The following is a 56,352-nucleotide window of genomic DNA, read 5'->3' on the forward strand; positions in this document are numbered from 1 at the left end:
GACGAAACGGTCAGGATGGTATTGCCGCTGGGTACAGACATGCGAAATTCGCCCGCGGCATCTGTCGTTGTGCCTCGCGTAGTTCCTTTGATCACTACGTTCGCTCCGGAGACGGCCTGGTCCTGTTCGTCTCGTAAGGCACCGGTTATCTGCCTGTCCTGAGCCCATACTGAGCTCGAAGCAGCCAAAACCACCAGAATACAACAAAGTATGTGTTTTAGCATAGGTAATGGAAAAATTAAAGTGATTGATGTAGGTTAACAAAGAAAATAGCTACGAACTCGAAATTTGCAGAATTTTTCGGGAATACTTAATGAACTAACGGGCAAATTTTAAATTAAATTAAAAATTAATTCATTGCGCACACAGAGGTAAGCTGACAAAGCGGCTCTGGGCTGCCGTAATAATGCCGTAAAATGAGGATAATACTTAGGTAATGGCAGGATGCGTAACAGCCAAATGACGTGCCGCCAGCGCGTGAGAATTGCTGACCAGAGGCTTAGTTTGTCATTCCGACCAGGAGGAATCTTAAAGTGTCCCTACTTTCGAAGAATGGTCGTTTAACTGGGCCGCCGGAGTGGATTCCTCCTGCGTCGGAATGATAAAAACACTCATTTTTAACCGGCTACCAAAAGTTTAAACAGACTCAATAAGCCAAGCCGGTGCACGGTGCGAAAACTATATGAAGTTATTTCTGATCGGTCTTCAGGATAAACTCCCGGACCAGTTCCAGCTGATCAGTATTAAGCACGTCGACGCCTGCTTCGCGGAGTTTGGCCCAGACAACCGGATCTTCGGGACTGGCCCACAGTCGGAGCTTTTTTCCTTCGCGATGAACCCGGTCAGCCAACTGGCGCAGTTTCTGAAATTCGTCGGCGGGCATATCGCCCCTACCCCGCCAGTTCAGCTGGTTCTGATACGCATCGCTGATCAATGGCATAAGCGTCGGATCGTACCCTTTTCCCAGATCGGCGGGTCGCCCATCGACCGCCATCAGGCGCTGTTTCGCTTTGGAAAGGGTTTGAACCGGCCGATTTCCGGACAGGACAACGGTCACCGCGCCCGGCTGCTTGCCTGTAGCCAATAGACCACGATAACGCTGAAGGAGTTTATCGAGCGCCCGATACGTACTGTCGGCCTGCGTTTTTGCGTCGATCATCAGGTAGAACGGCCCTTTGAATCCGGCCAGCACCTGCCCGTTATGCTGCTGGATGCGCGCTGCCAAGGGTTTGAGATACAAATTTTCCAGCGTTACCGCCGAATTTCTGAACGTCGGCCGGTCGTGTGCTACGTATAGTGTGTCGTTTAGTAAATGAACATCGGCTTCGATGCTGGTCAGGCCGTTATCGAGCGCATCCCAGAGCGGGCGCGACTGCTCGTAGTCATTGTGCGCGTGTACGTTCGGCAGCGGTACCACGCCCACCCGAGGTTCTGGAACAATCGGGTTCGCCATGGGCTGGGTCCAGGCGGTTTCCACGTCGCCCGGCATAAACGGGTTGTATTTCGCTTTGCTCGAAACGACCTTCGCCCGCAGCAGCCAGATATCGTCCGTCAAGGCGTACGAAGCCGCGCTATCGGTCACTTCCCGAAGCAGTTCGGCTTGCTGCTGGCCCTTCCGCACGCCAAAAAACTGAATCTTATACGTAACGTCCGGCTCGGTTTTTACCCGAATGATCAGGTTTTTGCCGGCCTGCGGCAATTGCTTCAGTGTGACGCCCGAGCTGGCGTAGAACCGCCCGGCTTCCATGGCTTCGATAAGGGCACGCGGGCTCAGGTCGGCTGCGTCGACCATGACCCACGCCCGGCCTGAGTTGCTGAACTGCGGTCCGAAAAAATAATAATGGTGACTGTCGTCGGTACCCAGGCCGTACATCAGCGGGCGGCCCTGCCGCAGAAAATGAAGGTTGATCTTGTCCCACATCGACTCCGTTCCCGCATGCGTGCTGTCGCCGTAGTTGTGCACCAGCGGGTGCCCGTTGAACACTTCGAAAAAGCGCTCATGCCGAAGCTGCATCAGGTCTTCGGCTTTTACGGCATAGTAAAAATTGGGGTGGTTGATGTGCGGGAACATGGGCTGCCCCGTTTGCCGTCGTTGCGCCACGACCAGATCGATATTATTCTGCATGACCTCCGCTACACTGTTGCCCGGTTGTGGCCGGATCAGGTGCTGCACGTTGGTCATGTTGATATGAATCGGTTTGCCCTGGTAACTGGTCGACACTTCTTCACTTTTGATGATCAGAAACCGGTCTTTCTCTTCAAAATACGTTCGGTATTCGTCCAGCTTTTTAAGCCGGACCTTCAGCGAATCATTGGGGCCCCGCTTATACGTGACCCAGTCGGGGCCGAAAGTGCGCAGGTACCGCTCGAACGTCCGGCGACGGTCGGTCTGGTGCGGTACGTTGATCCACTTGTCGACTTCCTGAATGACGTTATGATCAGACAGCGCCACAAACTGGTAGCCGTTGGCTTTGTACCAGTCCATGATCATTTCGGGGTAATCGTCGCCGTCGCTCCAGAGCGAATGCGTATGCAAATTACCTTTGTACCAATGCTGGGCCTGCAGCAGGAGCGGTAACATGACCAGAAGTACGAGACAGAGGCTGCTTTTTCTCATCGAACCAGGAGGAATCGTTTTCTCATAAGACCAGCGGGCCTTACCATAATCCGCCCGCTAAAGTACTACTGAAAGTGATCTTCAGCGAAACGCCCCCAATTCATCATTCTGGCTTACTCGTTTAAGTAGCCTGTTCGATCAGATAGGCCATCAGCTGAATACCGGCGTTGATGACCGGACCGGCCAGAGCGTCTTTTTGCAAAGCGTCAAACGGTCCTTCCCCAAAATAAAACCCATCCGATACCAGAAAGCTAAGCCTTATCCGACCGTGGGCAGGAAATGGCGTACGGTCTTTATTCCACGGCCCGATACGACCAACAATGGGTAGGCTGTCCAGAAACAGTTGATCGACCAGTTGCCGGGACTGGGGCGTCTGTGTATCCCAGACCAGCAGTTTTTCGGTATGATTGATATACCGGCAACTGCCATCGCTGAACGCGGCCAGTACGTCGAGTCCGTCGGACAGGCCCACTTCAATGATTACACCCAGCAGAATTTTTTCGGGAATCGGAAACCCATTTTGCCGCAGCCGATGATAAGCCAGCAACTTGTGCCGGGTTTCCAGCTGAGTGTCGGTAGCCACCGCCTTTAACCGATCGGTGTCCGGTTGGTCAGCCAGCAGTACGTCCCAGGGGTAAGCTTCCGCCTGCGTTTGAGCTTTGTACAGGGCGAGATCGTCGGCAAAGAGAAGGCTATAAATTTTATTCAGGCCAGCGTCGCGATAAGGGCTAGTCAGCGAGTTCGATGGATGGAGGGCGTTCATTGGTTTTGGATTTCAGATCGGGCGCAGCCCAACCGATTCAGTATCACAAAGATAGCGGACACTATACATGCTACCCGACGGAATGAACAACGGGCGGAAACCAGTACATAACTAGCCGGAATAGCTCTGTTGCTAGCTTTCGCGTTAGTCGTACCCGACCACTGGAATGCCATGAGGCCGCTTATCTTTCAGGAATAACCCTTAAATTTCCCGACCATTTCTGCCGCGCGGCTAGCCGACGGCTACGCATAGGCGGGCAGGAATAAAGTCTGGATCATCAGCCTGTGAGTTATAGCCCTCTCCAACTGCGCACCGTCAATGTCACGCGCTATTCCATTCCGCTACGCGAAGGCGGTTCGCTGCCCGCGCTGGTCGAGGCCGACGACGATTTTCTGTACGTCCTGAAGTTTCGGGGAGCGGGTCAAGGCACGAAAGCGCTCATTGCCGAACTGGTAGCGGGCGAAATTGCCCGGGCACTCGGTTTGCGCATACCTGAGATCGTCTTTGCCAAGCTGGATGAGGCTTTCGGACGTACCGAGCCCGACGAAGAAATACAGGATCTGCTGCGGGCCAGCGAGGGGCTGAATCTCGGCCTGCATTACCTGTCCGGAGCCATTACGTTCGATCCGGTCATCAACGATGTCAGTGCACGGCTGGCGTCGCAGATCGTATGGCTGGACGCTTTCGTGATGAACGTCGACCGTACGGCCCGTAATACCAACCTGCTCATGTGGCACAAAGAACTGTGGCTGATCGATCATGGCGCTGCGCTTTATGTGCATCATACGGGACCTGCCTGGCCCGAGTCGAGTCGGCGACCGTTTGCGCAGATCAAAGACCATGTTTTATTACCCCTGGCTACGGAACTCGATGCCGTGGACGAAACTTTCCGGCAGGTGCTGACGGCCGACCACCTCGAAGCTATCGTTGCGCTGATTCCGGACGACTGGCTGACCGGCAACGATCCGACGACCCCGGTGGAGACGCAACGACAGGTTTACGCCCAGTTTTTAACCGAACGACTGGCCTCATCCGCCATTTTTGTTAAGGAAGCCAACGATGCCAGAAAAGCACTTGTTTGAATACGCCATCATCCGGGTGGTTCCGTACGTCGAACGGCAGGAGTTTCTCAACGTCGGCGTCATTCTGTACTGTCGCGCGCAGGGTTTCCTCCAAGCTATATCTGAATTGAACGAGCCGAGACTGCGCGTGTTCTCGGACAAACTCGATCTGGCCGAACTGGAGCAACGGCTGCGGGCTTTCGAGCAAATCTGCGCCGGTCGTCCGCAGGGGGGCGTCATTGGCCGGCTCCCTATCGCCGAACGTTTCCGATGGCTGACGGCCACCCGGAGCACCGTTGTGCAAACCTCGCCCGTTCATCCGGGCTTGTGCACCGACGCAGCCGAAACGCTCGCCCGGTTGTTCTCGCAGTTGGTTCAGTAGCCGCCATAGGGCTTTTGGAAGTAGACTTGCGATTGCCTGGTCTCTTTTGTACTTTGTTGCCCATGCGCTTTTCTACCAAACTCCTGTCGGGACTTTTAGCCATGTCTGTAGCCACTACGGGTTACGGACAGGCCCGAACCGACGCCTTTCTGCAACAGCTGTTTGCCTCGAACCGACACAAAATTTTTCAGCAGGTCATTCAGCAGCCAGATACCTACCGGCTGCAGATTATTTACACCCGTATCGACCGGGATAAAAACAACGTCCCTTCGTTTCAGAATTATTATTTCCACGTCGATAGCACGGTGTATTTCAATCCGGCCTCGACGGTAAAGCTGCCGCTGGCGTTGTTATCGCTGGAAAAAATCAACAGCCTGGAGAATCCGGCCATCACGAAATTTACGGCCATGCAGTTCGACAGCGCTTACAGCAAGCAAACCAAAGAATGGACCGACCATACGGCGCAAACGGGCTTCCCCTCCATCGCTCAGTTCATCCGCAAGGCGTTTCTGGTCAGCGACAACGACGCTTACAGCCGCATGTATGAGTTTGTAGGCCAGCGCGACATCAACCGATCCTTACACGACAAAGGCTATCTGGATACCCGCATCACCCACCGGTTTGTGCGAATGACACCCGACGAGAATCGGCACACCAACCCGGTTCGGTTTATCCGGGAGGATGGTACGCTGATTTATGCCCAGCCTGCGGCCTATAATCCGGATCCGTTCGATTTCCGGCGCGTGGCTAAACTAGGGAAGGGCTACCTCACGGGCAACGACAGCCTGGTTCATGAGCCGTTCGACTTCACCGAGCGGAATAAATTTCCGCTCGAAGCATTTCAGCAGGTGTTGCAATCGGTGATGTTTCCGCTGTCGGTTCCGGCAAAACAGCGATTCAACCTGACGGCCGACGACTACCGGTTTCTACACCAGTATCTTTCGCAGTATCCTGGCGAAACCAATTACCCCAAATACGATCCGAAACAGTATTACGACAGCTACGTCAAATTCTTTTTTATGGATACGCTGCATCATCGGATGCCAGCGGGTGTCCGGGTGTTCAACAAGGTAGGCTGGGCTTACGGTTTTCTGACCGATGCATCGTACGTGGCGGATTTCGACAACAAGATCGAATACATGCTGAGCGCCACGCTCTACGTGAACAGCGACGGAATTCTGAACGACGATAAATATGAGTTCGAAAGCATCGGGCACCCGTTCATGTACCAGCTTGGGCAGACCATCTACCAGTACGAATTGAGCCGCAAGCGCCCGCACGTTCCTGACTTGAGCGCGTTTCGCATACCCTACGAAACACGCACAAACGACAATCGCCCGACCATCAGGGATGTAGACAACTAAAGCCGCGGAGGCTATCCGGCACACTGTTTTTGATCAACGCGCCTTATTTCCCTTGTAACTCCTGCCTTTATGTTTCTTAAATCAGTCGTTCGCGCTTTCGTGCTGGCAGGCTTCAGCACGCTACCGGTCTGCGCTCAAACCAATACCAAACAAAACGCACCGGTTTTAACCATGGCGGCCCCGGAAACGGCCGGTTTTTCGCCCGAACGGCTCAGCCGGGTCGATGGGCTTATTCAGTCCTACATCGACAACGGTGCGTTTCCGGGCGTGGCGGCTCTTGTGGTGCGCAACGGGAAAATCGTGTATTACAAAGCCTTCGGAAAGTCGGACCTGGAAACGAACAAGCCGCTGGCGAAAGATGCCATTTACCGAATTGCATCCATGACCAAAGCGATTACCTCATTGGCGGTGCTGATGCTGCACGAAGAGGGAAAAATTATGCTCGACGACCCGATCAGCAAATATATTCCGGAGTTTGCCAAACCCGTCGTGCTCGACAAATTCAACGAAAAAGACAGCACCTATACGACGGTTCCGGCCAAGCGGGAAATTACCATTCGGCATTTGCTTTCGCACATGTCGGGCATCAATTACAACGTCATTGCGAGCGATAGCCGAATGCGGGCCATCTACACCAAAGCGGGTATTCTTGACGCTTTTACGGTGCAGGATATAAAAATTGGCGACGTAGTGAAGAAGCTGGGAAAGCTGCCGCTCAACCATCAGCCGGGTGAAAAGTGGACCTACGGCCTGAGCATCGATGTGCTGGGGTATCTGGTGGAAGTGGTTTCCGGAATGCCGCTGGACCAGTTTTTTCAGACCCGCATTTTCGAGCAGCTGGGTATGAAGGACACGTATTTTTATCTGCCCGATTCGAAGAAGGATCGGCTGGTTCCTTTATATTCAGAAGGTAAAGACAAAAAGCTGGTAAAGCTCGCTCTGAACCATGGATTGGCCGCCAATCCGGATTACCCCATTACCGGTGCCAAAACTTATTTTTCGGGTGGGGGTGGCCTGTCTAGTACGGCCTACGATTATGCGCTGTTTTTGCAGATGCTCCTGAACAACGGCGTCTATAACGGCAAGCAACTACTCAGTCGGAAAGGAGTGGAGCTATTTACGCAAAGCAACCAGACCGGCACGCATTATCCGGACGCCGGTCATTACTTCAGCCTGGGTTTCAGCGTCATCAACGAAGTCGGGCACGCAAAAGACCTCAGTAGTGTCGGGACGTTTTCGTGGGGCGGGGCTTTTAGCACGCATTATTTTGCGGACCCGAAAGAAAAACTCTGCGTCGTGCTGATGAAGCAGATGTGGGGGACCAGCCACGGCGGTGAACTCGACCAGAAATTTGACGTTCAGGTTTACCAGGCTCTGGAGAACTAATCTGCTGGTCTTAACAGACTACTGTCGGTAATCTACAAACATAAATGCCCTAGTTGTTCACGTGAACAACTAGGGCATTTATGTTTATGTAATCTTTAATTAGTAACATGTTGATAAACTATAATGCACTTAATTCGGCAACGTTCAAGGAATTTTTGCGGGTATTGTTCCTATATATTTACTTAATCACATAAGTATTATTAAATTTTTTATTATAAAATTCCATTTTAACAGGGTAAATTTCTAAATGAATTCATTTTGTTTCCTATTAAACATAAACAGGCTATTTAATTACCCCTATCCTACTTAAAATAACATGAATGCCACAATCATTACTTTCTCTTTACTTTTCTTATCGATTGTAAACTACAGCGTTCAAGGGCAGGCGCTTTACATTAACGAGCTTATGGCTTCTAATGCCAAGACCCTGGCCGACGGTTCGGGGTCTTTCGAAGACTGGATTGAGATTTACAATCCAAACGCCTTCGCCGTCGATATCGGTGGTTATTACGTTACGGATAACCTGTCGACACCTACTAAGTACCGACTACCAACGGGTTCGTCGCAGACGGTTATTCCGGCCAATGGTTTTTTAGTGCTCTGGGCTAGTGAAGAACTCACCAGGGGCGCCAACCACCTGAACTTTAAACTCTCGGCCAACGGCGAATCATTCGGATTGTTCCGGCCGAATGGCGCTTCGACGATATCGGTGGATCAGGTTACTTTTGGTGCCCAACGTACGGACGTATCCTGGGGCCGTCAGCCGAACGGTACGGCAAACTGGCTTTATTTTTCGGGTACGAATTGTAGTCCCGGCGCTTCGAACGACGGTAAAACAGGGTATCCGACCATAATGGGCACTCCTGCATTCTCCAGAACGGGGGGCTTTTACAGCAGCGATTTCAACCTGAGCATTACCGCACCAGACCCTTCGGCAACCATTTATTATACGCTGGACGGTTCCGACCCCGACCCGGCGAACCTGAACGGTACTACATTTCAGTATAAAAATAGCTATGCTGAACAGCCCAATCAGTTCGGTGGCGGCTTATTGACAGGCTCTTACCAGACCTTAGCCTACACCGGAGCGATTCCGATCAGCGATCGCAGCAGTGCGGCCAATTCGGTTTCAGTCAAATCGTCGACCTACAACAATACCCCCTATTACTTTCCTACCACGCCCGTCTTTAAGGGAACGGTGGTCCGGGCGGTTGCCTACAAAGCCAATGCCCTCGCCAGCGACGTTGTCACCCAGACCTATTTCGTCACGCCTAATACGGCCCGTTATACCATACCGGTGACTTCGCTTAGCTTCAATGAAAAACATTTTTTCGATTACAACACGGGCATTTATACGGCCGGACAAGGCTTTGATAACTGGCGGGCCTCCAACGCCACTACACCCGCTGGTTTTTGTACGCCCGGTAATTATTCCAACGAAGGCGACGCCTGGGAGCGCCCTGGAAACGTCGAGTTTTTTGTCAATAACAGTTCCGTGATAAATCAGGCGATGGGCATCCGGATCAACGGAAACTGCACGCGCTACATTCCACGAAAAGCCCTTCGGTTGTACGGGAACGATGATTTTGCCTACTCTTTTTTCAATAATCGGCCGGCGAATCAGTCGTATAACCGGCTCCTGCTCCGGAGCGGAGGCAACGACTGGAATTATAGCCTGATCGTCGATTCGTACATGCAGACGATGGTCCGGCATCTCCGCTTCGATACCCAGTCGAACGTGCCGAGCGCGGTATTCGTCAATGGAGAATATTGGGGTATTCATAGCCTGGAAGAGCGCTACGACAAGTATTACCTGAACCGAAATTATAACGTCGATGTCGACAGTGTCGATGTCGTTTCCGTTTATGGTGGCTACGAAGCCGACGAAGGCGATTTACAGGTATTCAATAACCTGCAAAGCTACCTTGATGCAAACTCTTTCTTTACGCAGACCAACTACGACCTGGTTGCCAATACGTGGGTAGACGTTGAGAATTTTACGGATTATCAGATCTCAGAAATTTATTCGGCCAACACCGACTGGCCGCAGAACAACCAGCAATTCTGGCGGAAACGCACCAGCCAGACGCGGCTCACTGCCCCTTACGGACACGACGGCCGCTTCCGCTGGATGATGAAGGACATGGATTTCGGCCTCAGCAATATCAACAATTACGACGATTTTACCATTTATCACGCCACGGCCAACAGCGAGTTCACCAAGCTCTTTAGGCGCTTTCTGATGGTCGATTCGTATAAGTCATATTTTATCAATCGCTACGCCGATCTGCTGAATACTACCTTTAACCCCGACCGAACCGTTGCGCTGTTAAACAGTTTTATTCAGGGCTATCAACCTTATATGCCTGAGCATTTTGAACGCTGGAAAGGCGGGATTAGCTACGCCGACTGGCTTAACAATATCGATCGGATTCGAACCTTCGTCCAACTCCGGCCGACCAAAGCCCGCGAACACGCCCGTGATCTGTTTGGCCTGCAAGGGTTTCGCAACGTAACCGTCAACGTTTCGAATGCCGACCAGGGGTATGTAAAAGTAAACACCATCGACATCCTGCCCACCACCGTAGGGGTGTCTGCCACACCCTACCCCTGGACCGGCATCTATTTCCAGGGAAATGCCATCCGCATCGTGGCCAAACCCAAATCGGGCTTTCGGTTCGTGGCCTGGCAGGAAAACGGCTCGACCATTGCGACCGATACGGCCTACAGCTATAACCCCACTACCGACCGTACGCTAACGGCTGTCTTCGCTCCCAGCGACAGCTTTGCCGGTAAACCCGCGGCTTTTACCCTCAGCAGTGGCGACTATCGGTTTGAGAGCTGGTCGCCGACGGCCACACCGGCTACCTACCCGGCCAACATGCATCTGGTTAGCATGAACCAGGCCGACCCAGCCCTGTCGGCCACGTTTGCCCTGGCCGATACGGTTACCGGTGCGTATAATTACAGCAGCAGCACCCGCATCAACGGGTTGGGCGAAAATGGCCTTTCGTTTATCAATACGGGCGGTGCCAATCCAGGTTACGTAGCCAGTTCGCTGGGTGGGGCAATGCTGGCCCTGAATACCCTTGGGGTCAACAAAGCCTACGTGCAGTGGACGGGCGGAACGGTTACCCCCAACCCGCGCCAGTACGCGATCCGGTTACGCTACCGGATCGGCGACAGCGGACCTTTCAGCGATTTGCTGAATGACTCGAACCAGCCAGTAGAATACCTCCGCAATGCAACAGCCGGTCATAGTCTGGTGCTGGGTCCGGTGAGTCTGCCGGCGGCTTTGCTCAACAAACCTTATGTGCAGCTGCTATGGCAGTACTACTGGACGGGAACTGGGACGTCGGGAGCCCGGGATCAGCTACGGCTGGATGATATTGTGGTCACGCAGGGTGCTGACCTGGCCCCGATCCTGTATGTTCGTCCGTCGACGATAACGGGCACGAGCAATCTTAACGTGGTCGTCGATCTCTTCGAGGTAAATTCGATTCCTACGAGTGGCCCGATCACTGTCCGGATCACCAAAGATCCGAAGGTCGACTTTAGCTTTAACGGAAGTCTGACCACGGTGGGCGGGCGTCCGGTGCAGAACAGCGCCTGGAGCTTTAGTGGACCTTCCGGTGGCTTTTACACCCTCACGACCAACCAGGTGATAACGGGCGGCAATGTGCTTTCTTTCGGCTTGACTGGCACATTGAACCCAGGAGCTACTACCGGGGCACTGACCGTAAGCTCCACGGTAATCGGCGGAACGGAATTCAACGCGTTCAACAATACCGACGCTGAAAAGGTCGAGTATTTTCAGCAGTAAGAACCGAAGAGCAGGCCGGCTTAGGCTCCTGCTCTTCGTACTGAAAACGCGTCGTCAGGTCACCATTCCGTTCGGCTGTTCATGATGGAGGGCATGGATATGCCGCTATTCTTTCCTAGCTTTCCCAGGATTTGCTCCGGAAAATATGAACCGCTTCGTCTGGCTTATGGGTGCCTGGCTGCTGACCCATTCAGGATTTGCGCAGATACACCAACTGCCCGTTTACAAACCCGCTCCCGTTAAAACGGATTGGCTGATTACGGCCCCCTTCCTGAAAGCAGGGGTATTTCAGGCAAACAGCGGCAAAGATCTGGTGCTATCCAACGGCTTACTGACGCGCCGGTTTCGCATCAGCCCGAATCTGGCGACGGTCGATTACCAGAACCTGTCGACCAGTGAGCAGTTTGCCCGCTCCGTCAGGCCTGAAGCCCGACTGGTGCTGAATGGCAAGCCGTACCGTGTAGGTGGACTCTATGGTCAGACCGAACACGCTTACCTGCGCGAAGAATGGATCGACGGGTTTACGGCCAGTCCAGCCGATTTTCAGTTTAAGACATTCACCATTTCTCCGCTGAAGCCTTACCTGAACTGGCAACCACGCACCTGGACCATGAACCGAAAACAGCCGGGCGGTCAGGAGCTGGCCCTGCTTTTCCGCTCGGACTTGCCTGATCTGAAAAACATCGAGGTAGTGGTTCACTACGCGCTGTATGATGGCCTTCCAGCGCTCTGTAAGTGGGTCACGCTGCAGAACACAGGTCCGCAAGCCGTTCATATCGACCAGGTCATCAATGAAATTCTGGCAACGCCCGAAGAAGAATCGGCGGTGGTAGGCAAGCCCGACCAGATGAAAAAACCGCAGCGTATCTATGTCGAAAACAACTTCGCGTTCAACAACGCCATGCGGTACGAGCTGTCGGATCAGGCTACCCACTGGAAAACGGATTCGCTCTACACGTCGCAGGTCAACTACAATTATGAAACGCCCTGCCTACTGGAGGTGTACCCTACTCTCGGCGTAGGCATCGACCTGGAGCCAGGCCATACCTACACCTCGATCCGTACGCATGAACTCCTGCTCGACTCGTATGACCGCGAGCGGAACGGCCTCGCCCGCCGACAGTTTTACCGGACCATTGCCCCCTGGACTACGCAGAACCCTATATTCATGCACCTGGTCAGCACCGATCCGGACGTAGTTCGACGCAGCATCGATCAGTGCGCATCAACCGGCTACGAAATGGTGATTCTGAGCTTCGGCAGCGGACTGAACATGGAAGATACCAGCCCGGCGAACATTCAGCAATTCAAAGCCCTCGCCGATTATGCGCACAGCAAAGGGATTCTGCTGGGTGGTTATTCGCTATTCAGCAGTCGCCGGATCGATGACGAAAACGACGTCATCGATCCGAAAACCGGTTTACCCGATAAAGCCGCTTTCTTCGGTCACGCGCCCTGTCTGGCTAGCCAGTGGGGCATCGATTACCTGAAAAACTTAAAGAAATTTATTACCGAAACAGGTTTCGACCTTCTTGAACACGACGGTCCTTACCCAGGCGATGTCTGTGCTTCCACGAAGCATCCGGGTCACAAAGGGCTGGACGATTCGCAGTGGGTGCAGATGGGCATGCAAAAGGAATTTTACCAGTTTCTGAACGCAAAAGGCGTGTATATCAACGCGCCCGACTGGTACTTTATGGACGGCACAAATAAGATTGCGCTGGGATACCGGGAAGTTAATTTTTCCCTATCGCGTGATCAGCAGAGACTCCTGAACCGACAGAATATTTTCGACGGAACCTGGGAAAAAACTCCGGCCATGGGTTGGGGCTTCGTGCCACTGACCAACTACCAGGGCGGTGGCCCGGAAGCCGTGCTGGAGCCGCTGAACGAGCATCTGACGGATTACAGGCAGTTGATGATGCAGTACTACGGCGCTGGAATCCAGGCCTGCTACCGCGGCCCCCGTTTATATGATACAGAGGAAACGAAACAGATGGTTCGTCAGGTTATTTCCTGGTATAAAACGTATCGCCCGATTCTTAACTCCGACCTGATTCATCTCCGCCGACCCGACGGGCGCGATTGGGATGGGATCATGCACGTCAATCCAGCATTACCGGAAAAAGGGCTGGTCATGTTGTATAACCCACTTAAAACGAGGATTACCCGCACCATTAAACTACCGCTATATTACACCGGTCTGCGCGATACTGCCCAAATTCGGCGGGCCGATGGTAAACCCAGAGTTTATCCGCTGAACCGGAATTACGAAGTAGAACTAACGGTAGACCTAGCCCCAGCGACTTACGGCTGGTGGGTTATCGAATAATCGCATATTTCTCGCTATCGTCAGGATCACTCAGCGATTCGTGATAGGCAATGATCTGATAAAGAACTTCTACCGCTGTCGCAAAGCTTTCTTCGCCGACCAGAGCTTTATAGGTACTGGTCAATTTCTCCTGTTCCCGTTTGGCGGTTAACAAAAGCTTTTGCCCTTCTTTGGTCAGCGTAATTTTCGAGCTACGACCGTCACGTTTACTTCGCTCGGTCATTATCAACCCTTCGGCTTCCATTTCCTTCACCGTCCGACTCATCGCCTGCTTCGGTTGCATCGCTCGTTTGGCCAACTCCTGGTTGGTAATCCCGTTTGCGCTGATATTCGTCAGAAATCGCATAAACGAGGCTTTGAAAGGCAGGCTCGTCGCTTCGCCCATAACCCGTTGCATCCACAAGTCAGACTGGCGTTTCGTAACCGCAATAAGCCGTCCCCAGTTGCGATCATTCTGCTGCATATAATCCGATAACTCCTGCTGAATTGCCTTCTTTTTCTTCATACTCAACGCTGCATCTATTCTACAAAGATAGGCAAAAGAAAATATAGTCATCAATGATTACCAATTAGTCAACAACTGTGACTAATTTTGCAACGTAGCTCCGGCAACGGTTCATTACACGAAAACAGAAACCCAATAACTTTTATAAGCAAATGGCACTCAAGCATCTAAACCTGGCCGTACCGGACGTAGCCCAGACCAGAACGTTCTTCGAAACTTATTTTGGTTTCACCTGCCTGGAAACCAAAGGCGACAACATCATTTCGATCCTGAAAGACAACGATGACTTTATCCTGTCGATCAGTAATTTCAACAAAGCAGAATCGCCAACTTACCCGGCCGATTTTCATGTCGGCTTCGTGCAGGACTCGCCCGAGCAGGTAAAGGCTATTTATGAAACGCTGAAAGTGGCGGGCGTTGAAGTCGGAAAAGAACCCCATAATTACGGTGGCCGGGGCACCATGTCGTTTTATGTTGCCGCGCCCGGCGGGGTCATGGTAGAAGTGTTGTGTATGATTTAAGGAGTCAAATACTGGCGGATGAGACAAAGCACTGGAAAGACTCGTGGTCTCAGCCTGTTTATAATCAGTTCACATTCCGTAAAATTATAAGAACCTAGTGAGAGCGTTTATACTTCTTCCGTCTGCAACTGCTTCTCGTATAGTTCGCGGTAGGCTCCGTTTTTAGCCAGCAGATCTTCGTGAGTGCCTTCCTCAATAACCTCACCCTCGTCGAGCATGATAATGTAATCGGCCAGTTTAGCCGATGAAACCCGGTGCGAAATTATGACCGATGTGCGATCGGCCATGATGCGCTGCAGGTTGTTGAGGATAATGTTTTCCGTATTCGTATCGACGGCCGACAGGCAATCGTCCAGAATCAGAATCTTCGGGTCGCGGGCGATGGCCCGGGCAATACTCAGACGCTGTTTCTGACCACCCGATAGCGTAACGCCCCGCTCACCGACGCGCGTATCGAACTGCTCCGGAAAATCGATAACGCTCTGGTACAGATCGGCGTCGCGCAGGGCCTGCTCGACTCGTTCCTGCGGCAGATCGGGTTTCCCGAAACGAACGTTATTGCTGATCGTTTCTGAAAAGAGGAACACATCCTGTGGCACGTATCCCATCTGCTCCCGAAGCGAGGTCAGGTTATAGTCTTTAATCGAAATACCGTCGATCAGGATGTCGCCAAAAGTCACATCATACATGCGCGTAAGCAGGTTTGCCAGCGTACTCTTGCCCGAACCCGTCGTACCCAGTATCGCAACCGTTTCGCCCGCCCGAACACGCATGGAGAAATCCTTGATAGCCATGATACCCGAATCGGGGTAAACAAACCGGGCGTTTTTGAACTCCACTTCACCGTGGATCGTGTGGCGAATATCTTTCTGCGAAACAATGTCGGTCTTCACCTGCAAAAACTCATTGATGCGCTGTTGAGAAGCAGCCGCCCGCTGGGTTTGGCTCGTCGTCCAGCCGAGTGCCATCACCGGCCAGGTCAGCATGTTCACATACAGAATAAACTCGGTGATGTTACCCGGCGTCAGTCGACCAGCGATAATTTCCTGACCGCCTACGTAAATCACCAGCACATTGCTCAGGCCAACCAGAATCGCGACGATCGGAAAAAACAGCGAATCGACCCGGGTCAGACTCAGCGACTTAGCCCGGTATTCATCACTTTCCAGTTCGAACTTAGCGGCCGAGTTATTTTCCTGCACAAAGGCTTTCAGCACACGGATTCCCGAAAATGCTTCCTGTACGTAGGTCGACAGCTGCGATAGTGAGCGCTGAATTTCTTCAGAACGCTGAATGATAATGTTGTTGACCAGGTAGATAGCCACCGACAGAATGGGTAGTGGCAGTAGGACATACAGCGACAACCGGGCGTTGATACTGACCATGTAGCTGATGACCAGAATAAATAGCACGATCAGGTTCAGGCCGTACATGATGCTCGGCCCGACGTACATCCGGACTTTACTGACGTCTTCCGATATGCGAGCCATCAGATCGCCCGTGTTGTGCTGGCGGTAAAAACTAAGTGGTAAGGTCTGGTAATGGTCGTAAATCTCATTCTTGAGGTCATACTCCACGTGCCGCGACATCACGATCAGGGTTTGCCGGACCAGAAACAGGAAAAATCCTTTCAGTAGTGCCATGACCAGCGTCAGGATACCGAAGAGAAGAATACTGGTGGAGAAAATGCTGTATAAACCCGACTGCAGGGGCGATTTATCGTAGAGGTAATACACATCGAGGGTTTCGCGAACCAGATCGAGCGCGTACCGCACCAACTGCGCCGGAAAAATACCGAATAGATTGGAGATAGCCGTAAAAACCGTCCCCAGAATCAGGTACCATTTATACTTTACAAGGTATTTATTCAGGTAAGAAAGTGCTTTCACAGGAGGTCCAACAGCGTTTTTCTCGTAACGGCAGGGGGAAGGGAAAAGTTGCAAGGGGTAGCGGGGCATAGGGGTGAGGGCGGGGTGTTGCAGGGGGCAGGGAATGGCAGGGGTTGCAAGGATGGTGGGGTATAGCGGGGTTTACAAGGATGGCGGGCAGAATAAGAATTTAGTAATGCTAACACCCTGCAATCCTTGCAATCCCCGCCACCCCTTGCCTTTCTCCCACGCCCTTACCCCTCTGCCCTTGCCCCTTTCCCCGAAATTCCGTATTTTTGCCTTCTAATTCAGTCAGTTCTTTTTCATATCGGTAGATTTTAGATTTAGGCGGATGCTCAACAGGCGATTACTCCGAATAAAGGTCATGCAGGCGTTGTACGCGTTGAGGCAGGCCGAATTTTCCAATCAACAATTGGCCATCGATGGCATTAACGACCTCTTCCAGCCCGACCTAAATTCGATGGAACCGCAGAACAAGCGGCAACTCGAAGGCTACCGAAAACTCGCCGGTCTGCTGTTCGAAGAAGCGGTCAAAACCAACCAGCCCGCCCGCGATGAAGACGCCCCGACGAAAGTCCTCAAAGCAGCTAACGATGGGTTTCTGTTCTACCAGAGCCGGGCGAAAAAAGACCGTCAGCACCTGGCCCAGATGATGATCAAGCAGGTCAACGGTATCTACGACGACTATCTGCGGGTGATGCTCTTACTGGTCGAACTGGGCCATGCCGCCCGGATCGACCGCGAGCGCCGATACCGCGACGTCGACGAGATACCCTTCCCGTTCGAATCGGATCTGAACGACAACACGGTTGTGAAGGCACTGGCGGCTCACCAGCCCCTACAAAACGAAGCCCTTCGACACGGCATTTCCTGGACCGACGATCTGGGGTTTGTTCGGAAAGCGCTGCGCGAAGCCCTGAAAACCGACGACACCTACAGGGCCTATTGCGAACAAAAAACACATACGGCCGACGAAGACCAGACGCTGGCTCAGTATATTTTACGGACGCTCATCTTCAAACATGAGGTTATTCGCGATCATCTGGCCGAAATCGATTTGAGCTGGACTGAAAACAGTGAGGTGGTGCGTGGCCTGGCCATTCGCACCCTGAAATCAGTGCAGGGCCCAACGGGCTTACAATTGGAGCCTTTGACCGACGACTGGGAAGAAGACGAACTGTTTCTGAACACACTCTTCGAAAAATCGCTCGATAACCACGCTGACTACGAACAGTTGCTGGCCGACCAGTTGCAGAACTGGGACGTTGAGCGGGTGGCTTTTCTCGACAAGATCATCCTGACGCTGGCCGTTTGCGAATTGCTGAACTTCCCAAACATTCCGGTCAAGGTAACGATTAATGAATATATCGAACTGGCAAAAGCGTACAGTACGCCCAAAAGCGGTAAATTTGTGAACGGAATTCTGGATAATCTGGCCGAGAAATTACAGGCCTCGGGTCGGTTGCGCAAAAGCGGCCGCGGATTGCTAGACAATAAATAAAAGGGTTTGTAGTTGGTGATAATAGCGTTTACACGTTCTTTTGGTCGCCAGACGATACACACGAACAACAAACCACAAACAGTTTTTAACCATGAGCAGACTTGGACGTGACTTAACTTTTATGCTGACCGGACTTGCTGTAGGTTCCGCGTTTGGCCTGTTATACGCACCCGACAAAGGAAAGATTACCCGCGACCGGCTTTCCTTCCGGCTGTCGAAATACCGGGAACAAATCAATCAGTTGCTGGAAGAGTTGAGCAACTCGACGGATCAGCCCGAAAATTCATCGAAAAACGAAGGACAACGGGTTGTGAACGACGCCCGCGAAAAAGCGGAGAAGCTGCTCGAAGATGTGGATCGCCTGATGGCCCAGATCAAACAGCAGAACGCCTGATCGATCGCATTAAAAAGTGAATTGGTCATGGTCGAAAACCATTGCCAATTCACTTCGAACTATATCGACAATGCACCTTAAAAACTGGCTGTTTACAGCCGTCGTACTTGGCATCGGTTCGGGGCAGCTTAGCTGCGATAATCGGCAACAGGGGCAGAACGCCCGGGCTACCGCATCGGCCAAACGGCCTATCATTACTTTTGCCGAGAAAGGAATTTATGACTTCGGGACGCTCACCGAAGGTGATACGGTCGAGCACGTCTTTACCTTCACCAATACCGGCGAGTTCCCTCTGATTATCAACAACGTAACTGCTTCGTGTGGTTGCACTACCCCCGACTGGCCGCACGAACCGGTGGCACCGGGGGCTAAATCGTCGGTGAAGGTACGCTTCAATAGCCGGGGCAAAATGGGTGAACAAAACAAAACGATTACCATTTTTGCCAATACTGAACCCGCTATGACCGACCTGCAGTTTAAGGCGATGGTCACTGCCAGCGCCGATTCAACCAAACATTCATAAATCGACCGAACTATGTATTCCCTTTTACTACAGGCCCCAGCCGGTTCCAATACCTCCATGATTTACAACGTGCTGTTGTGGGTAGGTATCATCGGTATTTTTTATTTCTTCATGATCCGTCCGCAGCAGAAGAAGCAAAAGGACCAGAAGAGCTTTGTCGATAACCTCAAAAAAGGGGATAACGTGGTCACCATCGGTGGGCTGCATGGCCGGATCGCTTCCGTCGAAGGAACCACGGTCACGCTGGAAGTTGACCGCGGGGTTAAAATGACCTTCGAGAAAACATCGATCTCGCGCGAAGCGACCGTTAAACCAGCCGAAGTCGAGAAGTCGGAGAAATAGTCAGCGAGTGAACTCAACGCCGGATAGTCGATCATTTCAGCCAACCAAAGCCCTGCTTTGCCTGGGAGCAGCCGCGCTGTTCTGGCTCCTGAGCGCGCTCAACAAACCCGGTTATACCCTGAATGTCGAATATCCGATCCGTTTTGTTTACAACGACTCGCTTTATATACCAACCACGCCCCTCCCCCGAACCGTACAGGTTAATGTGTCGGGCGATGGTTGGGGATTGCTCCGGCATTCCTGGCTTCCTTTTCGGGGCGAACCGGTCAATTATGTCGTAAAACGACCATTGGAGGCATCGGTTATTAATACGGCCTCGCTGGCGGCTTCTCTGGCCGAGCAGATCAAAAAGCTCCACGTCAATTACGTGGTGGCCGATACACTGGACATTCACTTCGAACGCCGGCTGTCGAAAACAATCCGCCTGATTCCCGATAGCCTGCACATCAATCTGGCTCCGCGCTACATGGTGTCGAGCGTGATCAATCTGACGCCCCGCACGATTCAGGTGGAAGGGCCGACGCGCCTGGTCCGGGGGCTGCCCGATACGCTCTGGGTGCGAATTCCGCGCAAACGGATTATCGATAATTACGACGAAGAACTGCCATTGAACCAGCTTCGGCATCCGTTGCTGCATGCCAGCGCCGATCGTGTTGCGGTAAGTTTTGAAGTCGGCGAACTGTTGTCGCCACTTCCCACGGATACCGCTCCAACTCCGCAAAAAGCAAAACAGTAACCTGATCGCTGAACAGGCCAGATAGACTATCGGTTGCCTGTTCATTCATTCGCTCATTCACGATGATTCCACTGCAAATTGGTGTTACTGGGGGCATTGGCGCCGGAAAAAGCATTGTCTGTAAAATTTTCCAGGCACTGGGCATTCCCGTCTACGAAGCCGATGAGCGGGCTAAATGGCTCACCGAGCATGACCCGATTCTGAAAGCCGATATCAGGCGGGTGCTGGGTCAAAACGCCTATGATCCGGCGGGGCACTATAACCGGGCCTGGGTAGCTTCTCAGGTTTTCGCCGACCCCGTACTGTTGCAGCAACTCAACGGTGTCATTCATCCGCGGGTCCTGAGCGATACCGACGCCTGGGTCCGTGAACATACCGATAAACCTTACGTCGTTAAAGAAGCAGCGCTGATGCGGGCCGCCGGCGATGGCAATTCGCTGGATAAAGTCGTGGTGGTGCAGGCTCCCCTCGCCATCCGGATCGAGCGCATTCACAAACGCGATCCTCACCGCTCCGAAGCCGAAATCCTGAACATTATCAGTCGTCAGGTAAGCGACGAAGCACGGCTACAAATTGCCGACTATGTCATTGAAAATGATGAGCGCCAGTTACTTCTACCCCAGGTGCTCCAGCTACACGAGGCATTTTTAGCCAGCCGATTAAATTCAGCCAATCAATAGAGCAGGCTTAGTTTTTATTGAAAGTCAATGCCAGGATAATCGACCGCCCCACTTGCAATTCGCCAGGTGGGGCTTATTTTTGAGAAAAGCGTTTTTCGGGAGCGATCCCTGCTTTTTCTCTGTATTCCATTCATCGACAAACGTATTGGTACAGCCTGACTCCTTCATCCCATGAAACAGTTTTCGCTATTTTTTACGGCCTGCGCCGGTAGTTTTCTCCTCGGAGCTTTCTGCATGAGCGATGATGCGAAAAAGCCGCTCACCGCCGATATGGTCGAAGTGGCCGCGCGAGTCATCGGTCTGGATTTTACGCCTGTCGAGCGCGATTCGATGCTCGACAACCTCAACAACGCTCGCAATGACTACGACGAGCTGCGGAAAATCGATCTGCCAAACGAGGTGGCTCCGGCGTTGTATTTCAACCCGCTGCCGACCGGTTTTACCATGCCGACGGGGCCATCGTCGTTTAAAGCCTCGCCAGCGGGCAAAGTTAGTTTACCAGCCAACCGCGACGAGCTGGCGTTTTATACCGTCGGTCAGTTGGGCGAACTGATTCGTACCAGACAAATTTCATCGGTCGAGCTGACGCAGTTTTTCCTGAATCGGTTGAAAACCTACGCACCGAAATTACATAGCGTCATCACCCTGACCGACGAGCTGGCACTCAGCCAGGCCAAACGCGCCGATGCCGAACTGAAAGCCGGCAAATACCGGGGACCGCTGCACGGTATACCCTACGGTGCCAAGGATTTGCTGGCCAAGAAAGGCTACAAAACAACCTGGGGTGCCGAGCCATACAAGGATCAGACCATCGACATGGACGCTACTGTGATTCAGAAGCTCGAAGCAGCAGGTGCTGTACTGTGCGCCAAAATGTCGCTCGGTGCTTTGGCGATGGGCGACGTCTGGTACGATGGCATGACGCGCAACCCCTGGAATCTGAACGCGGGCTCCAGCGGTTCGTCGGCCGGGTCGGCATCGAGCGTGGCGGCTGGTCTGCTGCCGTTCGCCATCGGGACCGAAACCCTCGGTTCGATCGTTTCACCCTCGACGGTTTGCGGTACCACGGGCCTCAGGCCGACGTTTGGGCGAGTAAGTCGGCACGGTGCGATGGCCCTTAGCTGGAGCATGGACAAAATTGGTCCCATTGCCCGGACGGTTGAGGATTGTGCGCTGGTTTTCAACGCCATCTACGGCCCCGATGGCAATGACCTGACCGTGATGGCGGCTCCGTTCCGCTATACGCCCGCAAGTTCATTGAAAGGCATGCGCATCGGTTACGTAAAAAAAGCGTTCGAGAGTAACTACGCGAACCGGGCCAATGACTCGCTAACCTTACAGACGCTCCGTACGCTGGGAGCCGAACTGGTACCGTTCGATTTGCCGACGGGCGTTCCGTCCAACCGCATCTCGTTCGTGCTGGGAGCCGAAGCGGCCGCGGCCTTCGACGAGCTGACCCGTTCGGGGCGCGACGACCTGCTGGTTCGGCAGGGGAAAGGAGCCTGGCCTAATCGGTTTCGATCGTCGCGGTTTGTACCCGCCGTCGAGTATATTCAGGCCAACCGGGCTCGTACGAAACTGATCAACGAGATGAACAAGCAGTTGAAAGCGGCCAGGATCGATGTGTATATTTCACCCGCTTATGCCGGCGGCAACCTGACCCTGACCAACCTGACGGGTCATCCGTGCGTGGTTTTGCCCAACGGATTCACTAAACAGAACACGCCCACCAGCATCACGTTTATGGGGCAACTGTTTGAAGAAGGCAAGCTCCTGTCCGTAGCCAAAGCGTATCAGGACGCTACGCAATGGCACAAAAAACATCCTGTGCTTCAGTAAGGGACCGGATCATTATAGTCACGTTAAATAGACCGCCCAATCGAACCTTCATATTATCTGCCCGTTTAGTAGTAAACTCAACTACTAAAGGTTATGAAACGATTATTAATCATTTTTGGCCTACTGGCCACTGGCTATGCCTGTTCGCCCCGCGTGGCGGTCGACAGCAATAGCCGCACCGATTTTAGTAAATACAAGACATTCACCTGGATGGATTCAGACGTGAAGGCCGGTCAAAACCCCGCTTTCTATAATCAACTGGCTACAGAAAGCGTCGAAAATACGATGGCGAATGTATTAAAGGAGAAAGGACTGACCCAGCGCGAAGCAAAACCTGACCTGCTGGTCGGCTATCACTTTTTTGTGGAAAACAAAACCCGGACGGTAGCGAATCCAACTTCTCCGTATTATGGCTATGGACCCTATATGGGCTGGGGACGCTGGGGCTACCAGGGTTGGGGACCTGGCTGGTGGGGCTGGGGCGGTACTCAGTACACCCAGGAGCAATATAAAGAAGGGACATTAATTGTCGATATGGTCGATGCCCGTACACACAAGCTGGTCTGGCGCGGTTCGGTCGAAAACGCTGTAACTGATCCGGCCCGTATTACGGCCCAGCTTACCAAAGAAGTCGAGCGAATTGTTTCGAAATTTCCCGAACGCACCAGCTAGGACCGAACTGCTTTGACCCCGAAAATCCCCGCTTTGCTTACGATAAGCAAAGCGGGGATTTTCATTTAAGGCTGATCGCTTAACCATGCGGAGGCTTCTTACGTGAATCCGTGCCTGTGACGAAACCGGCTAAGCGCGTCTAACGGCTTGTCGTTGTTTCGAGCGTAGCTGTCCTGATCGTTCCGGCAGAAAGCACATGGCAGGCGCATCGATACATCCCCTAACAATTCACGTTTAAACTCCGATTCTGTATGGCGGTGAATCTATTGACCTTAGCCCAAAGTTACCTCAACGAGGAAGTCGTGAGCCAGGTCAGCAGCAGGCTGGGAGAAACTCAGCAAAATACCCGAAAAGCGTTTGGCGAAGCGTTGCCCGCTGTACTGGGTAGCCTCCTGCACAAATCGTCGGAGCCCGGTGGCAATGGCTTACTGGTGGATATGGTCGACGAAGTCATGTCGCCAAACCGCATAGCTGGCGAAGTCATTATGCCCACCGGTGGTATAGCCGGCTACTTAAGCAGCTTGCTGACCAGTGAAACCCAGTCGAATAAACTCCTGTCGATGGGCGCTAACATTACACGCAACTTATTTGGCGATAAAGTAAATATGGTTGCGGCTATCATTGCCTCTCATAGTGGGGTCAAACCTTCGTCGGCATCGTCGCTGATGAATCTATCCGGACCGCTGCTACTCAGTTTGCTCGGCAAGAAAGCTAGCGAAGAAGGTCCTGGTCTGTCGGCAGCAGCGGGTTTACTGAGCAGCCAACTGCCGTATATACAGGCAGCTATGTCGCCGGAGTTAAGCGTCAAGTTAAGCAGCCTTCCGGGCTTCGCGTTTCTGGGTGGTTATGCAGGTCCGAAAAAGACCTCCGTTCGCTTATCGCCCACCTACACCCACGAAGTAGATCGTTCATCGGGTGGTAGTAATCGCTGGTTACCATGGATACTGCTGGTTCTGGGCTTGCTACTTCTGCTTTATTTTCTGCGCTCGTGCGATAAGTCGGACAGAGAAACGGCTACGGCCAGCTTGCAGACGGCCGCAGACAGCACTTCTTTGGCAATCAGCACCGCAGCCGATTCGGTAGACAGCAAAGCAACCGCGGCTCTGGATTCGGCAGGTGGCGAACTGGCCGATATCACCGCGAAGTTAGGCACGTTCTTCAAGCGGAAACTTCCCTCGGGCTACGAACTGAACATTCCGGAATTTGGCATTGAGAACAAGCTGGTCAAGTTCATGGAAGACAAGAGTAAACCCGTCGACAAAACAACCTGGTTCAACTTCGACCGACTCCTGTTCGAAACGGGCAAATCGACCCTGAAGCCTTCGTCGCAGGAGCAGTTGACCAACATCGCCTATATTCTGAAAGAATACCCGAACGTGCATATCATACTTGGTGGCTACACCGATAATACCGGCAGTGCAGCTGTGAACAAAAAGCTATCGCAGGAGCGCGCCGAATCGGTTATGGATCAGCTGGTTAAGCTAGGCGTTGATCGGTCGCGACTGGAAGCGGAAGGGTACGGTCAGGAACATCCGGTGGCTTCCAACGATACCGAAGCCGGGCGTGCCGAAAACCGCCGGATCGCCATTCGGGTAACGAAGAAGTAAGGCTGATTCCTGATCCTGTCAACCTCCCGAAAGTTATGGGCTTTCGGGAGGTTTTTTGTTTATACTACCACAGTTTTTCCGGGTAAGCCCCTTCGTCGTGCAATTGCTTCAGAGCGGCCTGAACCGTTGGTTTATCAGCCGGGTAAGTTACCCCAAACCAGGCCGACCGGCTGCGAAATACTTTACAGTGTCCCGTATCGGTCTCAATCAGGTTGGTCATTACAGTTGGAATGTAAAACTCCGCCTTGGGCGAGTCGATGTTCGCCGTAGCGTAGCTCTCGAACTGGTGGAGTACGAGCGGAAACACGCTGGGTTTGAATCCCCAGAAGTTCATTGAAACGGGCGTATCGGGCGATAAAGGCGTTAGTTCATCGCCTTCTTCGTACACAATTTTAGGCCCTCCCCCATTCGCCGTCTCGTAAATTTTCGTTCGCTCGATGACCGATATCAGGTTACCGTTCTCGGCCACTTCGCAAACCCCTCTCGACACCGAACCATTTTCCGACAGGGTATTTTTTACTTCGTACCCGACCATGGCATGAAGTTGATCGTCGGTATCGGTTTTAAGAAAATCGCTGATCAGCTGGAACGCTTCGAATCCGTAAAAATCATCGGCATTGATCACGGCAAAGGGCGTATGCGTATGGTTCTTAGCGCATAGCATCGCGTGGCCCGTTCCCCAGGGTTTGGTTCGCCGTACTTCACCGAGTTCAGCCGGGACGTACGAATTGAGTGCCTGAATGGCGTAATCGACCTCAATTTTCCCGGCTAATTTCTGCCCGAATACCTCTTCAAAATCGGCCCGGAGTTCTTCCCGGATAATGAAAACGACTTTGCCGAAACCGGCCCGGATCGCGTCAAAAAGAGAATAGTCGATGATCGTTTCGCCATGTGGCCCAAACTGATCGAGTTGTTTAACACCACCATATCGGCTGCCCATACCAGCGGCCAGAATCAGAAGAGTAGGTTGCATTTTCGTCGTTAGTCAACAGTTGATCGTGGTTCCAGGGCCACGGATTGCCTAATAAATACCGGCAGAATTACCCGGCAAACCTTGTGTGGCCAAAATTAGAAAAAAGGGACTGAGCTACCTATTTATCCTGCTCTTAAACCTTTAGGAGTGATCTTATCGCCGTTAAAGAAAATTTATTATAAACAATATACAATTTTATAAAGTTGTCGTTATAATTGTATGCTAAGCAATAATTGTCTTAACAAATAATACAATTAGCCGTAGACGACCATGCCTTTCTACCATACACTCGGGCAGATTCCACCCAAACGGCACACACAGTTTGCCAAACCCGACGGTGGCTTATATTACGAACAGTTGTTTGGAACCATCGGCTTTGAGGGTATGGCTTCCTTGCTGTACCACGTACATCGCCCGACGATGGTGCGTGACGTACTGGGCAGTAAAGATGTCACACCGAAATTGGCGGTAACGACGTCTATGCTCTCGCGCAAGCTCATCGGGTTTAGTCTGGAAGCTGCCGACGATTTTCTGGATAGCCGGGTGCCGCTATTGGTTAACAACGATCTGGTTTTTGGGTTGGCGGCCCCCCGACAGTCGCTTACGGCGTACTTCTATAAAAATGCCGATGCCGACGAGCTGCTGTTTGTGCACCGGGGTTCGGGGAAGCTGCGGACACTGTTTGGCACGATTCCATTTCAATACGGTGATTATCTGATCATCCCGCGCGGGATGATTTACCAGATCGACTTCGATACGACCGACAACCGACTCTTATACCTGGAATCGCACGCACCCATCTACACGCCGAAGCGCTACCGGAATCACTTTGGGCAACTGCTCGAACATGCGCCTTTCTGCGAGCGTGACATCATCCGCCCGCGCGACCTGGAAACCCACGACGAAAGGGGTGATTTTCTGCTGAAAATCAAGAAGCAGGGTTTCCTGCATTCGGTGGTGTATGCCGCTCATCCGTTCGACGTGGTAGGTTGGGATGGCTATAATTACCCGTATGGTTTCTCGATTTTCAATTTTGAACCCATTACGGGCCGCGTTCACCAACCGCCCCCGGTGCACCAGACATTTCAGACCGATGCTTTTGTAATATGCTCGTTCGTGCCCCGCCTGTTCGATTATCATCCGAAGGCAATTCCGGCACCTTATAACCACTCGAATATCGATTCTGACGAAGTCATTTATTACGTCGATGGCGATTTCATGAGTCGTAATGATATCGCGCCGGGACACGTAACCTTACATCCGGGTGGTATTCCGCACGGACCGGCGCCGGGTGCGATGGAACGAAGCATCGGCAAGAAAGAAACGCAGGAATACGCCGTGATGGTCGACACGTTCCGGCCGCTGATGCTGACCGAGCAGGCCCTGGCAATTGACGACGGGAAGTACTATAAATCGTGGCTGGAATAGCGCATGTGGGTAAGTAAAACACAACATCAATAAACACGGTCATGGAAGCAGTAGAAGTTTTGGAACCAGTCGCAGCGGATTTTCTGCCCCTGAATGGCACGGATTATCTGGAACTGTACGTAGGCAATGCCCGGCAGTCGGCGCATTATTTTCAGACGGCGTTTGGCTTTCAGCCACTGGCTCATGCCGGCCTGTCTACCGGTCTGCGCGACCGGGAATCATACGTGGTCGAGCAGGGTAAAATCCGGCTCGTACTGACCTCGCCTTTGTATTCGACCAGCGACATCGGCCAGCACATCGATCAGCACGGCGATGGCGTTCGGATCATTGCGCTTTGGGTCGACGATGCCACGCATGCCTTTGACGAGACCGTCCGCCGGGGTGCGCGGGCGTACATGGAGCCAACCCGTTCGCAGGATGAACAAGGGTATGTGATGCGCTCGGGCATCCATACTTACGGCGACACGATCCATGTGTTTGTGGAGCGCAGTGCGTACGAGGGCATTTTTCTACCCGGATACGAACCGTGGCATCCTGAATACCGCCCGTCCGATGCAGGCCTACGCTATATTGACCATATGGTCGGCAATGTGGGCTGGCACGAAATGAACCACTGGATGGACTTTTATCACGACGTAATGGGTTTCCAGCAGTTGGTTTCCTTCGACGATAAAGACATTTCTACGGAGTACACGGCCCTCATGAGCAAGGTCATGAGCAACGGAAATGGCCGGGTGAAATTTCCGATCAACGAACCGGCCGAGGGGAAAAAGAAGTCGCAGATCGAAGAATACCTGGATTTTTACGGTGGTCCCGGCGTACAGCATATTGCCGTAGCCACCAACGATATTGTTGAAACGGTGCTGACCTTGCGCAGTCGGGGGGTCGAGTTTCTGAGCGTGCCAGACACTTATTACGATCAGTTGGCTGACCGGATTGGCCCGATCGATGAGGAGATCACCGCCCTGCGTTCGCTGGGGATTCTGGCCGACCGCGACGAAGAAGGCTACCTCCTCCAGATTTTCACCAAGCCGGTCTGTCCACGGCCGACCCTGTTCTTTGAAATCATTCAGCGCAAAGGGGCTCGCTCGTTTGGCAAAGGCAATTTTAAAGCCCTTTTCGAAGCCATCGAACGCGAGCAGGCGCTACGCGGAACCCTCTAACAATGAACAATGGATAATGAATAATGTAGAAAGCCAGGCTGCTCATCGTGCATTATTCATTATCCATTTCTCACCCATGAACCAGACCTACTCCCGCTATACGACCGACGATCAGGCTGTATGGCAGCTATTGTTTGAGCGACAGATGGCGCAGTTGCCCGGCAAAGCCAGTCAGGCTTACCTGGATGGGATTCGGGCGACGGGTTTCGAAGCCGATCGCATTCCGGATTTCGAGCGTGATCTGAATCCACGCCTGCGTCAGTTGACGGGCTGGCGCGTTTGCGCGGTTGAAGGACTCATTCCGAACCGGGCGTTTTTCGAGCTGATGGCGAACCGCAATTTTCCGGCAACCACCTGGCTACGCCGACGCGACCAGCTCGATTATTTACCCGAGCCGGACATGTTTCACGACACCTTTGGCCACGTACCGATGCTGTCGAATCAGGCTTTTTGCGATTTTCTGGCCGCACTGAGCCAGATTGCCCTGCGACATATCGACAGTGAAGACGCCATTGCCATGATTTCGCGGCTTTACTGGTACACTGTCGAGTTCGGTCTGATTCGGGAGCAGGGTCAGCTACGGATTTACGGCGGAGGCATTCTATCGTCGGTCGGTGAAACCACCTATAGTCTGTTCAGTCAGGAACCGAAGCGGTTGCCATACTCGGTTGAAACGCTGCTCAGAACCCCGTACATTATCGATCATTTTCAGGAGCAGTATTTTGTAATCGATTCCTACGAACAGTTGTATGAATCGATTCCCCGGATTGAAGCAACCTTAGAAGAACAGCTGCTAATGAACAATGGATAATGAATAATGAATAATTTTGATGTGCCGACTGGATTATAGTCGATCCCAGTTGTTCATTTTCCATTATCCCTTGGTCTTCACATCGTGACGCATCCCTCTGATACACGTGCTTATTTTTTCAAGATTGACACCACAATCAAAAAGATTCGGAATGCCCTGCAAAAGCAGTTTACCGATGCGGGCTTCGATTTAACGGTGGATCAATGGGTTGTCATCGATCATCTTTACCGAAACCCGGGTATCAGCCAGAATACTATCTCGGAGATGACGACGAAAGACGCGCCGACGGTTACCCGAATCATCGACCTGCTCTCGCAGAAAGGCCTGACCGAACGGCGCATGGCCGATTCGGATCGGCGTAAGTTTCTGGTTTATCTGACCGAAGCTGGCGAAGCCAAATATCACGAAGTACTCCCGGTGGTTTCTGCCATGCGACGCAAAGGCTGGGGCGATTTAAGCGACGAAGATTACCAACATTTTGTCAGGATTATGGATTCTATTTACACTAATATCAGTGAATAGTCTTTGCGGGCTCCCGGCCACAATCCATTATGTACGGTATTTTCAGTTACGATAGCTCGACCCCCCGCGTCGGTTTCAAACACGGCAAGACCATCCTCGACCTCGAAGTAGTTGGTTTGCTGGGGTATTTCAATGACCTGGATATCGACGCTGCGGTCTTTACCCGGTCGGTCTTAAACCCGTTTATCGCACTGGGCAAAGAAAGCCACCGGGCTGTTCGGCAGCGCATCGACGAATTGCTGATAAACGATGCAAATGCTCTCGCCGGTGTCCATGACCAGGTACTGATTCAGGGGTCGCGGGCGCAGATGCACCTACCCGTACGCATTGGCGATTATACCGACTTCTACGCGGGTATTCACCACGCCGAAAACGTAGGACGCATGTTTCGTGCAGCCACCAGCGATCCGCTGTTGCCCAACTACCGGCACATGCCGATCGCGTACCACGGCCGGGCGTCGTCGATTGTCGTGTCCGGTACGCCCATTCGTCGGCCCAATGGTCAGTTTCCGGGGCCTGACAAACAGCTTGTTTTTGGCCCGACTCAGGCCCTGGATTTTGAACTCGAACTGGGGCTGATCGTCAGCAGGAATTCGTCTATCGGCGAGCCGGTTTCCGTGACCGATGCCGAAGATTATATTTTCGGCGTTACGCTGTTTAACGACTGGTCGGCGCGGGACATACAGCGCTGGGAGTATCAACCCCTTGGCCCCTTCCTGGGAAAAAACTTTGCTTCCAGCATCTCGGGCTGGGTCGTACCATTCGATGAACTGGAGCCATTCCGTACGACGGGCGCTCCGCAGGACCCGACGCCCCTACCCTATCTGCAGACGGACGGCTCCCGCCATTTTACCATCGAGCTGGAAGTATGGCTTCACCCCGTCGATGGCGAAGAAATCTGCATTTGCCGAACCAATGCCCGAAACCTGTACTGGAGCTTTGCGCAGATGATTGCCCACCACACCGTTGGCGGCTGCAATCTGGTAATCGGCGATGTGCTGGCTACCGGCACCATATCGGGCGAAACACCCGGCAGTTACGGCTCCCTGCTCGAATTAAGCTGGAACGGCGAACGGCCTCTACATCTGTCTCCGAATGTAAGTCGCAAGTTTCTGGCGGATGGCGATACGGTTACGTTTCGCGGTTGGGGGTTTCTGAACGGCATCCGGGTCGATCTGGGGGAAGTGTCGGGAGAAATAACAGCAGCGTTCCAACGGTAAGCGGGGGTTAGGGGTTAGGAATATAGCTATTCCCTTACACCATGCGCTGTTCCTTTCGATTATTCGGCCTCATCGGTAGTCTGACTACCTTCATTACGGCCTGTCAGAACTGCGGCCCTTCGGCAGAGCCCACGCTTCAACTCAATGTAGCATGGGCGACTCCGGGACGACTCGATACGATTTATGCGCTCGGAAGCCACGGCCGGCAATTCAGCCAACCCTACTCAACGACGTCCGTAGCGTCTGATGGCCAGTTCTTCCTGCCTATCAATCTGAATACCGACACCAGTCAGTATGTGTTCCGGCAAAATGGCCGACAGGATACGTTAACCGTTTTTTACCGACGCAACTATTCGTACCGAAGCAAGAGCTGTGGCTATGTAATTGACCTTACCGCGCCGTCGGGCCAGTCAGCGAGGGTCAGCCGGGGGCGCATCGAAGCCGTTGGCTATGAACAGAATAATTACCAGACAGGCCTCCCTTCGACGGGAACCCGTGAGACCGGCATCTTCGTATCACTGCGCTTATGAAAACGGCCTGGAGTTTTGTGGCGCTTACGCTGCTGACAGGTTTCACCGTTTCTGGGCAAACCGCCCGCCCGGTTTTAGTCGGCTTTGATATCCTTAAGCCCGTTCTTTCGCTGGCAACGCCCAATCGGCCCGCTTTCCGGCTGCTCGAAGCATCGGTCAAACTACCACAAACGAACCGGTACTTCTCCATAACAGTGGGTTACGGACTGTTCCGCTCCGATACGATTTACCGCAATATTTTGCTGGATACGCGAGGCTATTACCTAAAGGCAGGCCGTGAAACGATCCGGTCAAGTGGATGGGTTGTGGGCTGGAACGGACTGATCGCTACTTGTCACGAAAGCGGCACCTATTCGTTTCGGGGACCAGTTTTTGGCGATTATGTAGCGCCAATTCCTGAACGGAGTCGACTGGCGGTCGGTCTGGAGGGCGTAGCTGGTTATCAAACGCGATTGAGTCAGTCGCTTCAGCTACGCCTATCCGGACGCATCACGACGGCTGTGCTGTTTGGGTCCAAGCCCAGCGATATGCCGGCTTATTTTGTTCCGGGTATGGGGCTCACCGCGGGTGATCCTGTCGTGTATACCGTTGGTCTTGGCGTACATTTGTTTTATCAACTTCAGTCCCATTCGACGGCCACTCATGACAAAAACCCTTGATCCCCACGATGTACAGCCCAGTGAGTTTTACCGATACATGGTCGGCACCATTGGTCCGCGCCCGATTGCTTTCGCCAGCACGATCGATGCACAGGGCAATGTCAATCTGAGCCCGTTCAGCTTTTTCAACATGTTCGGTTACAATCCACCGACGCTGGTCTTCGCCCCGACGATCAATCGCCACGGTCACAAAAAACATACCTTACTGAATCTCGAAGAAGTGGGTGAAGTGGTGATCAACGTCGTCGATTACGCCATGGTCGAGCAGATCTCGCTGGCAAGTGCCGAGTTTGACCGAGGGGTCGATGAATTTGAAAAAGCCGGATTCACCGCGCTGCCCTCCGCCCAGGTCCGGCCGCCACGAGTGGCCGAATCGCCAGCCGCTTTCGAATGCCTTGTCAGACAGATAATTCCGACTAATACCGCCAATGCACCCGGCGCCGGTACGCTGATCATCTGCCAAGTGGTGATGGCCCATTTTCACGAGACTATCTTTACCGAAACGGGCGCTATCGATCCGCACCGGCTTGATCTGGTTGGGCGTCTGGGAGCCGACTGGTATTGCCGGGCTCATGGGGATGCGCTCTTCGAAGTGGCCCGTCCGCAGGTTGGTATTGGTGTCGACCGGATCCCTCCTTCGATCCGGAACAGTGCTATCTTATCCGGCAACGATCTGGGTAAGCTGGGAAGTTTTCCAGCCCTGCCGACTGCCCACGAGATAACCGCCTACCGGGCGTCGGGCGTGCTGAACGAGCTATTCGACGAAGCGCAGAATGGCTGTCAGTATTTACCCGATCTGCTCCACCTACGGGCCAAACAATTGCTGGCCCTACGGAAGGTGCGTGAAGCCTGGCTGACGTTGCTGCAAACGCAGGCGTAATTAGCATCAGCTTTTTTGGTAACTGACTGGCGGGCGGCCCGTCCACCGCTTAAACGCCCGGCTAAAAGCGCTCAACTCATTGTAACCGAGCAGATACGATATTTCCTTGATCGGATATTTTCCGGACTCCAGGTAGTGCAGCGCCAGCGATTTCCGGATTGAATCGGCCAGTTGCTGATACGTTACCCCTTCGTCCTGTAGTTTTCGTTGAAGACTACGTGAACTGGTGTTAAAATTAGCCGCGATTTCTTCCAGCGTCGGAACACCCAGATAAGCATTGGCGACAAGAAAACTCAAAATCCGTTCTTTCAGCGCAGGGGTCACCACAGACGCCTTACTCAGGCTGGATGCTTTCTGGAGCAGCATCTGCTGCCACTCATAATTGGCCGTTAAAATGGGTTCATCCCAGTAACGGGCATCGAACACTAGGGCATACTCGCCTGTATTTTCCGTTGGAGCACACCGAAGCACACGCCCATATTCGGGCATGCTCGTTGCGTCGTAGGGCAGCAGAACCGTTTCGGGGCTAATTTTTTCGAGCAACAGCCCGTCGACTTCATGCAGGACGAAAGCCATCGACAAATCGAGCATCTGGCGTTGCGCAACCGGCGCTTCGGCGGACCGGTCGGTATAAGGGATAAACCGGATTGTGAAAAACTGGCTGGACCGATCAATTTCCATCTCGAACAAGTCCGTTAGCAAATGAATGAATTGAGTAGCCTGCGTCAGCGCATGGCCCACTGTCTGACTGGTTTGTACAATCTGCCCCACAATACCCAGTGCCGCTAATTGAAGCGACTCCCCCAAGTGCAGGCCAAACAACGGATCATGACTTAATCGACTCGCGTTGCGCCAGAGTTCATCGAACTGCCGCGCAGTCAAAGGATCATGCGTACGTTGCTTCACCCCCTCCAGTTCGATACCCGATAGTTGACACAGGTGCTCGGGGGAGAGATCGCGCTGAGCTGCATAGGCCAGCAGATTCCCGACAAAAAGCAGTTGATAGTCGTCCATGTTTCAAAGTTTAGCCGAAGGTAAGCTGATTCTTTCCCGGTTTTACCTCGTGGCGCAAAGTGGTAACTGATTGGCGTATCGGGGTAAAACCCACCACACACCCCAGCGCTAGTTTTGCATCAACCAAACGCTGGTCATCAGCTCCCAACACATGAAAAATCCGTCAGTACGCCAATTGTTCTCGGCCATTGCTTTCTCCGCGCTACTCCTTCTCAATCATCACGGTCAGGCCCAACCCCGGCAGGAATCTATCGCGAAAACCCATTTTCAATCCGTTATAAACCAATCTAAATCGACAATCATGGACAGTCAGGCAGCACAAACCGTCAGAACCTTTTTGACCGCTGTACAACAGGGAAATCAGCAAACGTTAGCGGCATTGATCCACCCGGATATCGTCTGGAATCAGCCGGGAACGAACCGATTTTCGGGGAAGAAAACCTCCAGTACCGCTGTTTTTCAAATGGTGGGCGGTATGTTCGAAGCGACGGCCAACACCCTGAGTCTGGCCGACATTAAACAACTAACTGTCAACGGCAACCAAGTCGCCTGTCTGGTGCAGTGGAAAGCGGCACAGCCCGGTGGAGGAGTGCTGGATGTTAACAACATCGATGTCTATACCGTCGAAAACGGTAAGATCGTAGCCGCAACGGTGTATTCGGAAGACATTGAACAGGAAGATTATTTCTGGGGTAAATAGGGCTTAAAGATCGGTCCGTTCAGCGATTAGACCCGGCTTGCCACGGTTTAGAACCATGCAAGCCGGGTCTAATCGCTGAATTAATCCATAAAACGTCGATATTGTAGGAAAATTAGCCCCAACCTTTATCGTCATGAAATCGCTGTCACGCCGTGTTTTTCTGCAATCTTCGGCTATTATGGCGGGGAGCGCACTCACGGCTACTACGTTTCCAAATTCCCAAACGTCGCAAAAATCGCTTCGGCTCGGCGGACCTATTTTCCTGAAAAGTGATGATCCCGAAGAACTGGCTCGTGAGCATCGGCGACTACGTTACAGCGCGGCTTATGTACCGACGGTAGACCTGAAAGACACGGACAAGATCAGCGCGATCCGGAAAGCGTTTGCGGCTCAGAACGTGATCATTGCCGAAGTCGGTGCCTGGGTGAACATGCTTGATCAGGATGCCGAAAAACGCCGTAAAAACCTGGCCTATGTGACCGACCGGCTGGCGCTGGCCGAGGCCGTTGGTGCGCTCACCTGCGTCAATATCGCGGGTTCCTACAACCCAACGCACTGGGATGGCCCCGACGCCCGCAACCTGACGCAGGATTATTTCGATGCCACGGTCGAGAACTGCCGCAAGGTCATCGACGCCGTTAAGCCAAAACGGGCTAAGTTCGCGCTGGAAATGATGGGCTGGAGTCCGCCCGACGGAGCGGACTCGTACCTGAAATACATTAAAGCTATCGACCGGCCGGCCTTTGGTGCCCACATCGACATTGCCAATATCATCAATACCCCAACGCGCTATTACGCCAACACCGCGCTGATCAACGATACCTTCCGGAAATTAGGCCGCTGGATTGTGTCGTCTCACGCCAAGGATATTTATGGCAAAGACGGCCACTTCGCCGAAACGATGCCTGGTCGGGGCAGTCTGGACTACGTAGCGTACATCCGCAACGTGACCGCTTTACCGCAGGAAGTGCCCCTGTTGCTGGAGCATTTACGCACGGCTGAAGAATACGACGAGGCCCGTCAGTATGTCATCGGCCAGGCCGACAAAGCCCAGATTCAGCTGGCCTGACTGATAACATACTGCCACGCAACTTTTACGGACAATATGCATCTTATGCCAAACCATAAATCCATTCCAGTATGCCAATCAAACCATTATTCGCAGCCCTTTTCCTGCTGGTTGTAACGCTCGCAACCGTAAGGGCGCAAACGGCAACAGCACAAACTGATACGTTAAAGACCGTTGTCGGCAAATGGTCGGGAACGTATACGGGTGATTCATCGGGAAAATTTGAACTGGTCATCAATCAGGACGCGAGCCAGAAGTTGGCCGGACAGGTCATTATGCTACCGGCCGATGGCAGTCGATACCCGATCACGTTAAAATCGATTTCCTGGAAGAATGGTCAATTAAAGGCCGCGTATACTGACCCACAAGAAGGCGATGACGTAAACTTTACAGGAACCTATACGAATCCAGACCTGGAAGGCACCTGGAAAGCAGACGAAGGACAATCGACCGGGACCTGGCAGTTAACCCGCCTAGACCCGTAACGAATTCACACTTGTCCTCAACCCGACCGTCGAGGAATTTTTCGCTTAAACCTTACTTAGCAGATGCGGGCGTTCGGCGGCTACTTTCAGAATAAGTTCACCGAATAAGGTGTTGGCCCAGGCAAACCACTTGCGGGTAAATTTAGTCGGATCATCCTTATCGAACGATTCGTGCATGAAGCCCGTACCCGCGTGAGTTTTCTTCAGTTGACGCAGTTGCGCCAGAATTTCCTGATCGTCCGTCGAGGTCAGCGCCCGCATGGTCAGGCTCATGGTCCAGATGTTGTTTACCAGGGTATGCGGACTGCCGACGCCTTCGGCAGCTTTGCCTTTGAAGAAATAGGGGTTGTCGGCACTGAGAACAAACCGTCGGGTATTCTGGTAGATTGGATCGCTGGTCGTACAGGCACCCAGGTACGGCAGCGACAGCAGGTTCGGTACATTGGCATCGTCCTGAAGCAGGTGATTCCCGTAGCCATCAACTTCCAGCGCGTACAGTTTTCCATACTTTGGATGGGTGTAAATGGCGTATTTTTTCAGAGCGGTTTCTACTTCGCTGGCCAGCGCCCGGCAGTCGGTCGCAAAGGCAGGCTCAGGATGGAGTTGATCGATCATCGTTGCTAGTTGCCGGAAAGAAACCACCGCAAACCAGTTCGAAGAGACCAGGAACGGGAAGACCGTCGCATCGTCGGATGGACGAAAAATGCTGTTAATCAAGCCAATCGGGCGCGTAGGATTGCCGTAGCCATCACCCGGTACGGTATCCGTCGACCAGGAAGTCGTCCGGCTGAAATGGTACGGTCCGCGGCTGGTTTTACGTTGCTGCTCCCGGCAAGTTTTCAGCGCCAATCGCATAGCTTCTACCCAGTCGGCATCAAACGGGCTGGTATCGCCCGTGGTTTTCCAGTAATGATAAGCCAGTCGAATAGGATAGCAGAGCGAGTCGAGCTCCCATTTCCGTTCGTGGAGCCCTGGCTTCATATCGGTTATGTCTTTTTTCCACTCCCCTTCTTTGGTAGCATCTGCATAGAAGGCATTCGCGTACGGGTCCCGGCGAATACACAACGCCTGTCGACGAATGACGCCCGCGATCAGTTGCCGCAGGGCGGCATCCTGTTTGATCAAGGGCAAATAAGGCCAGACCTGCGCCGTACTGTCGCGCAGCCACATGGCATCGATATCGCCCGTAATGACGAAGGTATCGGGTTTGCCATCAGTCATTTTAAACTGAACGGTGGTATCGAGCGTGTTCGGAAAGCAATTTTCGAAGAGCCAGGCTAGTTCGGGATCACGGATGGTCTTATGCATCCGCTCGATGGTTTGCTCAACGGCCTGACTGGTAAACTTTCGCTGCCCGACCGCGGTCCGTACCACGGGGAAACTGGAATCAGATGCCAACCCAGTCAGGTGATTATGCCAAATAAAGCCGGCGCCGATGGCCGACTGCTGAATAAAACGACGACGATTCATGCGCCAAAATTGAGCAAAGATTAACGAATAGCCTAACCTACAGCGCCAGACATCCATTTCTAAGACTTAGCCCGCCCAGCTTTCCCGATCTAAGCTCCGGTACTGAATGGCTTCGGCCAGGTGTTCAATCTTGATCTCCTCACTGGCGGCCAGATCGGCGATGGTGCGGGCTACTTTCAGAATCCGGTCATAAGCGCGGGCCGAAAGCCCCAGTCGTTCCATAGCCGTCCTGAGCAGCGCCCGACCGGCATCGTTGATCACACAGACCTCTTTGACCATCTGCGAAGGCATCATGGCGTTGCAATAAATACCCGGCTGGTCGGCAAAACGAGCGGTCTGAATCTCGCGTGCCCGGATTACCCGCTCCCGAATCGCTTCGCTGGTTTCGGCGGGCCGGTTGGCCGTCATCTGATCGAAGGAGACGGGTGTCACTTCGACGTGCAGATCGATCCGGTCGAGCAACGGGCCGCTCACTTTAGCGAGGTATTTTTGTACGACTCCAGGACCACAAACGCACTCTTTTTCGGGATGGTTGTAGTAGCCGCAGGGACACGGATTCATGCTGGCAATGAGCATAAAACTAGCCGGAAACTCTACGGCCCACTTTGCCCGCGAAATACTTACTTTTCGGTCTTCAAGCGGCTGCCGCATCACCTCCAGCGCCGACCGTTTGAACTCCGGCAGTTCGTCGAGAAACAGCACACCATTGTGGGCCAGCGAGATCTCGCCCGGCTGAGGAAAGCTTCCGCCACCAACCAGAGCCGCATCCGAAATGGTATGGTGAGGAGACCGGTAGGGACGGGTAGCGATCAGGTTAGCCCGCGTACCGAGTTTGCCGGCTACCGAATGAATTTTGGTCGTTTCTAAAGCTTCCTGCAAGGTTAACGGAGGCAAAATACTTGGTAAGCGCTTTGCCAGCATGGTTTTACCCGCGCCCGGCGGCCCGATCATGATCACGTTATGCCCACCCGCAGCGGCAATTTCCATCGCCCGCTTGATGTTTTCCTGCCCCTGTACGTGTGAGAAATCAGCGTCGTAGGCGTTGATCTGACTCAGGAACAGATCCCGCGTGTCGCTCACTACCGGTTCGATGTCTTTCTTTCCTTCAAAAAACTCGACCGCATCCTGCATGGTCGACACGCCAATCACATCCAGGTTATTGACAATGGCCGCTTCCTGTGCATTTTCGACGGGCAGCACAAACCCCTTATAGCCACGTTTACGCGCTTCGATGGCAATGGGCAAAACGCCTTTGATGGGTCGTAAAGCACCGTCGAGCGCCAGTTCGCCCATGATCACGTACTCATCCAGTTGGCGCTGAGTCGTCATTTGCTCCGACGCCTGCAGAACGCACAACGCAATGGGCAGATCGTAGGCCGACCCTTCCTTGCGGATATCTGCCGGGGCCAGGTTTACGACAACTTTCTGACGCGGCATGCGATAGCCAAAAAATTTCAGCGAGGCTTCTACCCGCTGTTCGCTTTCTTTGACGGCACTGTCGGGCAGGCCGACCAGGTGAAAATGCAATCCCTGCGCAACTGCGACTTCAATGGTAATGATGCTGGCATTCACGCCATAAACGGCCGCCCCGAAGGTTTTGGCTAACATAGCAGTATAAGTAAACGGACTAGAGCAATATGTATCAAAACTACGGAATGGATAGTCAATAAAAAACCGACCACTGAAAAATGGGTCGGTTTTCGAGAAGCCCGGTTTTCAATCAGGCATGAGCCGGTTCAATGACGGGAGTGATAAATTCATCAACGTCTTCGAGATCGATCCGTCGACGCGCCTGCTCAGCATCATCGAACACCCAGATCATTTGAATGTGCCGACGTACTTCCAGGGTTATATAGTTATCTAACTTACGGCTGACAGCAGCGATTTTATCCCGCATTCCATATGCCTTGAAAGAAGGTGTACCGACCACAACTACATATGATTCATTCCGGAAAAGAGTGGTTGCCGGAATCAGGTAAACACAGTCAAGTTGAACTCCATTGCTTTCGATTTTCTGAAAGGCTATATTCAGTTCGCTTACCAATGCTGTTTTATCCATTGCAATAGATAGTTGACCGAGTTCACAAAGTTCACAACATCGTCATGAGTCTTTTTAGCAATTATTTCATACCGATACTGCTCAGACCAGGCCTGCGCCCCAATTGTCGACCAACTATATTTAAGCTGGTCATCCAGACCTAATTCTGATTCCAATTTATAGTATAAACCAGATAACACCAACAACGTTCCGAAGTCGTGCGTCTTGAACTTCTGTACGATATCATCCTTCACTTTAGCGCTGTGTGGTTTCGATGAGTATGTATCGAAAAAATCATCGATATTTAGAGTTCTGCATATAGCTGACTTCAACGCGCATTCGACCGCATAGCCTGCCAGATAGAAGGCCCCATCGGGATAGTTTTCCGCCAGAAGGGTATCGGCTTCCTCCAGTCGCAAGATGGCTAATTCCTGAAATTCAGTACGTTTTGGCACAGTCGATTTGCAGTACTATGCCTTTAGACGCTCAATCTCGTAAAAGTAGCGTGGGTTTCCAGCTACGCAGCCGACAGGTAATAACGCTCGACTATAACTTCTCGGCAATGCGCAGTTTGGCGCTACGCGCGCGCGGGTTGCGGGCGATCTCGTCGGGTGTCGCTTCGATAGGTTTACGAGTCAACGACCGTAGCGGCTTGAGCTCATTGCCAAACAAATCCTTCTCAACTTCGCCCTGAAATTTACCTTTGTTGATGAAGTTTTTCACCAGCCGATCTTCGAGCGAATGATACGACATCACCACCAGCCGCCCGCCCGGTTTCAGAATATCCGGTACCTGCTCAAGAAACTCCTCCAGCACCTGTAATTCCTCGTTTACTTCGATTCGTAAGGCCTGAAAAACCTGCGCGAAATACTTGTTTTCCTTGCCGCGTGGTGCATACCGCTGAAGCGCATTTTTCAGATCATTTACCGTTTTCAGAGGTCGGTTCGAACGCGCCGATACCAGGGCGCCGGCGGCTGTTCGGGCATTAGTAATTTCTCCATACATACCCAGAATACGGTGCAGGTCAGCCTCTGAATACTCATTGACCACCTGTCGGGCCGTGCGGTCGGCATTCTGGTTCATGCGCATGTCGAGGTCGGCGTCGAAGCGGGTCGAGAAGCCGCGTTCGGGCGTGTCGATCTGGTGCGACGAAATGCCCAGATCGGCCAGGATACCGTCGACCTGCTCAGCTTTGTAGAGCCGCAGGTAGCGCTTGATGTTCCGAAAATTAGAAGCAACGAACGTGAGTCGGGGGTCGCCAATGGCCTGAGCGTTCGCTTTGGCGTCGGCATCCTGGTCGAAACCGAACAGGCGTCCGCCCTCCAGCTGGTGCAGGATTTCGCGACTGTGACCGCCCCCACCAAACGTAATGTCGACGTAGGTGCCGCCGGGCTGCAAATTCAGGCCGTCGATACAGGCTTGTAATAAAACGGGTTCGTGGTAATTACTCATTCAGAAACTAACCGGCTTTAGCGGTCGTTAAATTGAACAGTAGCGCTTAGCATTGATACAACCTGCACTCCGTGTCCATCATAAAAATATGAAAAATCTTCTCCTCCTTGCCGCTTTTACGCTGTTGTTATTGCCCGCTACGGCTTCCTGTCAGTCGGCTCCCGTTTCGCTTAAACCGGGTCAGTACCGCGCTGTTCTGAAAACCCGCGGGGGCGATCTGCCTTTCGGGCTGGACATTCAGCCTAACGCGGCCGATTCAAAAACCTATAAGGTGTTTGCGTTGAACGGAAGCGAGCGACTCCCCATGGACGCGGCTACCGTACAGGGCGATTCTCTGCTGATTCCGATGAAACTGTTCGATTCGGAACTGGTTGCAAAGATAGAGGGGAATACGCTCCGGGGTGTGTTTCGACGCTTCCGATTAGCGCAGTCGGCACAAACTTTACCGTTCGAAGCTCAATTTGGCGAAACGTATCGCTTCACGAAAGATGAAAAACCTAGCCCGACCAACGTAACCGGCAAATGGGCCACCGACTTTGGCAGCAAAACCGGCAAAGTCGACACGGTAAATGCCGTGGGCGTGTTCGAGCAGAAAGGTAGTCACCTGAGTGGCACTTTTCTGACCCCAACCGGCGATTACCGCTATCTGGACGGGAATGTAGTCGGCGACAGCCTGTTTCTGTCGTGCTTCGACGGTTCGCACGTGTATCTGTTCAAAGCCAAACATGATCCGGCTACCAAAATGCTCCACGGTGGTTTGTGGGCGGGCGTGTCGGGCTACGAGTCCTGGGTGGCCCGGTTCGATCCGAAGGCCGAATTAGCCGACCCGGCTAAACTGACCTATCTTAAACCCGGTTCGAAAACGCTTAATTTTTCGTTTCCAGAGCCTAACGGCAAAACTGTTTCGCTGGCAGACCCGCGTTTCAAAAATAAGGTCACTGTCGTTCAGATCATGGGATCGTGGTGCCCTAACTGCATGGACGAAACGAATTTCATGAGTCCGTGGTACAAGAAAAATAAGCAGCGGGGCGTCGAAGTGGTTGGGCTTTCGTTCGAGCGTTCACCCGAGATGGCCGTTTCCGGTCCAAAAATCGAGCGCATGAAACAGCGTTTTCAGATCGACTACCCGATCGTATTGGCCGGCACCAATGACAAAGCACAGGCCTCCAAAGCCCTGCCGGATCTAAACGCGGTAGTGGCCTTCCCGACCACTATTTTCATCGATAAAAAAGGGCAGGTCCGGCACATTCATACGGGATTTTCAGGCCCCGGAACCGGTATATATTATGATCAGTACGTCGAAGAATTCAACCGGCTGGTCGATAAGCTGGTGGCGGAACCAGGATTTAATTGACCCACTTTGATTTGTGCAGGCCACTTTTTGTGAAAGCTCAAATCATAGTCGATCACTGAAATCCCGTAAACTCCGGTTCAGATTATTATGCATGCATACTATTTCTCCGAAAAAATACCGAAATTTACGTGCTGAAGCTGAACAGGACGACACCGACTATGAAAAAGGAGAAAACCGTTGATTTTCACATAAAATGGGCCTGGCATTCGATCTCGCGCATGTACAACGCCTACGCGTCGCGCTTCGACATTACGATGGCGATTGGCTACGTGCTGCTGAACATCGACCTGGACGAAGGTACGCCCGCTACCAAGATCGGCCCGCTGCTGGGGATGGAGCCGCGTTCGCTGGTCCGGATGCTGAAAAACCTCGAAGAGCGCGGACTGATTCGGCGGGAAGTAGACGGCAACGACAAGCGATTTGTTAGAATCTACCTCACCGAAGAAGGCAAAGCCAAGCGCGAAATGGCCCGGGATGGAGTAATTCTGTTCAATAATATGGTTCGTGAAAAAATTCCGCTCGATAAGCTGGTTACGTTCTTCGACGTCATCAAAGAAATCAACCGCATGGTCGAGGAGGAGAACGCTCGTATCAAAGCTGCCGAACCCGAAGAGTTGCCACTGGATTAATTAGCCACGTTGATTCAAAAACATGATGATGCCCGTTTGTCACGTTCGTTAGTCTTATGGACGTTGTGGGTGTGTTCTACAGGAATAATCCAGCCAATCTGCCTAAGCATATGGACATCAGTCGAGAAGATGTAACGCATTTGTTTCAAAGTCTCAACGATCATCATGTTCACTATTTACTCGTGGGCGGTATGGCAACGGCCATCCACGGATATATTCGGGCAACGGAAGATCTGGATTTGTGGGTTCGGATCGGCGAGGATAACAAGCAGAACCTCATAGCAGCCTTGCTGGAAAACGATGTAGCAGGAGCCATCTACCTGAAAGATAGGTCTTTATTAGTTGGCTGGACCAGCGTAGTCGCCGGTAAGCGCGGATCTACGCTCGACATGGGGCATTCATTAAAGGCATTTTCAGACGAAGATTTCGATACGTGCTATACCCGTGCTGTTGATGCATCGTTTGATGGTGTCCCGTTCAAAGTGATCCACTTGAATGATTTGATCACCGAGAAACAGGCTACTGGACGGCTGAAGGACCTAAGTGACGTAGAGGAATTGATTAAACTAAGAGACAGAAATACAGATTGAACCCAAAACCATGGAAGCTACCCTGGATAAACCGAAGACTCAAACGAAAAACCGAACGATCCGGCGCGTAGCCGTGCTGGGGTCGGGTATTATGGGATCGCGCATTGCCGCTCACTTCGCCAACATCGGTGTGGATGTGCTGTTGCTCGATATTGTTCCGAACCAACCCAACGACGCCGAGCAAGCCAAAGGGCTCACTACCGACAGCCCAATCGTGCGGAATCGCATCGTAAATGACGCTTTCCAGACGATGCTTAAAGCTAGTCCGGCGTCGCTCTACAGCCCCAAAATTGCGCAACGGATCAAGCTGGGCAATTTCGACGACAACCTGAAAGAGATCGGCAACTACGATTGGGTCATTGAGGTGGTGGTCGAACGGCTGGATGTCAAACGGTCGGTTTATGAGCGCGTCGAGCAATTTCGCAAGCCGGGTACGCTCATTACGTCGAATACCTCGGGGATTCCGATGCAGTTGCTGGCCGAGGGCCGAAGCGAGGATTTCCGCCGAAATTTCTGTGGTACGCACTTCTTCAACCCGCCCCGCTACCTGCGGCTGCTGGAAATTATCCCCGGCCCCGATACCGACCCGTCGGTAGTGGATTTTCTGATGAACTACGGTGATTTGTTTCTCGGCAAAACAACTGTTCTGTGCAAAGACACGCCGGGTTTCATCGCCAACCGGCTCGGCATTCAGTCGCTGATTCAAACCATTCGTGTGGCCGAAGAACTGGGCCTGACGGTCGAAGAAGTCGATAAACTCACGGGACCAGTTGTCGGTCGGCCCAAGTCGGGTACGTTCCGGTTGTCGGATGTTGTGGGGCTAGATACGACCGTCAACGTAGCAGGCAACCTGGTGAAGATGGAGCACGACGAGTCGCGGGCTTCGTTTGAACTGCCGGAGTCGGTCAGGAAACTAATGGAAAACAAATGGCTGGGCGATAAAACCGGTCAGGGGTATTACAAGAAAACCAAAGATGAGAAAGGCCAGACGCTCATTCTGGCGCTCGACCTGAAAACATTCGAGTACAAACCCTCCCAGAAAGTCAAATTCGCCACGCTGGAGAGCACCAAGGCCATCGATAATCTCAAAAAGCGCTTTCCGGTGCTGCTGGCTGGTCAGGACAAAGCCGGTGAATTCTACCGCCGTACCTTCGCCGACGGCTTCCGATACGCCACCTACCGTATACCCGAAATTTCGGACGAACTCTACCGCATCGATGCCGCGATAACGGCCGGTTTCGGCTGGCAGATGGGTCTGTTCGAAACCTGGGATGCCGTCGGCGTTCAGAAAGGCGTCGAGCTGATCGAAGCGCTGGGTCAGAAACCCGCACAATGGGTTTACGACATGCTCGATGCCGGCTACACCAGTTTCTACAAAATCGAGAACGGCAAGCGCAAGTACTACGATATTCAGACGAAGAGCTATAAGGCGATTCCGGGTACGGATGCGTTCATCATTCTGGAGAATCTGAGCAACAACGTCGTCTGGAAAAATTCGGATGCGTCGATTTACGACCTCGGCGACGGTATTCTGAACGTCGAATTCCGCAGCAAGATGAACACCTTCGGGCAGGGCGTATCGGAAGCGTTGCTGAAAGGCGTATCATTGGCCGAAAAAGATTTTCGTGGTTTGGTCGTCGGTAACGATTCGCCGGAGGCTTTTTCGGCGGGGGCCAATCTGGCTACGCTGTTCATGTTTGCTGTCGAGCAGGAATTCGACGAAGTCAACCTGATGATCGCTCAGTTTCAGAAGCTGATTACCCGTCTGCGTTATTCATCCATTCCGGTCATTGTAGCCCCGCACACGCTCACACTCGGGGGCGGCTGCGAAGCGGTGCTGCACGCCGACCGGGTCGTGGCCCACGCCGAAAGCTACATCGGTCTGGTCGAAGTGGGCGTCGGTCTGATTCCGGCAGGTGGCGGCACCAAAGAAATGGCGGCCCGCGCTTCGGACCTGTACCAGACCGGCGATCCGGAGCTGAACATTCTGCAAAGTGTGTTTATGAACATTGCCACGGCGAAGGTCTCGACCTCGGCCCAGGAAGCCCGCGAGATGAACTACCTCCGTGCAACCGATCAGATTGTGCTGAACCGGAGTCGCCTGCTGGCCGAAGCCAAACAGGCCGCTGTCGAACTGGCCGACAACGGTTATACGCAGCCGAAACCGCGTACCGACATCAAGGTGCAGGGGAAAACCGGTATTGCACTCTTCAAAGCGGGGATTGCGGCCATGCGCATGGGCAACTACATTTCGGACCACGACGTAAAAATTGCCGACAAACTAGCTTATGTCATCTGTGGTGGCGATCTGAGTAGTCCGCAGAACGTATCGGAACAGTATTTGCTGGATCTAGAGCGCGAAGCCTTTCTTTCCTTAACCGGAGAAAAGAAAACGTTAGAACGGATTCAGAGCCTGCTGACGGGCGGTAAAGCGCTGCGGAATTAAGGAGTTTTCGGGTGCCAGAATCTTAATTTTGTCACCCGAAATCATTCTCGTAATCGAAACACAGGAAGGCTATGAGCGCGATACGAATCCGTACCAAAATCACGCAAAATCATGAGTTGATTTTACGTGATTTGCTTTTAGCAGAAGGTAAAAAAGTAGAGGTTATTATTCTGGAAGACGATTCAGACAATGTTGTAAATCTGTCTATTACTGAACATTTTCCACTGCGTGGTAAAGCAATCCGGTTCGACAGTCCATTTGATTCCTCAACCAACGAAACCGACTGGGAAGCCACCCAATGATTCTGCTCGATACACACATGTGGGTCTGTGTTGAAATTTTAAACACGGTACGTCTTCAGCCACTGTTTCAGGCGGTTGGGTTCAGCCAGGATTTTGAGGTCGGATTTGAGTTGTTTGATGTCCCGCTTCAGCTGCGCGATGTCGCTGTTGAGGCTAAACTCCAGCGCGATCGGTGAACTGATCGTGGACGTAGACCGACCAGTCATGGCCGCCAGTTGACTCTGCAAGGTAACGATTTCATTATCCAGCTCCCCAGCCTGCTGTTTCAGAATTTTGTTATAATAGTTAAGTTGCTGTTCGGCCAGGTTTTCAAGGTGTGTCTGGTCAATGCGCTCAAATTCGAGTTGCAGACGCAGTAAAGCCAGCAGATCGCTTTTTTCGTAGGCATCCGTTACGCGGTGCATGATCTCGGTCTTGCGCTGTTTCTCGGCCTCGTCGGGTTCCCGATCCGGGTGAAAGGCTTTGACCAAGTCCATGTAGAGCATACGAACGGCCTTCGTGATATTCCGTTCTTCGGCCAGTTTCCGGGCTTCACGCGCCTGCTGTTTTTCCGATTTCGGTTTCTTCGCGCGTCGTTCGGCGGCCTGTTGCCGACGGCCTGCTTCAGCCGCTTCCTGCTGCGCCATCTGCTCCTCCACATAAGCCGTCATCTTCTGTGGATCGCTCACATCGACGTTTTCGTCGAACTGAATACCAAACATACTGCTCATCATTTCCTTCATCAACTCGGCGGTCTGCTGGTCCGAACCGGCGTTGGTTTTATCGAAGCCCTGTGTATCGTACTTGTCGTAAATCGGCTTGAGATCGTCCATACCGTACTGCTCGATCAGGTCGAAAGCCAGCTTTTGAATGAGATCAGCCAGCTTTTTCTTTTCTGTTTTGACGAAGTCGTTGCTGGCACAGGCCCGGTCGAACAGGCGAACCAGATCGGCCCGAAACTGACTGAACTGTTCCACCAGCGGCCGGTAGTCGGTTTGCACCCGCTGCTGAATGTTCTGGGCTACTTCCCGCAGGTCGTGCAGGTCGCTATTGAGCTTTTCGATCTTGTGGATGAGTCGATTGAACTCCTTCTGCGCCTTTGAAAGAACAGGCTGCTCTTTCCTGGACCCGATCTGAACAATATGATTCGCCATCCGAAAGCTCGTAATTGAAGTTGTATCGTTATCTATGCAATCTGTTCTGTTTTCAGACTATGCTTTCGTCACTCATTCACCGAATCAGTCGCTTCGATTCCAGCCACCGGTTAAGCATCGCCCTGAGTACTGCCCTGATTGTCGCCTTGGCAGCGCCTGGTGCTTTATTCTCATCGATTCACCTGACACTTGTCTGGGTTGTTTTTGCCGTCACGATGTTGATTCTGGCCTGGATAACCATTTTTGTGGCGCATCCCCGCGATCTGCCGAACCTGTCTCAGATGGAAGATTCGAGCCGGATTCTGATTCTGATCTTTGCCGTAGCTGCGGCTATCGCCAGTTTATTTGCCGTAATCGACGTGCTTGGCTCAACGAGTAAAACCGATCCGAATCATCCACAAAAGGTGTTATTAGCGATTCTTGCCATCACCACTGGCTGGGGAGTGCTCCATACGGTTTTTACGCTCCGATATGCACACCTTTTTTACGGCAATGACCCCGCCCAGAAGCGTCGGCCGGGTGGCCTCGATTTTCCCCACGAATCGGAACCCGATTATCTTGATTTCGCTTATTTTTCTTTTGTGATTGGCATGACCAGCCAAGTATCCGACGTAACGATCGGCTCGCGATCCATCCGCCGAACAGCGCTGATGCACGGTATCCTCTCATTTGGGTTCAACGCCATCATTATTGCCCTGACCATCAGCGGCCTTTCAGGAATCATCTGATTAGCGGTTGCCCGAACGAGCCTGCCGTTTGGCCTTCTCGGCCTGTTCTTTTTCGTACGCTTCCCGCTGTCGTTTTTCGGAGAGCAGGTTTCGATAGAGGCCATTCAGTACATAGACGTCGTCTACTTCATCGATGAGCCGGTGGATTTGTTCACGAACCTGGTTAATATTCATAGCAATGAGTTTGTTGAGTCGGATTCGTCAGTTGGGCTAAACAGTTCATCCAGGATTATCACGTTAGTGAATCCTTTTGTTCGCAAACCGGTAGCCAGGAGTTTATCGCGGATAATGAAAATATAATTAAACTCTATGGCAAGAGCTACATAGACCATATCCTCCCGGTCTATACCTTACATAACTCAAAGGCAGCAAGGTAGCTTCGTAATCGAGATGACAAAGTTTGGAAGAACAATTACCCGGTTGAATAAATCGACGGTGTAGGCTTTCAACTCCGCCGGTGTCTGCTTCGTCTTTTCTACAATCAGATTTTGATATTCCTGCAATTCCTGAAGCGCATAATCCGGTAGAAAAATTCGGTTTTCACGAGCGAGTTTCAGATAGCTTTCTTTACCGCTGATAAGAGCACTGAAGATAACGTTAGCGTCCGTTACGTAATTAGTCATTCGGCAAGATGTCCTTCAATACAGTGCTACTGTATTCTGCCCAGGCTCTTTTTTTGCTTCCTTCGTCAATTCATCATGATCCAGACCGTGTGCCTCCAGCGTGGCTTTTACTTTAAGTGCTTTTAGACGAAGTTCTTCCCAATCCATCTGTTTCTGGATCTTTTCCTGAACGGCTTCCATCCCGTAATGAGCAATTACCTCATCACTCACCTGTATCTGTATCGTTGACATAACTAGGTTTGTATTGGTTAAGCTGTTTACTAAATATAACGAATTCCGGGTCTGTTTGGGTCAGTGAAAAAAGAAATATCCTAAGGCAATGCCAGCCACGATACCGACAAAATCAGCGAATAATCCATACGGAATAGCATACCGGGAATTTCGGATGCCGACCGATCCGAAGTACAGGGCTACGATGTAAAACGTTGTATCGGCCGATCCCTGAAAGATGCAGACCAGCCTCCCGACAAATGAATCCGGACCAAACTGCTTCATGGAATCGATCATCAGCGCCCGCGCTCCTGCCCCACTCAGCGGCTTCATGAGCGCCACCGGCAACGCATCGGTAAAGTCGGTATTCATCCCGGTCAGCGCAAACAGGTATTTCAGGCCACCGACCAGGTAATCCATGGCCCCCGCATTCCGGAAAGCACCGATGGCGACCAGCATGCCCACCAGATAGGGAATGATTTTTACGGTCGTTTCGAACCCACCTTTAGCGCCATCGATGAACGTCTCGAAAATGGGTACTTTTCGCCATAGCGCTCCCAGCAGAAAAGAAACGACGATCGTCAGCAGAATCAGATTACCGACTACTTTCGAAATGGTTTCAATTTCTTCCTTGGGCCGGCCCGACAAAGACCATAGCGCCAGACCAAGCAGGGTGGTTATGCCACCCAGCCAGCCCAATACCGTGCCATTCAACAGATTGATCCGCTGCCTGATCCCGACGGCAATCAACGCGATAACGGTGGTTACGTAAGTGCCGATGACACAGGGGATAAACACGTCGGAAGGGTCTTTGGCCCCCAGAATCGCCCGCTGCGCCATGATGCTCAAGGGAATGGCCTGTAGCCCCGAAGTGTGCAGCACAAGAAACATGATCTGCGCGTTGGAGGCTGCTTCTTTGTTCGGATTCAGCTCCTGCAGGCTCGCCATGGCCCGAAGTCCAAAAGGAGTTGCGGCATTGTCCAGACCCAGCAGATTGGCCGAAAAATTCATAATCATTTGCCCGTTGGCAGGGTGATTTTTAGGCACTTCCGGAAACAACTTATTAAAAAATGGCCCAATAATGCGAGCCATCAGGTTAATAGCCCCGGCTTTTTCGCCCACATTGAGCAGACCCAGAAAAAAAGTCATAACCCCCGCCAGCGGCAAGGCAATGTCTATAACGGCCACTTTCGACGACTCGAACAATCCTTCGACAATGAGTTTAAAAATTTCGGTGTCTCCCAGAAAAATCAGTTTGGCCAGTGCCACCAAAAATGCAATCACGAAGAAAGCAACCCAGATGTAGTTTAGTGCCATCGTTAAAAAACGAGTGTAAGCGTCGATAAGCGCAGGCGTATTTCCGCAGCAGAAGACGCTTCGCTCCTATCATATAGTTCGGTTAGAAATCCTGTAAGTTTACGCGAACATTCGTCTCAAACCAATTCCGACGTAGCGTAATCATGCGGTCCGTATTTCTTTCTGTGTTTGTTTTCTCGGTTTTTCGGGCATTTACGCCTGCGCTCTTTGCCCAATCCAGTGCTGAGCAGGCCATGATCAGACAAGGGTTGGTCGACGTGCAGAAGGTCGATCCGAGCATTCTGGTTGAGCTCAAATATTCGACAACCGACAATTTTGTTGGGAAAGACGTGTACGACGACCTAACGCGGGCGTATCTGCAACCTATGGCCGCTCAGAAACTGGCCGCAGCCAGCCATTACCTACAAATCCATCACCCGGACTTACGCCTGCTGGTTTACGATGCCGCCCGGCCACGCACCGCCCAATGGAAACTCTGGAATGCCTTACCCAATTTACCCGAACGGGAGCGGCAGAAGTACGTCGCCGATCCACGCCAGGGATCGATTCATAGCTACGGTTGCGCCGTCGACCTGACAGTTGCGACGAAAGATGGCAAACCACTGGACATGGGCACGAAATACGACTACTTTGGCGAACTGGCGTACCCCTCGCGGGAACCGGAATTACTGAAAGCCGGTAAGCTGACCCAGCGACAGATCGACAACCGGCAAATTTTGCGGACGGCCATGCTGGCGGGTGGTTTCAGCCGTATCGAGTTTGAATGGTGGCATTTCAACGCGCTCTCACGCGCGAAAGCGAAAATGATGTTTCGGATTGTTGAGTAAACAACGTCAATAAATTCGTTTTGCCCGTTAGCTCCATAGCCACATTATTGAAGCGAGACGATTATGCATTTGGCCGTTGCAAAACTGCTTTTATACCTCTTCTTAGGATTCATCGTACCAACGTTTGCCTATACACAACCGGATATCTCGCAGGCTTATGTATCGACCTCATTGCTCAAAAAGTATGTCTATACATTGGCATCCGACAGTATGCAGGGTCGCCAAACGGGCACGACTGGCCAGTTGAAAGCAGCACTTTATTGCACACAAGTTTTCCGGAATCATCATTTAGCCCCCGTTTTCCGGCTCGATTCAGTACGTGGGACTTACCGACAGCCCTACACTTTCAGCATCGTAGATGCGGCCCTTTTCGGCAATTCACGCGTTACCTATAAAAAGTATGAACTAACTCCTGTTTCATTAACTGCCTCCGATAGTAGCCAGGTATATTTGGGTCACAATGTAGCGGGTTTACGGGTTGGCACCGATTTAAAACAGGAAGTTCTTGTTCTTTCAGCGCATTACGATCACTTAGGCTTCTCGGGAGGGCGAATTTTTCACGGTGCCGACGATAATGCGTCGGGAACGGCTACGGTGCTAAGCATAGCCGCTCTGGTTGATAGTTTAGCGCAGCAGGGCATTCGACCGCGCCGAAGTCTTCTGTTTGTATTGTTTTCGGGGGAAGAAGGCGGCTTGCTGGGCTCTGACTTTTTTCTCCAGAACAGCCCAATTCCACTAAAACAACTAGTCTGTGATCTTAACGTAGATATGATCGGGCGGGTCGATTATCACCATCGCACAAACCCGGATTATTGTTATTTACTTACTGGTGAACAGGCAACTACTCTGTTGAATGTGGTGGAAATCGCGAATAAGCAATCGGTCAATCTGGCCCTGAATCGTGAGGGGTACGATACGAAGACCGATCCCCAACAGTACTTCTACCGGTCGGATCAGTACAACTTTTTCAAGCATGGGATTCCAGCTCTCTTCTTCACAAGCGGTGAGCATGCCGATTATCACAAACCCTCCGACACGGCCGATAAAATAAATTACGAGGTTTTACAAAAACGCGCCACCCTGATCTTTCAAACCCTGTGGCGTCTGGCAAATAGCTAGATAAACGTATTCGTTGAACTTAGTTCCTATAGAGAGCAAGCAGATAATCTGGGGTTTTACTTTTCTGAGTTGTACTGCTCATCAAGCCGGTTAAACTCGTCTATGATACTGTGGAGGTCCGGATGGTTACGTCGAAAAATTAAGGATATATAGTATGCAAGGCCGTTCGTATCCGGAAACTGCGTATCAATTTTTAAATAATTGAAATCCGTAAACTCCCGAAACTAGACATCAAACTTACGGACACGAGCCATGTGCCGGGCGTCGGCCGTTTCGCAGATGTAGAGTAAGATTCGTTCTTTGTTCGAGAAGAAGTCCCGGCAGATAGCAATAACAGTTGGACCGATTGCCGGATCGGCCCGAAGTTTGTCAGCGGTGGGTCGTATCAGCTCAATGACCAATTCATAAACCTAGTCACCCAATTGAGGTAAGTTTACAAATAGATAGGGCGTTGGTTTAAACTTAATAGAATAGGCAGCTCCCTGCTCCGTCGTAAAGAAGTACTGACTTATAGAAGAGGCTACATATTTAAAACTATACGGCTTGGGTTTTTCTTACGACATTATGCTGGTCTAATTCTTTTATGACACGTGTATCTCGGGGTCGGTTTTGAACGATTCCCGCATCTGTCGTTTCGTTTCCCGCTTCTCAAGCGCCAGCCGACGTAACAAGGCCAGGGTTTTGTTAGGTGCTTCGTCTGGATTCAATGGTTTCATAATCTTGATTCGTTACCTACGTAAAGATAATCGTTTACTACTCAAAACACCAGATTATCGATCAGCCGAACGTGGCTTAACTGGGTCTTCAGGCAGAAGTGATTTCAAAACCAGACTTTCATCCACTGCTGATTGAGCTCAATCACCTGAGCGGTTTCTAACTCAATGATCAATTGCTCAATAGACGCTCTGAACACATCTAGTAGGGGTCTATTTCGTAAGTTACCCGTCGTCACATATATTAGTTTATAAGGCTGCTGCTTTATTAAATATGTATTCAGGAAATCAACATCTTTTGTAATAACAATTCGCTGCTCTACCATACTCCGTTCGCAGATATCTCCGTCCGGTATGGAGGTATCGGTCAGTAAACTTGAAACATGAACGGCATCGTGTCCTTTCGAAATTAGCCATTCCGCCAGCAAGTAAGGTAATTGTTCATCAACAAGAAACTTCATGCCGCAAGTGGAAGCACCCTGAAATGAGCCAGTTGAACAGCGTATTCAATACTGGCTTTAATATCATCAGCCTCAAGGCCTGGGTAATCGATTAACAACTCGTCCCAGGTGGCTCCCCCCGCCAACAATTCCAGGATGGTCGTGACCAACAGACGCGAGCCGCGAATCGTTGGCTTTCCGTGACATATGTTTGGATCAATCGTGATTCGAGGCTTCATAGTCTATTTTTCTTTTTACCAAAACTACTCAAAACACCAGATTATCAATGAGCCGAACGTGGCCTAGGTGAGCGGCCAGACAGACGGCCGTCTGGCCCGGAGCCAGAACTTCGTCAACGATCTGAAGCGTGTCGGCGTTGACAACCTCGACGTATTCCAGCCGAAAATTCGGGCGGGCACTGAAGAAACCGGTTACAGCGGCTTTGGCCTGGTCGGCACTGTTGCCTTCGGTCAGCAACTCGCGGGCCAGCGTCAGCGCCTGAAACAGGGCCGTAGCTTCCTCGCGTTCGCCGATGGTCAGGTTACGATTGCGCGACGACATTGCCAGTCCATCAGCCTCCCGGACCGTTGGGCAGCGGATTAATTCGATCGGAAAGCTCAGGTCGCGGATCAGGCGACGGATAACGGCTACCTGCTGCAGGTCTTTCTGGCCAAAATACGCCCGATGCGGCTGCACAATGTTGAACAGCTTGGCTACGACGATGCCGACGCCGTTGAAATGACCTGGCCGGAAAGCCCCTTCCATGATGGTTTCCAGTTCACCGAAGTTGAGACGAATGGCAACCGGTTCCGGGTACATTTCCTGCACGCTGGGCGTAAAAACCGCGTCGCAACCAACCGTTTCGAGTTTTTGGGAGTCTTCTTCCAGCGTACGAGGATAATGCGCCAGATCGTCGGGGTTGTTAAACTGCACCGGATTCACGAAGATACTGCTGACGACGACATCGTTTTCCTGCTTCGCTTTTTCGATGAGCGCCAGATGGCCTTCGTGTAAGGCACCCATAGTTGGAACCAGACCGATCGTTTGGTTCGGACGAGTGGTTGTCAGGTACTGTTGCAGGCTGGCAATCGTGTCAAAACGGTTCATAAAGCATCCTTTTTATCAGGCTGCAATGATACGATTTCAGCATCTTTTTCGGGCAAAATGTATTGAAATACGGAAAAAATTTGCTTAATTTTGCAAGTTTTTTGATTCACTCAGACAACACACGCTTCCCTTCTTATGAGCAAATTACGAATCCTGTACGTAGCCAGCGAGATCAATCCTTTCCTGAAAACATCTGATGTCGCTGACTTCGTCCGCAAGCTGCCGCAGGCCATGCAGGAGCGGGGGATGGAAATCCGAATTCTGGTGCCGCGTTTTGGTCTCATCAACGAGCGGAAAAACCGGTTACACGAAGTAGTACGGTTGTCGGGTATCAATATTGCCGTAGGTGATGATGAGAAGCCCCTGATCATCAAGGTGGCCTCTATTCCAACGGCCAAATTACAGGTTTATTTCATTGATAATGAAGACTATTTCCAACGGAAATATGTTTTCCATGACAAAGAAAACCGCTTCTATGACGACAACGACGAGCGGGCCATTTTCTTCTGCAAAGGGGTACTGGAAACCGTGAAGAAGCTTGGCTGGGCTCCCGACATCGTTCACTGCAATGACTGGATGACCGCGCTGATTCCGCTGTACCTGAAAACGACGTACAAAAACGATCCGATGTTTAAGGACACCAAGTCGGTCTTTACGATCTATAACAACTCGTTTGAGCACCGGTTTGAAGGCGACATCATCGAGAAAGCCCGCATGATGGACATCGACGACGAAATGCTGTCTGAATTAAAAACGGCTGATTTTCAAGGCTTTGTCCGAATTGGATCGGCCTACGCAGACGCCGTTGTTCGGGCCGACGAAGAGTCAAGCGAAAGCCTGAATGCTGTGCTCAACGATTTGCCAGAGCACAAATTCGATGCATCGGAAGATGAAGACGTAACCGATCGGTATTATAACCTTTACACGCAGCTAGCGGGATAAGCTATACTTAGGTTTTAGAATGATGAATGCAAATAGCCGGGAATTCCCGGCTATTTGCATTTACTTTACCCGTGAAATAGATGTGATCGTTTATCCTGTGAAACAGCCGGATAACTAACTAATCCGTAAAGTAACCGAAACCAAATCACTAGAACGTATGTGTGGCATTGTTGCTTATGTCGGTCAGCGTGAAGCCTGTCCGCTGATCATAAAAGGATTGAAGCGTCTCGAATATCGGGGCTATGATAGTGCGGGAGTTGCGCTGATGAATGGTCACGGCCTGAATATTTACAAAAAGAAAGGCAAAGTAGCCGCGCTGGAACACGAACTGGACGGCAAAGATACCCACTCAACCATCGGCATGGGACACACACGCTGGGCCACGCACGGTGAGCCCAACGATGTCAATGCGCACCCACATTATTCGTTCCACCGCAAGCTGGCGATCATCCATAATGGCATCATTGAGAATTACGCGGCCATTAAGCAGGCTCTGCTCAAAAAGGGGCACACCTTTACCA

Annotated in this window: 59 protein-coding genes (2 of these 59 only partly in view); 37 read left to right on the forward strand and 22 right to left on the reverse strand. The window is 52.0% G+C overall.

The features are described from left to right. The 3 genes from ACYVC2_RS28775 to ACYVC2_RS28785 all read right to left on the reverse strand — a co-directional run. Window positions 1–224, reverse strand: partial view of a SusC/RagA family TonB-linked outer membrane protein gene (locus tag ACYVC2_RS28775; protein ID WP_461108496.1) — the start only. It extends 2,980 nt beyond the left edge of the window; 224 of the gene's 3,204 nt are visible here — the first part of the coding sequence; its start codon is at window positions 222–224; its stop codon lies beyond the left edge, outside the window. Window positions 225–688: 464 nt separating this feature from the next. Continuing rightward, the gene (locus ACYVC2_RS28780) at window positions 689–2,581 is read right to left on the reverse strand and encodes a histidinol-phosphatase (RefSeq protein ID WP_461108498.1); all 1,893 of its coding nucleotides are present in this window, start codon (window positions 2,579–2,581) and stop codon (window positions 689–691) included. A 157-nt stretch (window positions 2,582–2,738) separates the two neighbouring features. Next, complete coding sequence (locus ACYVC2_RS28785) at window positions 2,739–3,380, reverse strand: hypothetical protein (protein ID WP_461108500.1); 642 nt, start codon at window positions 3,378–3,380, stop codon at window positions 2,739–2,741. Window positions 3,381–3,664: 284 nt separating this feature from the next. Here ACYVC2_RS28785 and ACYVC2_RS28790 point away from each other — a divergent pair, with 284 nt between their 5' ends. The 6 genes from ACYVC2_RS28790 (at window position 3,665) to ACYVC2_RS28815 (ending at window position 13,728) form a co-directional block, all read left to right on the forward strand. After that, window positions 3,665–4,462 (forward strand): HipA family kinase, encoded by a 798-nt coding sequence (locus ACYVC2_RS28790; protein WP_461108502.1) that lies wholly within the window; start codon window positions 3,665–3,667, stop codon window positions 4,460–4,462. Next, window positions 4,440–4,823 (forward strand): DUF3037 domain-containing protein, encoded by a 384-nt coding sequence (locus tag ACYVC2_RS28795; RefSeq protein ID WP_461108504.1) that lies wholly within the window; start codon window positions 4,440–4,442, stop codon window positions 4,821–4,823. The genes ACYVC2_RS28790 and ACYVC2_RS28795 overlap by 23 nt, the downstream gene beginning before the upstream one ends. A gap of 62 nt (window positions 4,824–4,885) precedes the next feature. Further along, entirely contained in the window at window positions 4,886–6,187 is a 1,302-nt protein-coding gene (locus ACYVC2_RS28800; protein WP_461108507.1) for a serine hydrolase, read from the forward strand. A gap of 69 nt (window positions 6,188–6,256) precedes the next feature. Next, on the forward strand, window positions 6,257–7,573 hold the full coding sequence (locus ACYVC2_RS28805; RefSeq protein ID WP_461108509.1) for a serine hydrolase domain-containing protein: 1,317 nt from the start codon (window positions 6,257–6,259) through the stop codon (window positions 7,571–7,573). A 316-nt stretch (window positions 7,574–7,889) separates the two neighbouring features. After that, on the forward strand, window positions 7,890–11,396 hold the full coding sequence (locus ACYVC2_RS28810; RefSeq protein WP_461108511.1) for a CotH kinase family protein: 3,507 nt from the start codon (window positions 7,890–7,892) through the stop codon (window positions 11,394–11,396). A gap of 145 nt (window positions 11,397–11,541) precedes the next feature. Next, window positions 11,542–13,728, forward strand: coding sequence for an alpha-galactosidase (locus tag ACYVC2_RS28815; protein ID WP_461108513.1), 2,187 nt, complete (start codon window positions 11,542–11,544; stop codon window positions 13,726–13,728). Here the strand turns inward: ACYVC2_RS28815 and ACYVC2_RS28820 are convergent. Then, window positions 13,718–14,233 (reverse strand): MarR family winged helix-turn-helix transcriptional regulator, encoded by a 516-nt coding sequence (locus ACYVC2_RS28820; protein ID WP_461108515.1) that lies wholly within the window; start codon window positions 14,231–14,233, stop codon window positions 13,718–13,720. The genes ACYVC2_RS28815 and ACYVC2_RS28820 overlap by 11 nt on opposite strands. A gap of 152 nt (window positions 14,234–14,385) precedes the next feature. Between ACYVC2_RS28820 and ACYVC2_RS28825 the strand changes: the two genes are divergently transcribed. After that, window positions 14,386–14,754: a VOC family protein gene (locus ACYVC2_RS28825; RefSeq protein WP_461108517.1), complete on the forward strand. Its 369-nt coding sequence runs from the start codon at window positions 14,386–14,388 to the stop codon at window positions 14,752–14,754. Between the two features lie 107 nt (window positions 14,755–14,861). Here the strand turns inward: ACYVC2_RS28825 and ACYVC2_RS28830 are convergent, their stop codons facing one another. After that, window positions 14,862–16,643, reverse strand: a complete 1,782-nt coding sequence (locus ACYVC2_RS28830) for an ABC transporter ATP-binding protein (protein WP_461108519.1) — start codon at window positions 16,641–16,643, stop codon at window positions 14,862–14,864. Between the two features lie 364 nt (window positions 16,644–17,007). Here ACYVC2_RS28830 and nusB point away from each other — a divergent pair, with 364 nt between their 5' ends. The 9 genes from nusB to ACYVC2_RS28875 all read left to right on the forward strand — a co-directional run bounded on the left by nusB (window position 17,008) and on the right by ACYVC2_RS28875 (window position 24,937). Further along, the gene (gene nusB / locus ACYVC2_RS28835; RefSeq protein ID WP_461108521.1) at window positions 17,008–18,144 is read left to right on the forward strand and encodes a transcription antitermination factor NusB; all 1,137 of its coding nucleotides are present in this window, start codon (window positions 17,008–17,010) and stop codon (window positions 18,142–18,144) included. A 91-nt stretch (window positions 18,145–18,235) separates the two neighbouring features. Continuing rightward, window positions 18,236–18,538 carry a YtxH domain-containing protein gene (locus ACYVC2_RS28840; RefSeq protein ID WP_461108523.1) on the forward strand — a complete coding sequence of 101 codons (303 nt, stop codon included), beginning with the start codon at window positions 18,236–18,238 and terminating at the stop codon, window positions 18,536–18,538. Window positions 18,539–18,608: 70 nt separating this feature from the next. Next, window positions 18,609–19,061 carry a DUF1573 domain-containing protein gene (locus ACYVC2_RS28845; protein ID WP_461108525.1) on the forward strand — a complete coding sequence of 151 codons (453 nt, stop codon included), beginning with the start codon at window positions 18,609–18,611 and terminating at the stop codon, window positions 19,059–19,061. Window positions 19,062–19,073: 12 nt separating this feature from the next. Next, on the forward strand, window positions 19,074–19,403 hold the full coding sequence (yajC, locus tag ACYVC2_RS28850; RefSeq protein WP_461108527.1) for a preprotein translocase subunit YajC: 330 nt from the start codon (window positions 19,074–19,076) through the stop codon (window positions 19,401–19,403). Window positions 19,404–19,410: 7 nt separating this feature from the next. Continuing rightward, entirely contained in the window at window positions 19,411–20,139 is a 729-nt protein-coding gene (locus ACYVC2_RS28855) for a hypothetical protein (protein ID WP_461108529.1), read from the forward strand. 62 nt (window positions 20,140–20,201) lie between these two features. Further along, window positions 20,202–20,819, forward strand: coding sequence for a dephospho-CoA kinase (coaE, locus tag ACYVC2_RS28860; protein ID WP_461108531.1), 618 nt, complete (start codon window positions 20,202–20,204; stop codon window positions 20,817–20,819). Between the two features lie 171 nt (window positions 20,820–20,990). Then, window positions 20,991–22,658, forward strand: coding sequence for an amidase (locus tag ACYVC2_RS28865; protein ID WP_461108533.1), 1,668 nt, complete (start codon window positions 20,991–20,993; stop codon window positions 22,656–22,658). A gap of 93 nt (window positions 22,659–22,751) precedes the next feature. Beyond that, window positions 22,752–23,330, forward strand: coding sequence for a DUF4136 domain-containing protein (locus tag ACYVC2_RS28870; protein WP_461108535.1), 579 nt, complete (start codon window positions 22,752–22,754; stop codon window positions 23,328–23,330). 251 nt (window positions 23,331–23,581) lie between these two features. Next, complete coding sequence (locus ACYVC2_RS28875) at window positions 23,582–24,937, forward strand: OmpA family protein (RefSeq protein ID WP_461108537.1); 1,356 nt, start codon at window positions 23,582–23,584, stop codon at window positions 24,935–24,937. Between the two features lie 64 nt (window positions 24,938–25,001). Here ACYVC2_RS28875 and ACYVC2_RS28880 read toward each other — a convergent pair whose 3' ends face one another. After that, entirely contained in the window at window positions 25,002–25,910 is a 909-nt protein-coding gene (locus ACYVC2_RS28880) for a nucleotidyltransferase family protein (protein ID WP_461108539.1), read from the reverse strand. A 270-nt stretch (window positions 25,911–26,180) separates the two neighbouring features. Here ACYVC2_RS28880 and ACYVC2_RS28885 point away from each other — a divergent pair, with 270 nt between their 5' ends. From ACYVC2_RS28885 to ACYVC2_RS28920, 8 genes are all read left to right on the forward strand, one after another. Then, window positions 26,181–27,338 carry a homogentisate 1,2-dioxygenase gene (locus ACYVC2_RS28885; RefSeq protein WP_461108541.1) on the forward strand — a complete coding sequence of 386 codons (1,158 nt, stop codon included), beginning with the start codon at window positions 26,181–26,183 and terminating at the stop codon, window positions 27,336–27,338. Window positions 27,339–27,379: 41 nt separating this feature from the next. After that, on the forward strand, window positions 27,380–28,501 hold the full coding sequence (gene hppD / locus ACYVC2_RS28890; RefSeq protein WP_461108543.1) for a 4-hydroxyphenylpyruvate dioxygenase: 1,122 nt from the start codon (window positions 27,380–27,382) through the stop codon (window positions 28,499–28,501). Between the two features lie 76 nt (window positions 28,502–28,577). Then, a complete protein-coding gene (phhA, locus tag ACYVC2_RS28895) occupies window positions 28,578–29,312 on the forward strand; it encodes a phenylalanine 4-monooxygenase (protein ID WP_461109726.1) in 735 nt (244 codons plus the stop codon). An 84-nt stretch (window positions 29,313–29,396) separates the two neighbouring features. Beyond that, window positions 29,397–29,834, forward strand: coding sequence for a MarR family winged helix-turn-helix transcriptional regulator (locus ACYVC2_RS28900; RefSeq protein WP_461108545.1), 438 nt, complete (start codon window positions 29,397–29,399; stop codon window positions 29,832–29,834). Window positions 29,835–29,863: 29 nt separating this feature from the next. Further along, a complete protein-coding gene (gene fahA / locus ACYVC2_RS28905; RefSeq protein ID WP_461108547.1) occupies window positions 29,864–31,054 on the forward strand; it encodes a fumarylacetoacetase in 1,191 nt (396 codons plus the stop codon). Window positions 31,055–31,095: 41 nt separating this feature from the next. Then, a complete protein-coding gene (locus tag ACYVC2_RS28910; RefSeq protein WP_461108549.1) occupies window positions 31,096–31,584 on the forward strand; it encodes a DUF6452 family protein in 489 nt (162 codons plus the stop codon). Beyond that, complete coding sequence (locus ACYVC2_RS28915) at window positions 31,581–32,243, forward strand: hypothetical protein (protein ID WP_461108551.1); 663 nt, start codon at window positions 31,581–31,583, stop codon at window positions 32,241–32,243. Before ACYVC2_RS28910 ends, ACYVC2_RS28915 begins: the two co-directional genes overlap by 4 nt. After that, on the forward strand, window positions 32,227–33,123 hold the full coding sequence (locus ACYVC2_RS28920) for a flavin reductase family protein (protein WP_461108553.1): 897 nt from the start codon (window positions 32,227–32,229) through the stop codon (window positions 33,121–33,123). Before ACYVC2_RS28915 ends, ACYVC2_RS28920 begins: the two co-directional genes overlap by 17 nt. Before the next feature lie 6 nt (window positions 33,124–33,129). Here ACYVC2_RS28920 and ACYVC2_RS28925 read toward each other — a convergent pair whose 3' ends face one another. Beyond that, window positions 33,130–34,137, reverse strand: coding sequence for an AraC family transcriptional regulator (locus tag ACYVC2_RS28925; RefSeq protein ID WP_461108555.1), 1,008 nt, complete (start codon window positions 34,135–34,137; stop codon window positions 33,130–33,132). Window positions 34,138–34,288: 151 nt separating this feature from the next. Between ACYVC2_RS28925 and ACYVC2_RS28930 the strand changes: the two genes are divergently transcribed. The 3 genes from ACYVC2_RS28930 to ACYVC2_RS28940 all read left to right on the forward strand — a co-directional run bounded on the left by ACYVC2_RS28930 (window position 34,289) and on the right by ACYVC2_RS28940 (window position 36,391). Then, the gene (locus ACYVC2_RS28930) at window positions 34,289–34,837 is read left to right on the forward strand and encodes a nuclear transport factor 2 family protein (RefSeq protein ID WP_461108557.1); all 549 of its coding nucleotides are present in this window, start codon (window positions 34,289–34,291) and stop codon (window positions 34,835–34,837) included. Between the two features lie 133 nt (window positions 34,838–34,970). Beyond that, window positions 34,971–35,906, forward strand: coding sequence for a sugar phosphate isomerase/epimerase family protein (locus ACYVC2_RS28935; protein ID WP_461108559.1), 936 nt, complete (start codon window positions 34,971–34,973; stop codon window positions 35,904–35,906). 71 nt (window positions 35,907–35,977) lie between these two features. Continuing rightward, window positions 35,978–36,391, forward strand: a complete 414-nt coding sequence (locus ACYVC2_RS28940) for a hypothetical protein (RefSeq protein WP_461108561.1) — start codon at window positions 35,978–35,980, stop codon at window positions 36,389–36,391. 45 nt (window positions 36,392–36,436) lie between these two features. On the opposite strand, the gene ACYVC2_RS28945 is transcribed toward ACYVC2_RS28940, so the two are convergent. From ACYVC2_RS28945 to rsmH, 5 genes are all read right to left on the reverse strand, one after another. Beyond that, window positions 36,437–37,861 (reverse strand): glycoside hydrolase family 125 protein, encoded by a 1,425-nt coding sequence (locus ACYVC2_RS28945; protein WP_461108563.1) that lies wholly within the window; start codon window positions 37,859–37,861, stop codon window positions 36,437–36,439. 66 nt (window positions 37,862–37,927) lie between these two features. Next, window positions 37,928–39,469, reverse strand: coding sequence for a YifB family Mg chelatase-like AAA ATPase (locus tag ACYVC2_RS28950; RefSeq protein ID WP_461108565.1), 1,542 nt, complete (start codon window positions 39,467–39,469; stop codon window positions 37,928–37,930). Between the two features lie 112 nt (window positions 39,470–39,581). Next, entirely contained in the window at window positions 39,582–39,920 is a 339-nt protein-coding gene (locus ACYVC2_RS28955; protein WP_461108567.1) for a hypothetical protein, read from the reverse strand. Continuing rightward, window positions 39,899–40,354 (reverse strand): hypothetical protein, encoded by a 456-nt coding sequence (locus ACYVC2_RS28960; RefSeq protein ID WP_461108569.1) that lies wholly within the window; start codon window positions 40,352–40,354, stop codon window positions 39,899–39,901. Before ACYVC2_RS28960 ends, ACYVC2_RS28955 begins: the two co-directional genes overlap by 22 nt. Window positions 40,355–40,445: 91 nt before the next feature. Beyond that, on the reverse strand, window positions 40,446–41,351 hold the full coding sequence (rsmH, locus tag ACYVC2_RS28965) for a 16S rRNA (cytosine(1402)-N(4))-methyltransferase RsmH (RefSeq protein WP_461108571.1): 906 nt from the start codon (window positions 41,349–41,351) through the stop codon (window positions 40,446–40,448). Between the two features lie 88 nt (window positions 41,352–41,439). On the opposite strand from rsmH, the gene ACYVC2_RS28970 reads away from it, so the two are divergent. The 5 genes from ACYVC2_RS28970 to ACYVC2_RS28990 all read left to right on the forward strand — a co-directional run bounded on the left by ACYVC2_RS28970 (window position 41,440) and on the right by ACYVC2_RS28990 (window position 46,672). After that, a complete protein-coding gene (locus tag ACYVC2_RS28970) occupies window positions 41,440–42,705 on the forward strand; it encodes a peroxiredoxin family protein (protein WP_461108573.1) in 1,266 nt (421 codons plus the stop codon). A gap of 158 nt (window positions 42,706–42,863) precedes the next feature. Further along, on the forward strand, window positions 42,864–43,334 hold the full coding sequence (locus tag ACYVC2_RS28975; protein WP_461108575.1) for a MarR family winged helix-turn-helix transcriptional regulator: 471 nt from the start codon (window positions 42,864–42,866) through the stop codon (window positions 43,332–43,334). A 110-nt stretch (window positions 43,335–43,444) separates the two neighbouring features. Beyond that, window positions 43,445–43,924 carry a hypothetical protein gene (locus ACYVC2_RS28980; RefSeq protein ID WP_461108577.1) on the forward strand — a complete coding sequence of 160 codons (480 nt, stop codon included), beginning with the start codon at window positions 43,445–43,447 and terminating at the stop codon, window positions 43,922–43,924. A 10-nt stretch (window positions 43,925–43,934) separates the two neighbouring features. Then, a complete protein-coding gene (locus ACYVC2_RS28985) occupies window positions 43,935–46,370 on the forward strand; it encodes a 3-hydroxyacyl-CoA dehydrogenase/enoyl-CoA hydratase family protein (RefSeq protein ID WP_461108579.1) in 2,436 nt (811 codons plus the stop codon). A 71-nt stretch (window positions 46,371–46,441) separates the two neighbouring features. Continuing rightward, on the forward strand, window positions 46,442–46,672 hold the full coding sequence (locus ACYVC2_RS28990; RefSeq protein ID WP_461108581.1) for a hypothetical protein: 231 nt from the start codon (window positions 46,442–46,444) through the stop codon (window positions 46,670–46,672). A 38-nt stretch (window positions 46,673–46,710) separates the two neighbouring features. On the opposite strand, the gene ACYVC2_RS28995 is transcribed toward ACYVC2_RS28990, so the two are convergent. Next, complete coding sequence (locus tag ACYVC2_RS28995) at window positions 46,711–47,805, reverse strand: hypothetical protein (RefSeq protein WP_461108583.1); 1,095 nt, start codon at window positions 47,803–47,805, stop codon at window positions 46,711–46,713. Between the two features lie 59 nt (window positions 47,806–47,864). Between ACYVC2_RS28995 and ACYVC2_RS29000 the strand changes: the two genes are divergently transcribed. Further along, on the forward strand, window positions 47,865–48,533 hold the full coding sequence (locus ACYVC2_RS29000; protein ID WP_461108585.1) for a DUF1345 domain-containing protein: 669 nt from the start codon (window positions 47,865–47,867) through the stop codon (window positions 48,531–48,533). On the opposite strand, the gene ACYVC2_RS29005 is transcribed toward ACYVC2_RS29000, so the two are convergent. The 4 genes from ACYVC2_RS29005 to ACYVC2_RS29020 all read right to left on the reverse strand — a co-directional run bounded on the left by ACYVC2_RS29005 (window position 48,534) and on the right by ACYVC2_RS29020 (window position 50,683). Then, window positions 48,534–48,707, reverse strand: a complete 174-nt coding sequence (locus tag ACYVC2_RS29005) for a hypothetical protein (RefSeq protein WP_461108587.1) — start codon at window positions 48,705–48,707, stop codon at window positions 48,534–48,536. It abuts the gene before it with no gap. 185 nt (window positions 48,708–48,892) lie between these two features. After that, window positions 48,893–49,156, reverse strand: coding sequence for a PIN domain-containing protein (locus ACYVC2_RS29010; RefSeq protein ID WP_461108589.1), 264 nt, complete (start codon window positions 49,154–49,156; stop codon window positions 48,893–48,895). Between the two features lie 15 nt (window positions 49,157–49,171). Next, complete coding sequence (locus tag ACYVC2_RS29015; RefSeq protein WP_461108591.1) at window positions 49,172–49,387, reverse strand: hypothetical protein; 216 nt, start codon at window positions 49,385–49,387, stop codon at window positions 49,172–49,174. A gap of 60 nt (window positions 49,388–49,447) precedes the next feature. Further along, window positions 49,448–50,683: a nucleoside recognition domain-containing protein gene (locus ACYVC2_RS29020; RefSeq protein WP_461108593.1), complete on the reverse strand. Its 1,236-nt coding sequence runs from the start codon at window positions 50,681–50,683 to the stop codon at window positions 49,448–49,450. Window positions 50,684–50,916: 233 nt separating this feature from the next. Between ACYVC2_RS29020 and ACYVC2_RS29025 the strand changes: the two genes are divergently transcribed. Together ACYVC2_RS29025 and ACYVC2_RS29030 are read left to right on the forward strand one after the other, a co-directional pair. After that, on the forward strand, window positions 50,917–51,510 hold the full coding sequence (locus ACYVC2_RS29025) for a M15 family metallopeptidase (RefSeq protein ID WP_461109728.1): 594 nt from the start codon (window positions 50,917–50,919) through the stop codon (window positions 51,508–51,510). 63 nt (window positions 51,511–51,573) lie between these two features. Further along, window positions 51,574–52,629, forward strand: a complete 1,056-nt coding sequence (locus ACYVC2_RS29030; RefSeq protein ID WP_461108595.1) for a M28 family peptidase — start codon at window positions 51,574–51,576, stop codon at window positions 52,627–52,629. A 224-nt stretch (window positions 52,630–52,853) separates the two neighbouring features. Here ACYVC2_RS29030 and ACYVC2_RS29035 read toward each other — a convergent pair whose 3' ends face one another. The 5 genes from ACYVC2_RS29035 to panC all read right to left on the reverse strand — a co-directional run bounded on the left by ACYVC2_RS29035 (window position 52,854) and on the right by panC (window position 54,889). After that, window positions 52,854–53,030 carry a DUF6169 family protein gene (locus ACYVC2_RS29035; protein ID WP_461108597.1) on the reverse strand — a complete coding sequence of 59 codons (177 nt, stop codon included), beginning with the start codon at window positions 53,028–53,030 and terminating at the stop codon, window positions 52,854–52,856. Between the two features lie 180 nt (window positions 53,031–53,210). Then, the gene (locus tag ACYVC2_RS29040; RefSeq protein ID WP_461108599.1) at window positions 53,211–53,345 is read right to left on the reverse strand and encodes a hypothetical protein; all 135 of its coding nucleotides are present in this window, start codon (window positions 53,343–53,345) and stop codon (window positions 53,211–53,213) included. 104 nt (window positions 53,346–53,449) lie between these two features. Next, entirely contained in the window at window positions 53,450–53,803 is a 354-nt protein-coding gene (locus ACYVC2_RS29045) for a DUF5615 family PIN-like protein (RefSeq protein ID WP_461108600.1), read from the reverse strand. After that, a complete protein-coding gene (locus tag ACYVC2_RS29050; protein WP_461108602.1) occupies window positions 53,800–54,021 on the reverse strand; it encodes a DUF433 domain-containing protein in 222 nt (73 codons plus the stop codon). Before ACYVC2_RS29050 ends, ACYVC2_RS29045 begins: the two co-directional genes overlap by 4 nt. Window positions 54,022–54,049: 28 nt before the next feature. After that, window positions 54,050–54,889 (reverse strand): pantoate--beta-alanine ligase, encoded by an 840-nt coding sequence (gene panC / locus ACYVC2_RS29055; protein WP_461108604.1) that lies wholly within the window; start codon window positions 54,887–54,889, stop codon window positions 54,050–54,052. Window positions 54,890–55,024: 135 nt separating this feature from the next. Here panC and ACYVC2_RS29060 point away from each other — a divergent pair, with 135 nt between their 5' ends. Then, window positions 55,025–55,831, forward strand: a complete 807-nt coding sequence (locus tag ACYVC2_RS29060) for a glycogen/starch synthase (protein ID WP_461108606.1) — start codon at window positions 55,025–55,027, stop codon at window positions 55,829–55,831. Between the two features lie 157 nt (window positions 55,832–55,988). Beyond that, window positions 55,989–56,352, forward strand: the beginning of a protein-coding gene (gene glmS / locus ACYVC2_RS29065; protein WP_461108608.1) for a glutamine--fructose-6-phosphate transaminase (isomerizing). It continues 1,490 nt past the right edge of the window; the window shows 364 of its 1,854 coding nt (coding positions 1–364); the start codon lies at window positions 55,989–55,991; its stop codon lies beyond the right edge, outside the window.

This window comes from Spirosoma koreense, from assembly GCF_054777875.1.

What these genes read in the sequence shown, in the direction of transcription:
- ACYVC2_RS28780 (WP_461108498.1), bottom strand. Translation starts at nt 2,581, where the DNA reads ATGTTACCGCTCCTGCTGCAGGCCCAGCATTGGTACAAAGGTAATTTG.
- ACYVC2_RS28785 (WP_461108500.1), bottom strand. Translation starts at nt 3,380, where the DNA reads ATGAACGCCCTCCATCCATCGAACTCGCTGACTAGCCCTTATCGCGAC.
- ACYVC2_RS28795 (WP_461108504.1), top strand. Translation starts at nt 4,440, where the DNA reads ATGCCAGAAAAGCACTTGTTTGAATACGCCATCATCCGGGTGGTTCCG.
- ACYVC2_RS28800 (WP_461108507.1), top strand. Translation starts at nt 4,886, where the DNA reads ATGCGCTTTTCTACCAAACTCCTGTCGGGACTTTTAGCCATGTCTGTA.
- ACYVC2_RS28805 (WP_461108509.1), top strand. Translation starts at nt 6,257, where the DNA reads ATGTTTCTTAAATCAGTCGTTCGCGCTTTCGTGCTGGCAGGCTTCAGC.
- ACYVC2_RS28810 (WP_461108511.1), top strand. Translation starts at nt 7,890, where the DNA reads ATGAATGCCACAATCATTACTTTCTCTTTACTTTTCTTATCGATTGTA.
- ACYVC2_RS28815 (WP_461108513.1), top strand. Translation starts at nt 11,542, where the DNA reads ATGAACCGCTTCGTCTGGCTTATGGGTGCCTGGCTGCTGACCCATTCA.
- ACYVC2_RS28820 (WP_461108515.1), bottom strand. Translation starts at nt 14,233, where the DNA reads ATGAAGAAAAAGAAGGCAATTCAGCAGGAGTTATCGGATTATATGCAG.
- ACYVC2_RS28825 (WP_461108517.1), top strand. Translation starts at nt 14,386, where the DNA reads ATGGCACTCAAGCATCTAAACCTGGCCGTACCGGACGTAGCCCAGACC.
- nusB (WP_461108521.1), top strand. Translation starts at nt 17,008, where the DNA reads ATGCAGGCGTTGTACGCGTTGAGGCAGGCCGAATTTTCCAATCAACAA.
- ACYVC2_RS28840 (WP_461108523.1), top strand. Translation starts at nt 18,236, where the DNA reads ATGAGCAGACTTGGACGTGACTTAACTTTTATGCTGACCGGACTTGCT.
- ACYVC2_RS28845 (WP_461108525.1), top strand. Translation starts at nt 18,609, where the DNA reads ATGCACCTTAAAAACTGGCTGTTTACAGCCGTCGTACTTGGCATCGGT.
- yajC (WP_461108527.1), top strand. Translation starts at nt 19,074, where the DNA reads ATGTATTCCCTTTTACTACAGGCCCCAGCCGGTTCCAATACCTCCATG.
- coaE (WP_461108531.1), top strand. Translation starts at nt 20,202, where the DNA reads ATGATTCCACTGCAAATTGGTGTTACTGGGGGCATTGGCGCCGGAAAA.
- ACYVC2_RS28865 (WP_461108533.1), top strand. Translation starts at nt 20,991, where the DNA reads ATGAAACAGTTTTCGCTATTTTTTACGGCCTGCGCCGGTAGTTTTCTC.
- ACYVC2_RS28870 (WP_461108535.1), top strand. Translation starts at nt 22,752, where the DNA reads ATGAAACGATTATTAATCATTTTTGGCCTACTGGCCACTGGCTATGCC.
- ACYVC2_RS28875 (WP_461108537.1), top strand. Translation starts at nt 23,582, where the DNA reads ATGGCGGTGAATCTATTGACCTTAGCCCAAAGTTACCTCAACGAGGAA.
- ACYVC2_RS28880 (WP_461108539.1), bottom strand. Translation starts at nt 25,910, where the DNA reads ATGCAACCTACTCTTCTGATTCTGGCCGCTGGTATGGGCAGCCGATAT.
- ACYVC2_RS28885 (WP_461108541.1), top strand. Translation starts at nt 26,181, where the DNA reads ATGCCTTTCTACCATACACTCGGGCAGATTCCACCCAAACGGCACACA.
- hppD (WP_461108543.1), top strand. Translation starts at nt 27,380, where the DNA reads ATGGAAGCAGTAGAAGTTTTGGAACCAGTCGCAGCGGATTTTCTGCCC.
- phhA (WP_461109726.1), top strand. Translation starts at nt 28,578, where the DNA reads ATGAACCAGACCTACTCCCGCTATACGACCGACGATCAGGCTGTATGG.
- fahA (WP_461108547.1), top strand. Translation starts at nt 29,864, where the DNA reads ATGTACGGTATTTTCAGTTACGATAGCTCGACCCCCCGCGTCGGTTTC.
- ACYVC2_RS28910 (WP_461108549.1), top strand. Translation starts at nt 31,096, where the DNA reads ATGCGCTGTTCCTTTCGATTATTCGGCCTCATCGGTAGTCTGACTACC.
- ACYVC2_RS28915 (WP_461108551.1), top strand. Translation starts at nt 31,581, where the DNA reads ATGAAAACGGCCTGGAGTTTTGTGGCGCTTACGCTGCTGACAGGTTTC.
- ACYVC2_RS28920 (WP_461108553.1), top strand. Translation starts at nt 32,227, where the DNA reads ATGACAAAAACCCTTGATCCCCACGATGTACAGCCCAGTGAGTTTTAC.
- ACYVC2_RS28925 (WP_461108555.1), bottom strand. Translation starts at nt 34,137, where the DNA reads ATGGACGACTATCAACTGCTTTTTGTCGGGAATCTGCTGGCCTATGCA.
- ACYVC2_RS28930 (WP_461108557.1), top strand. Translation starts at nt 34,289, where the DNA reads ATGAAAAATCCGTCAGTACGCCAATTGTTCTCGGCCATTGCTTTCTCC.
- ACYVC2_RS28935 (WP_461108559.1), top strand. Translation starts at nt 34,971, where the DNA reads ATGAAATCGCTGTCACGCCGTGTTTTTCTGCAATCTTCGGCTATTATG.
- ACYVC2_RS28940 (WP_461108561.1), top strand. Translation starts at nt 35,978, where the DNA reads ATGCCAATCAAACCATTATTCGCAGCCCTTTTCCTGCTGGTTGTAACG.
- ACYVC2_RS28945 (WP_461108563.1), bottom strand. Translation starts at nt 37,861, where the DNA reads ATGAATCGTCGTCGTTTTATTCAGCAGTCGGCCATCGGCGCCGGCTTT.
- ACYVC2_RS28950 (WP_461108565.1), bottom strand. Translation starts at nt 39,469, where the DNA reads ATGTTAGCCAAAACCTTCGGGGCGGCCGTTTATGGCGTGAATGCCAGC.
- ACYVC2_RS28955 (WP_461108567.1), bottom strand. Translation starts at nt 39,920, where the DNA reads ATGGATAAAACAGCATTGGTAAGCGAACTGAATATAGCCTTTCAGAAA.
- rsmH (WP_461108571.1), bottom strand. Translation starts at nt 41,351, where the DNA reads ATGAGTAATTACCACGAACCCGTTTTATTACAAGCCTGTATCGACGGC.
- ACYVC2_RS28970 (WP_461108573.1), top strand. Translation starts at nt 41,440, where the DNA reads ATGAAAAATCTTCTCCTCCTTGCCGCTTTTACGCTGTTGTTATTGCCC.
- ACYVC2_RS28975 (WP_461108575.1), top strand. Translation starts at nt 42,864, where the DNA reads ATGAAAAAGGAGAAAACCGTTGATTTTCACATAAAATGGGCCTGGCAT.
- ACYVC2_RS28980 (WP_461108577.1), top strand. Translation starts at nt 43,445, where the DNA reads ATGGACATCAGTCGAGAAGATGTAACGCATTTGTTTCAAAGTCTCAAC.
- ACYVC2_RS28985 (WP_461108579.1), top strand. Translation starts at nt 43,935, where the DNA reads ATGGAAGCTACCCTGGATAAACCGAAGACTCAAACGAAAAACCGAACG.
- ACYVC2_RS28990 (WP_461108581.1), top strand. Translation starts at nt 46,442, where the DNA reads ATGAGCGCGATACGAATCCGTACCAAAATCACGCAAAATCATGAGTTG.
- ACYVC2_RS28995 (WP_461108583.1), bottom strand. Translation starts at nt 47,805, where the DNA reads ATGGCGAATCATATTGTTCAGATCGGGTCCAGGAAAGAGCAGCCTGTT.
- ACYVC2_RS29000 (WP_461108585.1), top strand. Translation starts at nt 47,865, where the DNA reads ATGCTTTCGTCACTCATTCACCGAATCAGTCGCTTCGATTCCAGCCAC.
- ACYVC2_RS29005 (WP_461108587.1), bottom strand. Translation starts at nt 48,707, where the DNA reads ATGAATATTAACCAGGTTCGTGAACAAATCCACCGGCTCATCGATGAA.
- ACYVC2_RS29010 (WP_461108589.1), bottom strand. Translation starts at nt 49,156, where the DNA reads ATGACTAATTACGTAACGGACGCTAACGTTATCTTCAGTGCTCTTATC.
- ACYVC2_RS29015 (WP_461108591.1), bottom strand. Translation starts at nt 49,387, where the DNA reads ATGTCAACGATACAGATACAGGTGAGTGATGAGGTAATTGCTCATTAC.
- ACYVC2_RS29020 (WP_461108593.1), bottom strand. Translation starts at nt 50,683, where the DNA reads ATGGCACTAAACTACATCTGGGTTGCTTTCTTCGTGATTGCATTTTTG.
- ACYVC2_RS29025 (WP_461109728.1), top strand. Translation starts at nt 50,917, where the DNA reads ATGATCAGACAAGGGTTGGTCGACGTGCAGAAGGTCGATCCGAGCATT.
- ACYVC2_RS29030 (WP_461108595.1), top strand. Translation starts at nt 51,574, where the DNA reads ATGCATTTGGCCGTTGCAAAACTGCTTTTATACCTCTTCTTAGGATTC.
- ACYVC2_RS29040 (WP_461108599.1), bottom strand. Translation starts at nt 53,345, where the DNA reads ATGAAACCATTGAATCCAGACGAAGCACCTAACAAAACCCTGGCCTTG.
- ACYVC2_RS29045 (WP_461108600.1), bottom strand. Translation starts at nt 53,803, where the DNA reads ATGAAGTTTCTTGTTGATGAACAATTACCTTACTTGCTGGCGGAATGG.
- ACYVC2_RS29050 (WP_461108602.1), bottom strand. Translation starts at nt 54,021, where the DNA reads ATGAAGCCTCGAATCACGATTGATCCAAACATATGTCACGGAAAGCCA.
- panC (WP_461108604.1), bottom strand. Translation starts at nt 54,889, where the DNA reads ATGAACCGTTTTGACACGATTGCCAGCCTGCAACAGTACCTGACAACC.
- ACYVC2_RS29060 (WP_461108606.1), top strand. Translation starts at nt 55,025, where the DNA reads ATGAGCAAATTACGAATCCTGTACGTAGCCAGCGAGATCAATCCTTTC.